Below are 57,671 nucleotides of genomic sequence, written 5' to 3' on the forward strand. Positions count from 1 at the left end.
GCCAGCACCAATACCAGACTTACCTGCTTCGCGCTCGCCGGTGTACGGATTCGTCGTACAGGCTGACAGGGCGATCGTACCGCTCAAAACCAGAGCAAGAGTCGTAAAACGCTTCTTCATCGGGATTCCTTTTCAATTGCAACGGCGGGCAAATTTGCCCGTAAAACGCCGATTATGCCGAGGAATTTCCAAAAAATAACGGTGCTTTGGTCTTAAAGTGTAAAGAGACGCTACTTCAGGTTATCCGGGTGACAAAAACAGCCGGTAACATGATCGTTAATCAGCCCACAGGCCTGCATAAATGAATAACAGGTGGTGGTACCAACAAATTTAAAACCTTTCTTTTTAAGCGTCTTTGAAAGCGCATCAGAGACCGGGCTAAAGGTCGGTGCGGTGCGATAATCGGCATGTCGGTGAATTTGCGGCGCGTTATCGACAAAATCCCAGATAAAGGTGTTGAACGGTTCACCCCGGGCTTCCATCGCCAGCAGCGCGCGGGCATTGGCAATAATCGCCGCGATTTTGCCGCGATGACGAATAATGCCGCTGTCCTGCATCAGGCGTTCAATGTCGTCCTCATTCATCAGCGCCACCGCCTGCGGATCGAACTGATGGAAGGCGTTGCGGTAATTTTCGCGCTTTTTCAACACCGTCAGCCACGACAACCCGGCCATTTGCCCTTCCAGACAGAGCATTTCAAACAGCCCCCGCCCGTCAGTGATCGGTACGCCCCATTCGGTATCGTGGTAGGCAAGATAGATCGGATCCTGTGAAACCCAGCCGCATCGCTGCATGGTTAAATTTCCTTATGAAATTGACCGAAAAATAATCACCACTGCCTTGACGTTATCGCGTTCCAGGCAATAGTTAGTGACAGGTTGACCAGTAAATAAATTCAATAATACGCGCACTCTTATCGATTTTAGGCTCTTTTCTGGAGTCATTTTCATGTCAAAGAAACGGTATGGCACACGCTATCTGGCCTTTGGGGCAGTGTCGGTGGCGTGTTATCTCTGTGCAAGCAGCCCAGCCCTCAGCTGGGATCAGATTTATGTCTTTGGCGACAGCCTCAGTGACAGCGGCAACAATGGCCGTTACACCTGGGATGGCAGCCAGCATCCGCTGTACGACGATGTGCTGGCGGCCAAAATCAATCAATCGCTGCGCCCATCCGATCGCGGCGGGACCAATTACGCCGCCGGTGATGCGGTGGCGGTGGCGGCGCTTAATCCGGTCGATAATACCGCCGACCAGCTGCAGACCTACCTCGCTGCCAGCGGTGGCCGGGCCGATGCGGATGGGCTGTATGTTCACTGGGTCGGGGGTAACGACTTAGCGGCGGCTGCTCTCAATCCCGTGGCGGCGAACGGCATCGTCAGTACCAGCGCGTTCGCGGCGGCTAATCAGGTTCATGCGCTGCTGACCGCCGGTGCCAACACGGTCATTGTGCCCACCGTGCCCAATATTGGCGCCACGCCGGCGCTGCTGGAGGCGGTGATCCAGACCGGCCTCGCGCCCGTCGCCAGTTCAGCGCTGACCGCCGCGTTTGCCTCGCTGAACAGCCAGACCACCCTCAATCCGGATGCCCGCAACCAGGCGATCAAACAGGCGTTGACCGCGGCGGCCGGACAGCTCACCACGGTCAGCGTGTTGCAGGATGCGATCGCCGACCAGCTGTTTGATGCCTGGCAAGCGCTCAGCGCGCAGGCCAGTGCGTTAACCGACAGCTATAACCAGCAGGAGGACGCGCAGCTGGCTCGTCAGGGCGGCAACATTGTCCGGGTTGATATCAACGGGCTATTTAACGAAGTGCTGACCGATCCGGCGCATTATGGCCTGAGTAACACCGCCGGCATGGCCTGTCCGCCGGGCGTGTCTGCGGCTGTGTGCAGCTCCTCAACGCCGGGCTTCTCCAGCCAGCAGGCGTTTCTGTTTGCTGACCGTCTGCATCCCAGTCCTGCCACCCATTTGCTGATTGCCGATTACATCCAGTCGGTGCTGGACGCGCCTGCGCAGGTGGTGGCGCTGAATCAGGCAACGCTGGCGATGTCCCGCGATGCGCGCGCTACCCTCGACAGCCATCTGCAACAGCAGCGCCACGGCGAGTATCCGCAGGGCTCGTTCAGCCTGTATGGCGGCTATGCCGGACAACATAATGACTATTCCAGCAACCTTGCCGCCGGGGATGGCGATGCCACCACGCATAATCTGACGCTGGGCGTGGACTATAAGCTGACCGACAATTTGCTGGTGGGCGCGCTGGTCTCCGGCTCTAACGACTCGCAGCAACCGACGACAGATTATGAGTATAAGATGCGCGGCTGGCTGATCTCGGCCTACAGTGAGCTGTCATTCTTCGATAGCGGCTGGGTGAATACCGACGCGCACTATGCCTCGGCCAGTTACGACAGCATCAAACGTCGCCTGACGCTGGGGCCCGCCACGCGAACCGAAAGCGGTGAAACCAACGGCACCCAGATCGGCGCGCGAGTCACCACCGGCTGGGACTTTCCTGTCGGCACGCTGCTGACCACCGGCCCGGTAGCGCAATACGCGCTGGATTACAGTTCGGTGGACGGCTATCAGGAGCAGGGCAACAGCAGCACCGCGATGCGTTTTGACGATCAAAACTATCACTCGCAGATTGGTGCGCTGGGCTGGCGGGTCGATTCCCAGCTGGGCTGGCTGAACCCGTGGGCGGAGGTCAGTTATAACCACCAGTTTGGCGATAACGTCTGGCGGGCGGGCGGCGGACTGAAATCCACCCAAACCTCGTTCACCCGTGATACGGCAGAGCAGGACAGCAACTGGGTGGATATCACCGTCGGTGCCCATATGCCTCTGGGGGATTCGGTGGCCGCCTTTGCCTCCGTTTCCCAGACCGGCGGGCTGAGTTCCGGGGAACAGTTTATGTATAACCTCGGGGTCAGCGCGCGCTTCTGAATTTAAATGGTCAGCTGAGCAAGCCTGCGGCGACGTTGATCGACAGGCCCAGGATGGCCAGATTGAACAAGAACGATAACACCGCCTGCAGGGTGGTAATGCGGCGAACCCGGGTATTGCCGGTGGAGACATCCGCCGTCTGCGCGGCCACTGCGATGGTGAAGGAATAGTAAATAAAATCCCAGTAGCCTGGCTGCTCGGGTTTTTCGGGGAACAGCAGCGCTTTTTCGCCTTGCCCCTGTTGCTGGTAATACAGGTGGGCATAGTGCATGGCAAAGGCGGTCGGCAACAGCGACCAGGAAACCACCAGCGTGGCGGCGGTCAGGGCAATATGGCCGGCCTGCTGCGCCTGCGGCAGATGCTTAACGGCCGTCAGCTCAAACAGAATGGTCAGCAGGCTGACCAGACAGGTCAGGCATACCAGGGCCAGCACGGTGCCGGCGCTTTCATCCTGTTCGCGGGCGATATGGGCAATCCGATCGGTCGGCGTTCTTAACAGCAGCCACCAAAGGAACAGCAGGTAGAGCCAGGCGAGCACGTTCCAGCTGACCAACAGCCTTTGCACCAGCGGCTGCTGCCCCGGTAAAAAGAAAAAGCACACCACTGCCAGCACTGAGGCCACCAGCAGGCGGGGACGGGCGTGATAATAGTGCTTCAGAACGTGCAGTGTTTTCATTAAAGGAACATCCCGGCATCCCTGAGTAAATGGTCGTTGCCCTTGCGACGGGTAAAGCCGCTGCGGTCGAAAAACTCCAAAATCTGTACGGCAAGCTTGCGACCCACGCCAAGGCCGTCGCGGAAATCCGCCGCGCTGGTGGAGTGTCCTTCTGCATCACGCTGGCGGATCATATCGGCCAGCGCCTTCATCTGTTCGCTGAGGAAATAGCGGTCTTTAACAATCGCGCTGATGTATCCGGCCTGGGCCGCCTTGCGCAGCACCTGCCGCATGCGTTCTTCGTCCACGGCAAGGGTGGTCGCCAGATCCCTGACCCACCAGGCGTTGTGGATAAACAGCGGCTCGCACTGCTGCCAGAGCGCGGCTTCGTCCGGCTCAAACTGAATACTGAAGCCTGCAAGATGCAACCAGCCCCGGTTATTGCTGAGTTTACCGCTGGCCGACAGGCGATCGATTAACGCCAGGCCAACGGTATCAGGCAAGTTAGGCAGCGCCATTCTGCGCAGCCGGTCGCGGCCGAGGCCGGCCCGATCGCCGTTATTGTGATGATACTCCGCAAGCGTCAGTAATACCTGCTCCTGCCACATTTCTGCCGTGTCGCTCAGGAGCAGGTACTCACCGGCCTCAACCGGCGCAATCGTTGCCACACAGGTGGCCAGCGCCGCCGGCGTTAACTGCCGGGCCCAGCTTAGCGACTCTCTGCGGCACGGCTGGGTTTTCAGGTACAGCGCAATTGCCGGCTGATCGTCAGCAGACTGTGCCAGCTGATGTAACCAGCGCAGATAGTCTGGCTGACGCTTGCCACGCCGCCTGGGCGTAAGCAGCACCACGCGGGCGCCCGCCAGCGTCTGTTGCGCGCTGATATCCCGCAGGATCAGCCGATCGTTATCGGCGAGCCACAGGGGGGTATCCAGCACCAGCTCCGCCAGCGCGCCTTCCAGCAGTGAAATCCGGCCGGTGATATGACTGGCGGCATGATGCAGATGCAGCGGCTGTCCCTGGCGCAACGGCTGGTGGCTACTCAATTCGACGATCACGCGATCGAAAGCCGCTTCGGGCGGGAATTCCAGCAGCCAGTCACCGCGTGAGATATCGCTTTTTTCCACGCCGCCGCTCAGATTGAGGGCGATGCGCTGGCCGGCATACGCCTGTTCAACCGGTTGATTCTGGGCATGCAAGCCACGAATGCGCACCGCTTTGTTCAGGCCGGTCAGCCACAGCTTATCGCCGACCTTCACCGTGCCGCTGAGCGCGGTGCCGGTCACCACGGTGCCCGCGCCCTTGACGTTAAACGCGCGGTCGGTGGCCAGGCGGAAGGTTTTGCCTGCGGCTCTTTCCCTGTCGGGAAGCTGGCTGAGGTGCGCAGCCAGTGCCGGAATGCCAATCCCGGAGAGGGTGCTGGTGATAAACAGATCCATCCTCCAGCCCATGTCGTGCGTCAGGGCGGTGATGTCGTCACTGAGGCTTTGCAGCCGGGCTTCGTCAACCGTATCCGCCTTGGTGATGGCGACGGTCAGGGCCGGCACCGCGCTGAGCTGGAGGATCGCCAGGTGTTCCAGGGTTTGCGGCATGATGCCATCGTCGGCGGCCACCACCAGCAACGCGCGATCCAGTCCACCGATGCCGCTGAGCATATTGGCGAGGAATTTTTCATGGCCGGGCACATCAATAAAGCCGATTACCCGGCCGTCCGGCTGCGGCCAGTAGGCATAGCCCAGGTCGATGGTCATTCCCCGGCTTTTCTCTTCCGGCAGGCGATCGGCATTGACGCCGGTGATCGCTTCCAGCAGCGCCGTTTTACCGTGGTCGACGTGACCAGCAGTGGCGATAATCATAACGAAATCATCCTGATAAACAGTTCTTCATCTTCCAGGCAACGCAGGTCCAGCCAGAGTTTTCCGGCGGAGAGACGTCCGGTTAACGGCACCTCGCATTTTCGCCAGGCGGCGGCCAGCTGCTTCAGGCGGCTGCCGGAGCCGTCGTGCGGCGTCAGGGTCAGCGCAAAGCTGGGCAGGCGATCGACAGGAAGCGATCCGCTGCCGATCTGCGATAAACAGGGCGCGATCTCCACGGAAAAATGCGCGCCACAGGCCTGGCGAAGCACCGGCAGCAGGCGCTCAGCCTGTTCGGCAATCGATTGTGGCGTGCGGGTTAATAAGCGCAACGTGGGAAGTTGAACGGCCAGCGTTTCCGGCTGCAGATAGCGCTGCAGCGTGGCCTCCAGGGCCGCCAGAATCATCTTGTCGACCCGCAGCGCCCGCTTCAGTGGATGTTGCTGAAGACGGGCGATCAGCGCTTTCTTGCCGACGATAATGCCGGCCTGCGGGCCGCCAAGCAGCTTGTCGCCAGAAAAACTCACCAGGCTGACGCCATCGGCAATCAGCTGCTGCGGCATCGGTTCCGCCGGCAGGCCGTACTGGCTGAGATCAATCAGCGAGCCGCTGCCGAGGTCGACGATCACCGGCACACCGCACTCTTCGCCCAGCGTCGCCAGCTCGCTTTCGGCGACCGAGCAGGTAAAGCCGGCAATCTGATAATTACTGGTGTGGACCTTCATCAGCAGCGCGGTGTTTTCCGTCAGCGCCTGGCGGTAGTCCTTCAGGTGCGTGCGGTTGGTGGTGCCCACTTCGGTCAGCGTGCAGCCCGCCTGCTTCATCACGTCGGGAATGCGGAACGCGCCGCCGATTTCGACCAGTTCGCCGCGGGAGACCACCACCTCTTTACCGGGTGCCAGCGCGGCCAGCATCAGCAGCACGGCGGCGGCATTGTTATTGACGATGCAGGCGTCTTCCGCCCCGGTCAGCTGGCACAGCAGCTCAGCCAGCGCGCGGTCGCGATGCCCACGCTCGCCTTCCTCCAGCGCATACTCCAGCGTCACCGCCGAGCGCATCACGTGAGTCACCGCCGCAACGGCCTCTTCACACAGCAACGCGCGTCCCAGATTGGTGTGCAGCACCGTGCCGGTGAGATTCAGCACCGGCTTGAGCGCCGTGCTCTGTTGCCGTTGCAGGCGAGCCGCGGCGGCCTGCGGCCAGTCGCTGCACCAGGCAGGAAGCGGTTGCTGCGCCAGAATCTGCTCGCGAGCTTCCTGTTGCAGGGCGCGCAGGGTGTCGGTGGTTTGCTGATGGCCATACTGAACGCGCAGAGCCTGCATGGCAGGCTCGCGTAGCAGGCTATCGATGGCGGGAAGCTGACTGAATAGTGTCTTCATTACGTCCGTATAATGGATCAGGCGGTTGGAGGAACGGTACGGGCAAAGCTGTCACGCGCAAACATCTTCTCAGCGAGTTTGATCAGCGCCGGTCGCTCAACGCACCAGCCCGGCACGATGCGGCGGAAGTTGAGGAAGCCGATCAGGCAGGCGGTGGCGATATCGGCCAGATTCAGCGTGTCGCTGTTGAGCACCGTGCCCTTTGCCGCTTCGATTTCCAGCGCATCGAGCCCACGCTGGATCTTCTCACGTTGGCGCAGCAGCTGCGCTTCCATCTGAAACTCGGGCGGACGCATCTGTTCGCGCAGCAAAATCACCGCCGCATCGCCAATGCCGTCAGCCAGCGCTTCCAGCTGCAGCACCTTTAACGCCGCCAGCTTATCGCGCGGCACCAGCGCTGGCGCAATGTCCAGCTGTTCCAGATAGGCAGCAATGATATGCGAATCATACCAGGTTTCGCCCGGGCTGGTGACCAGCGCCGGGATTTTTCCCAGCGGATTGTAGCCGGGCACGTGGCTCTCATCGGTCCAGGGATTTTCGTTAATGAATTCAAACGTGATGCCCTTTTCCAGCATGATGACGGAAATCTTTCGGACAAAAGGGCTGGTATAGGTGCCAATCAGTTTCATTACGCATTTCCCCTGTGGCGCCGACAGGTGTCGGCCGGAGTGGACAGATAGCATCGCTGGCGCAGGTGGCCCCAGCGGCTGCCGTTATTCTCCCGGAAAAAGGAAGGGATTCAAACTGCTACGTGAAAAACCTTCCTGCTCCATGCGGGCGTCAAGGATCAGGGAGGCCAAATCGTCCGCCACCGGCTCAACGGCCGGATCTTTTTCCTGATACAGCATTTTCACGTAAGTGCCGCAATCGCCGCAGCTTTCCGCTTTAACCGGCGCCACTTCGGAGTCCAGTGACCAGTAGTGCAGGTCGCGGGTCTGTTCGCAGTTGCTGCATTTTGATCGCACCACATACCATTCGCTTTCGCACAGGTTGCAGTGCAGATAGCGCAGGCCACCCTTGGTGCCCATATGCACCACGCTGGCCACCGGCACGCTGGCACACACCGGGCAGAACTGCCGCTGTTCGCCGTATTCTGCGTGGGCTTTGCCGGGGATCAGTGCCGCCATCTGTGCCCAGTACAGCGACAGGGCCGCCCAGATAAACGGCGACTTATCGCTGCTGACCTGGGAAAATTCGTTAGAGAACAGCGCGCTGGCCATCGTTTCCAGCTCGGACGCCGAGGCTTTTTCCAGATTCTCCAGCGAGGCCAGCGCCTGACCGGTCATCTCGGGCTTCATTTCGGCAATCAGCGAGTGCAGCAGCCGCTGCCAGTGGTGATCGCGCGGCAGGGTGTGGATATCCAGCGGCGGCTTTCCGCTGGCTGCCGTCGCCAACAGTCGGGCATGCAGGTCCATCTGCAAAGGATGATCGTAAAGCACGATTTCCTGCGCGCTGGCCACCACCGCCGCAAAGCGTAAGTAGTCACCCAGCGGATTTTTCTCCGCCAGTTCTCTCAGCCGGGCTGCGCGTCGGCTGTATAAATTTTTCAACCTGGGGAAAAGTAACGGCGGAATAAAATCCGCCGCATTTTTGTCGCTTTTCTCCAGCTGCTCTTGCGGGATTATGCGAATAGTCATCAGTCTCTTTTCCTGTGGTGAGAATATCTGCCCAGAATACGCATTTCTGTTCGGAATTATAGCGCCCGGTATCACCCCGATCCTTGTTTTGGGAAATTTTAAGCCATTTTTCTGCCCGCGACCGGGGTGCACCGGTACCCCGGTTCTGCCAGCAGCTGGCTGATTTTAGTGTTTATTCTTCCTGATTTGGCGATACCAACGCGGATGATGTTTTTTTGCCCAGGCCGGCGTTACCCAGCCCTCAACCATCGCGGTGATGGTGCCTTTCACCCACAGCGCCGCGTAGATATGCACCATGATGACCATAATCAACACCACCGCCGATACGGAGTGGACCACCAACGCCAGGCGGACGATCGGGATGGAGAATGCGCTGGCGAAATAAGGCCGCCAGATGACGATGCCGCTGGCTAACAACAGTAGCAGGCTGACGATCGCCGCCCAGAACACGCATTTCTGGCCGAAGTTATAGCGCCCGGTATCCCCGACCTCTTCATTTTTCGCCACTTTACGGATGTTCTTTGCCCACTCCAGATCGTCGCGCACAATCAGGTTATCCCGCCAGTAGCGCAGGAACATCAGCAAGAAGGCGGCAAACATAATTACCCCGATAAACGGGTGAAGAATGCGCGCCAGCTGCGGCGTGCCGAGAACATGCATCAGCCAGTTGAAGGAGGGGAAAAAGAAGCCCAGCCCACTGAGTGCGGCGAACACAAAGCAAAACGCCACAATCCAGTGGTTGATGCGTTCCGGCGCGCTGTAGCGCTGGATGCGGTCGCGCTTTCTCATTGCTCTTCCTCCCTGTCGTGCAGGTTATCGTCATCATCTTCCACCCGATTCGGCCCGATGCCGACGTAGTGGAACACGCTGGCCGCGAAGGTGGCGGCAAAGCCAATCGCCGCCAGCGGTTTCCAGATCCCCTTCCAGAAGGTGACCGCCGGGCTGATCGACGGATTTTCCGCCAGGCCATGATACAGCTGAGGTTTGTTGGCGTGATGCAGGACATACATCACGTGGGTGCCGCCGACGCCTTCCGGATCGTACAGCCCGGCATGGTCATAGCCCCGGCTGTTCAGTTCGGTCACGCGCTCTGCGGCAACCTGCTTCATCTCCTCTTTGCTGCCAAAGTGGATGGCCCCGGTGGGGCAGGTTTTCACGCAGGCCGGTTCCTGACCGACGGTGACGCGATCGACGCACAGCGTGCATTTATAGACGCGGTTGTCCTCTTTATTCAGCCGTGGCACATCGAACGGACAGCCGGCAATGCAGTAGCCGCAGCCAATGCACTGCTCGGACTCAAAATCGACGATGCCGTTGGCATACTGAATAATCGCGCCTTCGGAGGGGCAGGCCTTCAGGCAGCCGGGATCGGCGCAGTGCATGCAGCCGTCTTTGCGGATCAGCCACTCCAGCCTGCCGTTCTCCTCCACCTCGGAAAAGCGCATCACGGTCCAGGATTTGGCGGTCAAATCGGCCGGGTTATCGTACACCCCGACGTTATGCCCGACCTCATCGCGCAGGTCGTTCCATTCCGAACAGGCAACCTGACAGGCTTTGCAGCCGATGCAGGTGGTCACGTCGATCAGTTTCGCCACTTCCAGCTGATGGTCGCGCGCCTGCGGGGCAGGCGTGAAGCCGTTGGTGGCGGAACGACGAATAATATCCTGTGATTGATAAGCCATAATCGTTCCCCTTAGCCAGCTAATGTGGCTAAGCCTTTTCTACGTTAACCAGGAACGCCTTAAACTCCGGCGTTTGCGTGTTGGCATCGCCGACGACCGGCGTCAGGGTGTTGGCGAGGAAGCCTTTTTTCGCCACGCCCTCAAAGCCCCAGTGGATAGGAATGCCGATGGTATCGACCGGTTTCCCGTCCACGGTCAGCGTTCGAATGCGCTTGGTGACCACCGCCTTGGCTTTGATATAGCCGCGGTTTGAACTCACCTTCACCGTGTCGCCCGCCACAATTCCCAGCCTGCCAGCCAGCCCCTCACCGATTTCCACAAACTGTTCCGGCTGCGCAATGGCGTTGAGCAGCGAATGTTTGGTCCAGAAGTGGAAATGCTCGGTCAGACGGTAGGTGGTGCCGACGTACGGGAATTTGTCCGCTTTGCCCATCGCCGCCAGATCGTCTTTGAACACGCGCGCGGCCGGATTGGACACCACCTTCGGATGCAGTGGGTTGGTGCCCAGCGGCGTTTCGAACGGCTCGTAATGTTCAGGGAACGGCCCTTCCGCCATTTTATCCAGCGCGAACAGGCGTCCCATCCCTTCCGGCTGCATGATAAACGGCCCGACATCGCTGCCCGGTGCGGCGGTGCTGTAGTCCGGGATATCCTGCCCGACCCACTTCGCGCCATCCCAGTGCAGCAGCGCGCGTTTCGGATCCCAGGGCTGGCCCTGTGGATCGGCAGAGGCGCGGTTATAGAGGATGCGGCGGTTGAGCGGCCACGCCCACGACCAGTTAAGGGTGTTGCCCAGCCCGGACGGATCGGTGTTGTCGCGGCGCGCCATCTGGTTGCCGTCCGCGGTCCAGCTGCCGGCAAAGATCCAGCAGCCGCTTGAAGTCGAGCCGTCATCGCGCAGCAGGGCAAAACTGCCCAGCTGTTGGCCCTTTTTCGCCAGCAGCGTGCCCTTGTCGTCCATCAGGTCCGCCAACGCCTTGCCGTTGCTTTCCATCGCCACTTCTTCTGACGCCGGATTGTCCGGAGTGAGATAGTTCCAGCTCATGTTCAGCACCTGCTCCGGCAGCGCGCCGCCCTCTTTGGCATACATCTCGCGCAGGCGCTGATAAATCCCGGAGAGGATTTCGCCGTCATTGCGCGACTCGCCAGGGCCATCGGCCCCTTTCCAGTGCCATTGCAGCCAGCGGGCGGAGTTGACGATCGAGCCGTTCTCTTCCGCAAAGCAGGTGGACGGCAGGCGGAACACTTCGGTCTGGATCTGCGACGGGTCAACGTCGTTAAATTCGCCGTGGTTCTGCCAGAAGTTAGAGGTTTCGGTGTTCAGCGGATCGATGGTCACCAGGAACTTCAGCTTCGCCAGCGACTGCACCACCTTGTTTTTATTCGGGAATGACGCCAGCGGGTTAAAGCCCTGGCACAGATAGCCATTCACCTGTCCCTTCGACATCATCTCGAAGTACTGCAGCACGTCGTAGCCTTTGTCCCACTTCGGCAGCCAGTCGAAGCCCCAGTTATTCTCCTTCTGCGCCTTATCGCCGTAGAAGGCCTTCATCATGCTGACGAAGAACTTGGGATAGTTGCTCCAGTAGTTCACCTGGCCCGGCAGCGTTGGCTTCGGCGTATTGGCGGTCAGGTAGGTTTGCAGATCGGCCTGTTTTTCTGACGGCAGCGTCATATAGCCCGGCAGGCTCTGCGACAGCAGCCCCAGATCGGTCAGCCCCTGAATATTGGAGTGGCCGCGCAGGGCATTAATCCCGCCGCCGGCCATTCCCATATTGCCCAGTAGCAGCTGAACCATCGCCATGGTGCGAATGTTCTGCGCGCCGACCGAGTGCTGCGTCCAGCCGAGGGCATACAGGAAGGTAGCGGTGCGATCGTTGGCACTGGTTTCCGCCAGCACCTGACAGACATAGAGGAAATCGGCTTTCGGCGTGCCGCACAGCGATTCCACCACCTCCGGCGTATAGCGGCTGACGTGTTCTTTCAGCAGGTTCCACACGCAGCGCGGGTGGGTCAGCGTCAGGTCACGTTTGGCAAAGCCGCTCTCGTCCAGCTCATAGTTCCAGCTGGTTTTATCGTACTTGCGATTGGCTTCGTCGTAGCCGCTGAACAGCCCGTCGTCGAAGTGGTAATCCTCGCGCACAATCAGGCTGGCATTAGTGTAAGCCTCAACGTATTCGCGCTGGATCCTGTTGTTGCTGATCAGGTACAGCAAAACGCCTGACAGGAAAGCAATGTCAGTCCCGGATCGGATCGGGGTATAGAAATCGGCAACCGACGCGGTTCGGGTGAAGCGCGGATCGATCACAATCAGTTTGGCCTTGTTATGGATTTTGGCTTCCATCGCCCAGCGGAATCCAACCGGATGCGCTTCAGCGGCGTTACCCCCCATCACAATCACCACATTCGCATTGCGAATATCAACCCAGTGGTTGGTCATCGCACCGCGACCGAACGTTGGAGCAAGACTTGCTACCGTAGGTCCGTGTCAGACGCGTGCCTGGTTATCGACGGCAAGCATGCCGAGCGAGCGGGTCAGTTTCTGCGTTAAATAGCCGGTTTCGTTGCTGGAGGCGGACGCACAGAGCATCCCGGTGCTCAGCCAGCGGTTTACCGTGGTGCCGGCGGCGTTCTTCTCGATAAAGTTGGCGTCGCGGTCGGTTTTCATCAGTCTGGCGATGCGATCTAACGCCTCATCCCAGCTGATAGGCTGCCACTTATCGGAACCCGGCGCGCGGTAGGAAGGGGTTTTCAGGCGGCTTTCGCTGTGGATAAAGTCCAGCAGGCCAGCGCCTTTCGGGCAGAGTGCGCCCCGGCTGACCGGGTGATCCGGGTCGCCTTCAATGTGGAAAATCGACTCTTTGGCGTTTTTTGCGCCGTCACCGAGGCTGTACATCAACAGCCCGCAGCCAACGGAACAGTAGGTGCAGGTGTTACGCGTTTCACGGGCGCGCAGCAGCTTGTATTGGCGTGTTTCCGCCAGTGCGACCTCGGGCATAAAGCCGAGCATCGCCGCGGTGGTCCCTGCCATCCCACCCGCGCAGATTTTGAAGAAGCTTCTTCTGCTGACATTCATGGCGTCATTCCTGTTTCGACAGTGCTCAATAAGTTTTGCGATAAGGCGGTCACAGGTTCAGAATCTTTAGAATCTTTTCTGAACGCTTGTGGTTAAAACATTACCACAGTAACTATGTGGTCGTCGGCCGTGGGATGGGTTTCAGGTGAATATGAGCAGTAAATGTGACGAGAGTGTGAGTGAGATCGCAGGGCTGAGCCAGGTCGAGGTGCGGCAGCGTCGATCGCTGGACACCCCGGAGCCCGACTGGCTGGCGGAAGAGGTGCCGGTGGCGCTGGTGTACAACGGCATCTCGCATGTGGTGATGATGGCGACGCCAAAAGATCTTGAAGCCTTCGCCATTGGCTTCTCGCTGTCGGAAGGGATTATCGCCTCACCGGCGGATATTTATGGCATCGAGATCCAGCCGTCGTGCGGCGGCATTGAGGTGCAGGTGGAGCTGTCCAGCCGCCGGTTTATGGGGCTGAAAGAGCAACGCCGGGCGATGGCGGGGCGGACAGGCTGCGGTGTGTGTGGCGTGGAGCAGCTGGCGGAAATCGGCAAACCGCTGCAACCACTGCCGTTCACACAGACCTTTGACCTCACCCGTCTGGATGACGCCTTGTCCCAGCTAAAAAGTTTTCAACCGGTGGGGCAGCTGACCGGCTGCACGCACGCTGCGGCCTGGATCATGCCGGACGGCAATCTGGTCGGCGGCTGCGAGGATGTCGGTCGCCATGTGGCGCTGGATAAGCTGCTGGGGTTGCGATGCCAGCAGCCGGGCTGGCAACAGGGCGCGGCGTTAGTATCGAGCCGGGCAAGCTATGAGATGGTGCAAAAATCCGCGATGTGCGGCATTGAGATCCTGTTTGCGGTCTCGGCGGCCACCAAACTGGCCGTTGAGGTCGCCGAACGCAGCAACCTGACGCTGGTCGGCTTCAGCAAACCGGGTCGCGCCACCGTCTACACCCACCCGCAAAGACTGATCTGACTGCCGTCTCAGGCCAGTACCACCTCCGGCAGCGCTTTTTCCAGCGCCGCAAACGCCGGAAGGCTGGCCGCGCCGCTGTCGGTAATCAGCGCAGTAATATCCTTGATCGCCGCATAATTCATGCGGCTGGTCAGCCCCAGTTTGCTGTGATCGGCCAGCAATATCAGCTGCGTGGCCTGCTGCGCCATCGCCCGCGCAATCGCCGCTTCGTGCGGATGAAAACTGCTGGCGCCATTTTTCGCCTCGATACCCACCGGCGACATCAGCGCCACATCGGCGCGATAACGGAAGATTTCGCCGACGGTCAGCTCACCGCGCGTTTCCTGCGCGCCGGCCAGCAGGCTGCCACCCAGCAAAATCACCGAATTATTCAGCGTCTCATGCTCTTCGGCCGCCGACAGCTTCAGCGCCGCATTCAGGCTGTTGGTGATGATGGTCAGGCCAGACATGGTGCGCAGCTCTTCCGCCAGCATGGTGGTGGTACTGCCCGCATCGAGAAACAGGGTTTGCCCCGGCTTCAACCGCTGCGCGGCGGCGCGGGCAATGGCCCGCTTTTCCCGCGCGCGGACCTCGCTGCGGACGGTTAACGGCGGCTCCGGCTCGGCATCCAGCGCAATCAGTCCACCGTGCACCCGCCGCGCCAGCCCGAGGGCTTCAAGTTCAATAATGTCTCTGCGGGCCGTTTCCCTGGAAATCCCCAGCTCCCGAATGATCCGCTCGGTACTGACGTGATTTAGCGTGGTCAGCAGCGCGCGAATGCGATGTAAACGGGTTTCCTGCAGCATTGTGGTGTCCTTTTCCAGTGGGGATGGGCATAGCCTAACCGACATCGCCGGTGGCTGCATGTGTATTTTATTGTATTTGTGTATTTGGTTGCATTTTGGCAAAAACTTGCCATGATGAAGGTATCCGGGCGCACGGGTTGCCCGTTCATTTCTCACTTCGCAACGGGAGTTATCATGGCTACACGTTCGACCATCATGGACACCAACAGCTTTCGCGCCGAGCATGCCGACGGCCTGGATGCTGATGTACGTAAACTGACCGATAAACGCAGCAAGGTGCTGGGTGAGTCTTACCGTCTGTTCTACCGTAAGCCGGTCCATCTGGTGAAAGGTGCGGGCCAGTATCTCTGGGATGCCAACGGCGATAAATACCTCGATGCCTATAACAACGTCGCCAGCATTGGCCACTGCCATCCGGCGGTGATCGACGCGGTTTACCAGCAGATGCAGCAGCTGAACACCCATACCCGCTACCTTCACGAACGTATCCTTGATTACTCCGAAGAACTGCTGGCGACCATGCCATCTGAAATCGACCGCGCGATGTATATGTGTACCGGTTCAGAAGCCAATGACCTGGCGATCCGCGTTGCCCGTGCGCACAGCGGCGGCACCGGCATTATCGTCAGCCAGGAAGCCTATCACGGCACCAGTGACTTAACGTCTGGCGTATCGCCCGCGCTGGGCACCGGTCAGCCGCTGGCGACCACTACCCGCCTGGTGTCCCCGCCCGATCGTTACCGCGTTAACGCGCCCGATCTGGGTGACTGGTTCGCGGCTGAAATCCAGAAGCAGATTGATGATATGGCGGCCAACGGCATCAAGTTTGCCGGCTTCCTCGCTGACTCTATTTTCTCCTCTGACGGCGTGCTGCCGGGGCCAAAAGGCTTCCTGAAGAAAGCGGTGGAGGTGGTGCATAAAAACGGCGGGATCTTTATTGCCGATGAAGTGCAACCGGGCTTTGCCCGTACCGGCGATGCGTTCTGGGGCTTTGCCCGCCATGGCGTGGTGCCCGATATCGTTACCACCGGTAAGCCGATGGGTAACGGCATTCCGGTGTCGGCGCTGCTGGCAAAAAGTGATGTGCTGGCCTCCTTCAGCGATGATATTCCGTACTTCAACACCTTCGGTGGTAACCCGGTGGCGATGGCGGCGGCGCAGGCGGTACTGAAAGTCATTAAAGAAGAAGGATTGCAGGAACACAGCCGGGTAGTCGGCGACAAATTGCTGCGTGAACTGCTGACGCTGAAAGACAAATACGAATGCGTCGGGGATGTGCGCGGTGCGGGTCTGTTTATCGGCTTCGAGCTGGTGACCGATAAAGCCAGCAAAACGCCGGACAAACAATTGGCGCTGGATGTCACCGAGATGCTGCGTGAAAACCGCGTGCTGACCTCGGTGGCGGGGCCGTATGGCAATGTGCTCAAACTGCGTCCGCCGTTGGCGTTCCAGGAGAGCGATATCGACTGGCTGGTTGGCGCGTTGGATAAATCGTTGGCAGCATTAGGGAAATAAAGCCTTAGACCGTTTAGTTTTATCCGCGCGGGCATTGGGCATAAAAGCGCCGCTGCGCCTGCTGCGGAGTAAACCCTTATAAACGTCGGGGCATTGATAACCCTTTTACGGATCGTTTATTTAACTATAATGATCCGACTGCTTACGCGGTGCTAACAGAAACAGCGCCGCCCACCATTAAATGGAGATGATGAACATGAGTTATTCACTGCCATCCTTGCCTTACGCATACGACGCACTGGAACCGCATTTCGACAAGCAGACGATGGAAATCCATCACAGCAAACACCACCAGGCTTACGTCAACAACGCCAACGCGGCGCTGGAAGGGACTGAGTTTGCCGATCTGCCTGTAGATGAGCTGATCGCTAAACTGGATCAGGTTCCTGCCGATAAGAAAGCAGCACTGCGTAACAACGCAGGCGGCCATTCAAACCACAGCTTCTTCTGGAAAGGCCTGAAAACCGGCACAACCCTGAGCGGCGACCTGAAAGCGGCTATCGAAAAAGATTTCGGCAGCGTTGACGCGTTCAAAGCAGAATTCGAAAAAGCGGCAACCACCCGTTTCGGTTCTGGCTGGGCGTGGCTGGTTAAAAAAGGCGACAAGCTGGCCGTTGTCTCTACGGCAAACCAGGACAGCCCGCTGATGGGCGAAGCGATCTCTGGCGCATCCGGTACCCCAATTCTGGGTCTGGACGTGTGGGAACACGCTTACTACCTGAAGTATCAGAACAAACGTCCTGATTACATCAAGGCGTTCTGGGATGTGGCTAACTGGGATCAGGCGGCAGCGCTTTTCTCAGCAGCAAAATAATTCCCCGCCACGTTAATTCGTGACGATAAACCGACGGAGTTCGCTTCGTCGGTTTTTTATTGCCTGCTAATTAATGAGAGTTCCTGTTCATTCTGCGCATTCCCCCGCTGGACAGATTAATCGCCTGCCGCTGGCCGACCGGCCGGTTAAAGTAATCAACTCCCCGTACCGATAGGTAAAAATGTTAAGTGGATCACCATACCTGGCTAACGCGCAGTGCATCTGCTCGCCGCCATACGCTATCGGGTCACGGGAAAATAATAAAAATGATTAACAGCATTAAACGTCGCATCGAGAACCTCAACGTCGGCAGGAAGCTGGGTTCCGGATTTGCCCTGGTTCTGCTGCTGGCTGCGCTGATTGCGGCCGTCGGCATCCAGAAGTTCAACAACGTGAAAGAGCGGACCGATAAGGTCGACTTCAGCCACGCCATCAGCAGCGATATCAGCGCCGCGCTGGACAGCCAGAAGCAGTATCAGCTGTTCTTTGACCAGAAAGAGATCGCCCTCAGCCAGAAAAAAATCGCCGACGCGCTGGCGCTGTTCGACAAGATGATGAGCACCTCGGTATTTGATGCCCAAAGCCGTGCGTGGCTGAACACCTTCCCTGGGCTGGTCAAAGCCTACCAGCAGGCGCAGTCCAACTATGTCAACGCGGTGAACACCCGCGATGGCATCAAAAACAGCTGGAACCTCTCGGCCAGTGAAGCGGCCTTCCTCGACCTGAAGCAAGAGCTGGGGCCGACCGCCGACCTGCAGTTGCAGGTGCTGATGGGCAAGCTGGATTATGCCTTGCTGGACGTGCATTACGCCGTGCGCGGCCTGATTGCCGGGCCTTCCGAGCAAACGGCGGCGATATTAAGCGCCTCGGCAGACAATGCGGCGGTGACGCTGGATACCTTTGCCAGCCTGGTGACGCCTGCGCAGGAAGCCACGCTGCAGCCGCTGAAAAAACGCCTGATTAGCTATAAGGCCAGCGTGCTGTCATACGTGCCGGCCTATCAGGAGCAGAAAGCCGCGGCCGCGGTAATGATTAAGCAGGCTGCGGAGATGAACAAGCTGGTGGAAGCGCTGGTACAAAAACAGTTGAGAATGACCCGCGAGAACGTCGCCACCGCCATTACCACCATGTCAGCGGTGACCCTGGCCGCGCTGGTGCTGGGCATTATTGTCGCCATGGTCATTACCCGCCAGATCACCCGTCCGCTGCGTGACACGCTGGAAACCACCGAGCGTATCGCCAACGGCGATCTGAGCGTCAGGGTGCACACCGATCGCCGCGATGAGCTGGGGCAACTGATGGGCGCAGTGGGCATCATGAGCGATAATCTGCGTCAGATCATTGGCGAAATCCGCTCGGGCGTCAGCCAGGTAGCCCATGCGGCGGCGGAAATCAGCGCCGGCAATACCGACCTCTCTTCCCGCACGGAGCAGCAGGCTGCCGCCGTTGAGCAAACCGCCGCCAGCATGGAGCAGTTAAGCTCTACGGTGAAACAGAACGCCGATAACGCGCACCATGCCAGCAAGCTGGCGTCTGAGGCCTCCACCACCGCTCAGACCGGTGGCCGACAGGTGAAAGACGTGGTGGAAACCATGCAGCAAATTTCGCAAAGCTCGAAGCGCATCGCCGATATCACCACTACCATCAACAGCATCGCGTTCCAGACCAATATTCTGGCGCTGAATGCGGCGGTGGAAGCCGCGCGTGCCGGTGAACAGGGGCGGGGTTTCGCGGTCGTCGCCAGCGAGGTGCGCAACCTGGCACAGCGGTCGGCGCAGGCGGCAAAAGAGATTGAAGGGTTGATTAAAGAGTCGGTGGATCGGGTTAACAGCGGTGCGCAGCTGGTCGAAAATACCGGAATGACCATGCAGGATATTGTCCAGTCGGTCTCCAACGTGCGTGACATTATGGGTGAAATTGCCTCCGCCTCTGACGAGCAGAGCCGCGGCATCAGCCAGGTGTCGACGGCAGTGGTGGAGATGGACAACACCACCCAGCAAAACGCCGCGCTGGTGGAAGAATCGGCCGCCGCCGCGAATTCGCTGGAAGAGCAGGCGATGTTGTTAAGCCGGGCGGTGGCGGTATTCCGTCTGTCAGCCGATGAAGGGACACCGGCGCGCGCCGCCGCGAAGCCGGTGACGCCATCACCGCTGCGCCCCGCGCTCCAGGCCCCGAAAGCCATCACCTCAGGCAAGCTCAGCGAAGCGAATTGGGAAACGTTCTGACAACGATGGCCGCCCCTTTGGGGGCGGTAAGTGGCCCGCAAAATAAGCCGTCAGCAATGACGGTTTTTTTATGCTCCTTGATCATCGCGGTCGGTGGGTTCCACGCCGAGTGAAATGCTGCCCGTTGCCATTATCCCCCCGGATTATGCTGGATACCCCGGTCTCACTGGTTTTAACCGCTTATATGGCTGGATGTCTGGATGGCTAATAACGTTTTGTGTTAGCTTATGCGCTTTCGTTCGTTGCCAGCCGTAACAATCCAATAAAAAATGCGGCAACCTGTTTTGTTCACCTGCCAGAGAGTTATTGTTCATGACTGTGGTAAATCGCCTGGAAATGCGTCAAATCTCCATCGCTTTTGGCGGTTTTACAGCCCTGAATGGCGTTGATTTCAGCCTCGAAGGCCACTCGGTACATGCGCTGACCGGGGCCAACGGCGCCGGGAAGTCGACGCTGATGGCGGTACTGTCCGGCGCTTACGATCACTACAGCGGTGAAATCCTGCTTGATGGCCAGCCGGTCAGCATTCGTTCCCCGCGTGACGCCAAACAGCTGGGGATCCATCTGGTGCAGCAGGAAGTGGATGTCGCGCTGGTGCCGACGCTCAGCGTGGCGGAAAACATCCTGCTGGATCGCCTGGCTGAAGGCGGACAGGTCTACAACTGGGGCGAAGTGCGCAAACAGGCGCGCGCGTTGCTGGCGCAGCTGGACGTCTCACTGGATGTGCGTCGCCGCATCGATCAATGCACGCTGGCCGAGAAGCAGCAAATTCTGCTGGCGCGCGCGCTTTCCCACCACTGCCGTTTTCTGATCCTCGATGAACCGACGGCGCCGCTGGATCATAATGAAAGCGAGCGCTTATTTGCCGTGGTGCGCCGGCTGAAAAGCAACGGCATTGGCGTGGTGTTTATCTCCCACCGCATCCACGAGCTGCGCGCCATTTGCGATCAATTGACTGTACTCCGCGATGGCCGGTTGATTGAAACCTGCCCGATGGCGCAGCTGGATGGCGAGCAGATTGTCGAGAAGATGCTCGGTCATCAGCTGGAGGATATTTACCCGCCGCGCCGCCCGCCGTTCAGTGATGAGATCCTGCTGAAGGTTGACGGCCTGCACGACGATGCGCTGTTGCAGGACATCTCGCTGACGCTGCGCAAAGGCGAAATCCTCGGCCTTGCCGGGCTGGCCGGCGCGGGGAAAACCGAACTGTGTAAAGCGCTGTTTGGTGCCAGCAACAGCCGCGTGGACAAGGGTGAGCTGCACGGCAAGCCGTGGAAACCCTCTTCCCCGCACGCTGCGGTTGAAAACCGCATGGCGCTGATCCCGGAAGAGCGTCGCAAAGAAGGCATTTTTATTGATGAGTCGGTGGCGATGAATCTCAGCGTCACGGCAGATAACAGCTTCTCACGCTGGAGTCTGTTTGGTCACCGCCAGGCCTGGCAATGGGCTGAAGAGGTAATTCAGAAACTGGGCGTGCGTACCACCGGCCCGCAACAAACGCTGCGTCGCCTGTCGGGCGGCAACCAGCAAAAAGTGGCAATCGGCAAATGGCTGCGCAACGACGCAGACGTGCTGATTTTTGATGAGCCGACCAAAGGCGTCGATATCAAAGCCAAAACCGATTTGTTTGTATTAATTGATGGTCTGGCCCGCCAGGGCAAAGGGGTGATTTATGCCTCCGGCGAATTCGCCGAGCTGGTGGGCTTATGCGATCGCATTTGCGTGCTCTGGGACGGGCGTATCGTGGCAGAAATGGATGCCACTGACGTTGATGAAGAAACGCTTTTACTTTATTCCACCGGAGGAACGCCTGCGTGAGCAGCAAAGATATTTCCCTGAAGGCTGCGCCCTCTGTGCGCCACCAACTGTTTGAATTTCTCTATAAATGGGGAATGTTGCTGACGGTCGTCGCGCTGATCGCCGGCTTTGGCCTGGCGTCGGACAGCTTCCTTGAGCCCACCAACATCATCAATATCCTGCGCTCTATCGCCATTGTGACGGTGATAGCGATTGGGGTGTCGATTTCCCTGACCATTGGCGGATTTGACCTTTCAGTGGGGTCGACCGCCTCGTTAGCCAACTCACTGGTGATCTCGCTGTTCGTCTGGTACGGCTACGGCTCGACGGAAGCCATTGTCATCACCCTGCTGCTGTGCACGCTGGTCGGGCTGTTCAACGCTTTTCTAATCGTTATCCTGCGTATTCCCGACATGTTGGCGACATTAGCCAGCCTGTTTGTCGTGCAGGGCGTGGCGATGACCTACAGTTTTGGCGGCTCGATTACCGAAAATATGGTGATGCCGAGCGGCGATATGGCGGAAGGGACCATCCCGGCCAACTTCTCGCTGCTGGGGCAGGTGCCGACCATCGTGATCATCATGCTGGTGGTGACGGTCGTCGCGCAGCTGGGCCTTTCGCTGACCAAACACGGCCGCCGTATGTATGCGATTGGCGGCAATCCTGAGGCGGCGCGCCTGTCGGGGATCCGCACCAACCGCTATCGGGTGCTGGCCTACGTGATTGCCTCACTGCTGGCGGGACTGGGCGGGATTCTGCTGGCGTCCCGTATCGGTTCTTCGCAGGTGAACGCCGGTGGCGGCTATCTGATGGATGCGGTGGCGGCGGCCTGGATCGGCTTTTCTCTGGCGGGCTCCGGCAAGCCGAATGCGCTGGGAACGTTGGTGGGTGCCATCATCCTCGGCGTGTTACAGAACGGACTGGTGATGCTCTCGGTGCCGTATTACGCGATGGATATCATCAAAGGCCTGGTGCTGGCTATCGCACTGGCCATTACCTACATACAGCGCCGGTAGGCGCTTACTTCTTCAGACAGGGTAGACATAATAATGAAAAAACTGACCACATCGTTGCTGGCGTTGAGCCTGCTGATCGCCGTACCGGCCTTTGCTGACACGGCTGCGGTGCCTGCCGCTATCGCTAACCACGATGGCCCGATCCGTATCGCGGTGATCCGTAATCTCGGTTCGGATGACAACACCACGCAGTTCGTTGCGGGTGCCATTCAGGAAGGCCGCAAGCTGGGCTTTAAGGTCAGCACCTTCCTTAGCAACGGCGACGACGCGCGCTTCCAGGACTTCGTTAACCAGGCGATCAGCCAGAAGTATGACGGCATCATCCTGTCGCACGGTAAAGACCCGTACTCCACGGCGCTGGTGAAGCGCATTACCGATGCCGGCATCAAGGTGTCGGTGTTCGATACGCCGGTGAACCAGCCGATTGCAGGCGTGACGGTCACCGCGCAGGACGATGCGTCGCTGGCGCAGCTGTCGCTGGACCAGCTGATCAAAGACACCAACGGCAAGGCCAATATCGTCAAGCTTTGGGTGGCGGGCTTCCCGGCGATGGAACGTCGTCAGGTGGTGTACGAGAAAGTGCTGAAGGCGAATCCAGGTCTGCATCAGCTGGAATCTATCGGTGCGGTTTCTTCCGACGTGCAGGGCGATACCGCCAACAAAATTGGCGCCATTCTGGCGAAATACCCGAAAGGCAAAATCGATGCGATTTGGGGTTCATGGGATGCGTTCGCGCAGGGCGCCTATAAAGCCTTGCAGGAGAATGGCCGTACCGAGATCAAACTGTACAGCATCGACGTCTCCAACCAGGATCTGCAGTTGATGCACCAGAAAGACAGCCCGTGGAAGCAAACGGTGGCGGTCGACAGCAAGCTGATTGGTGCGACAAATATGCGTCTGGTGGCCAACAAAATTGGCGGCGAAACCACGCCTGCGACCTACCAGTTTAAGGCGGCGGCGATTTCTCAGGCGCAGCTGGCGGCACAGTCTGGCGCGGTCAACGTGTCGACGCTGAATAAAATCATCCCAGGCTGGGGCGAATCGACTGACTTCGTTGCACCGTGGTTTGCCACACTGCAGGCGAAATACGCCAAAAAATAAGCCGGATCCCGAAATGAAAAATGCCCGCAATTGCGGGCATTTTTATCGGCGAAAGCGCGATTAAAAAGCGGTTTTCGCGAAGCCGGTCATCTCCTGCAGGCCCATCTCACGACCTAATGCGGTCATCGGATGCACCACAACCAGGCCACGGACGCTCTTTTTGAACGCGCCCATATTGGCCTGCTCTTTCTTGGTGATGGCACGGCTGAACGGCAACTCTTTCAGCTTCTGCGCTTCCGCGCTCAGCTTCTGCTCGCGAACGCCACGCAGACGCTCCAGCTCTTCGATCAGCTTGTCTTTCTCTTTCAGCAGTTCGCCGAGCTTTTCCGTGTCGCCGGACGCCAGCAGTGGCTGCTCTTTGTAGTTCAGGGCATCCAGCTTATCGCTGAGGATCCTGATTTCTGCCTGGACTTCTTCTTTCATTGTCATTAACCGTGAAGTGATTCATTGCCGCAAGGATACACAATGCGACGGCAAGAGGGAAAGGTGACGCGTTACTTTTTGAACGCCTGCTTCAGGCTGATGCGGGAAATCAGTTCAGTCAGAGAAAGCACCATCGTCGATCTGACCACCTGCTGATAGCGTTGCTGCAGCATGGCGCGCAGCTCCGCGTCATCGCTGGAGAGGTCAGGACGCGGTGGAAAGGCGGCAACGCAGTGCAGTTCGCCAAATGGGCCTAACAGCTCATCATCGGTAAAACGGTATTCGGTGCCGTCATCGTTCAGCGCTTCACGCAGCGCCATCAGCAGTTCGGCATCTTCATACTCGCTCCGGCTGATCACGCCGAGGCCGTAAATCAGTTTCAGCCGCACAGACAGTTCGCCCAGCGGACCATCACCCAGTAACAGCGGTTCTACCGCATACTTCACCGCGTAGTCATCCTTGCGAAACACCTGGATCACCAACAGGTTCACCGCCTCCGCCAGCAGCTCAACCGCCGCGATCAGAAAGCTTCTGACCGTTCGTCCGGTGTTCAGGCGTTCAAGCACCCGATTCTCAAAAGCCTGTGGTTTTTCCATGAGAGCCTGCATATCGTTCATCACCAGGCGGGGGCCGCCTTTAAGGGCACGCGTGTGCCCTGTCCGTTCATCCGTTGAAGTGGGCGTTACGCCATGGCATCAAAGGCCTTCACCACGTCAGCAACTACGTCGCTGTTTTCCTCAAGGCCTGATACCTGCGCCAGCGTCGCCTTGACGCCTTTGCTGTTCAGCAGCCCGACCAGCTCCTGAGCCTGCGGATCCTGATCGCTGCGATAATGCATCGCGGCGGCAATGCCGGTCACCAGGTTGGCGTGCGGCAGGCCGTATTCCAGCGTGCCCAGCGTAGGTTTGATCAGGCGATCGCCCGCGCTGAGTTTACGCAGCGGCTGGCGTCCCACGCGCTCAACGTCATCTTTCAGGTACGGATTTTCAAAACGGCCGAGGATTTTCTGGATATAGGCCGCATGCTTATCCGCATCAAAATCATAACGCTTGATCAGCACCGCGCCGCTCTCTTCCATTGCGCCTTTCACCACGGCGCGCACCTTCTCGTCGAGGATCGCATCGCGGATGGTCTGGTGCCCGGCCAGCTGGCCAAGATATGCGGTAATGGCATGTCCGGTATTTAGCGTGAACAGCTTGCGCTCCACAAAGGCCATCAGATTATCGGTCAGCTCCATGCCCGGAATGGCGGGCAGATCGCCTTTAAACTGGGTTTTATCAACAATCCATTCGCTGAAGGTTTCGACGGTCACTTCCAGCGGATCGGTGGTGCCAGCTTCAGACGGTGGCACGATGCGGTCCACGGCGGAGTCCACGAAGCCCACGTGCGCGTCAACCCAGGCGTGATACTGCTCTGGCAGCGCCTTCATCACGTGGCCTTTCAGCTGGGTGGTGCCGCGCACCATGTTCTCACAGGCGATAATGTTTAACGGGCGGGTATTACCGTTATCACTGCGTTTTGCCAGACCTTTCGCAATGCCACCGGCGATGCGTTCGAGGATCTGCGGGCCAACCGCCGTGGTAACGATATCAACGTCCGCGATCAGCGGGATGATGTCATCGCTGGTGCTGTTTACCGCATTCACGCCTTTAACGATCTCGACCTGAGCCTGTTCGCCAACCACATGAACCGGGTACTCATGACGGGCATTCAGCGCATCCAGAACCACCTGGTTAACGTCGGCAAACGTCAGCTGAATCCCGGCATCAGCCAGTAATTTTCCAATAAAACCGCGACCAATATTTCCGGCGCCAAAATGTAATGCTTTCATAATTTTTACCGTATCAATGATCAGGGGCCGGACAAACCCGACCCTAAAAAAGAGCCGGGCATGCCCGGCCCTGGGAGGTAATGCTTGTCAGCTATCCGACTCAGGCTGGCTGTTTACCTGACAACAGGTCCAGCACTTCCTGCACGTCGGTGGTGTTGATCAGACGTTGGATCACCGACTCATCATCCAGCGCGTTGGTCAGGCTGGTGATCACCTGGATATGCTCGTTGTTACGGGCCGCGATGCCGATAACCAGACGGGCAATATCATCCTCATCTTCACCAAAGCGTACGCCTTCCGGGTACTGGCAGAACACGATGCCGGTTTGCAGCACGCGGTCTTTTGCTTCGATGGTGCCGTGCGGCACGGCGATGGACTCACCCAGGTAAGTTGGGGTCAGTTTCTCACGATCCAGCATCGCCTGAACATATTCTGGCTCAACATAACCGCCTCTCACCAGCTGCTCACCGGCAAAACGGATGGCCTGCTCTTTATTGGTGGCGTGGTTGCCGAGGAAGATATTGCGGGCGCTCAGTTTGAACAGGTGTTCCTGGCTCTCGTCATAGCTGTCGCTCAGCGTGGCGGTGACTTTCTCGCGGTGACCGGCGGTGCGGTTGGCGTCCACCAGACGGCTGGTCAGGTCGGTATACAGGCCGCTGTCGAGGAAGTTGGTCAGCGAAATATGCTGCGCGTGCGGCGCCTGACGCATGGCGCGTTCGGTCAGATCGCGGTGCGTGATCACCAGATCCACATCGCCCGGCAGGTTGTTGATGGCGGTGTTGGTCACGGAAATATTGGTCAGTCCGGCATCGTTCACCTTCTTACGCAATACCCCGGCACCCATCGCACTTGAACCCATCCCGGCGTCACAGGCAACAATGATTTTGCGCACGTGGGTCAGGTCGCTGTTCATGCCGTCAGCCGAGGTGGTAGCAGTGCCAGAAAGGCCTTTAGACTGCGCTTTCATTTCGCTAACACGACGGGTTGCAGCTTCGATATCGTCTTCTTCTTTCACCTTGCTGGTTTTCAGCAGGATAGCGGAGACCACGAAGGAGACGGCAAAGGCGGCAACAATCGCGGCGATGTTCGCGAAGTAAGCCCCTTTTGGCGTCATGGCCAGCACCGCCAGGATGGAACCCGGAGAAGCCGGTGACACCAGACCGCCGTTCAGCAGGGTCAGGGTGAACACGCCGGTCATACCGCCGAGGATCACCGCCAGAATCAGGCGCGGGTTCATCAGCACGTACGGGAAGTAAATTTCGTGAATACCGCCGAGGAAGTGGATGATTGCCGCGCCGCCCGCAGACTGCTTAGCATTGCCACGACCGAAGAACATGTACGCCATCAGCACGCCCATACCCGGACCTGGGTTAGCTTCGATCAGGAAGAAGATCGATTTACCGGCTTCGCTGGCCTGCTGGATACCCAGTGGCGAGAAGATACCGTGGTTAATGGCGTTATTCAGGAACAGGATTTTCGCCGGTTCCACAAAGATGGAGGTTAACGGCAGCAGGTTGTTCTGCACCATCAGGTTCACGCCAGCGGCGAGAATGTGGGACAACCCTTCGACCAGCGGGCCGATAGCCAGGAACGCGAGGATCGCCAACAGCATGCCGATGATACCGGCAGAGAAGTTGTTGACCAGCATTTCGAAACCGCTTTTGATTTTGCCATCGACGGCGGCGTCGAATTTCTTAATTGCCCAGCCGCCGAGCGGGCCAGCAATCATCGAACCGAGGAACATTGGCATGTCCGCACCGACGATCACGCCCATGGTGGTGATCGCACCTACCACACCGCCGCGATCGCCACCGACCAGACGACCACCGGTATAGCCGATCAGTAACGGCAGCAGATAGGTGATCATTGGGCCGACCAGCTTGGCCATGGTTTCATTTGGCAGCCAGCCGGTAGGAATAAACAGCGCGGTGATGATACCCCAGGCGATAAACGCCCCGATGTTTGGCATCACCATATTGCTCAGAAAGCGACCAAAGTTCTGGACCTTGATCTTGATATCTGATGAGGACATAAAAAAACACCCCTTATTGGTACGCGCTGACAAATAAGAGAGCGCGTTGATTTTTGTTTATGAGATTACGGCGGGGAGCCGTCTCTATCACTGTATGCAGGCGGACTCTAACACGCGAATATGACGCTGCGTAGCAAGCAGGAAAAGTGTGATGTATATCACTATGTTGGGTGGGGTAGAGGGGGTTTTTTAGTGATGCGCATCACACTTATGCAGTGTAAAAAAAAGACGGCGAACAAGAAGTAAGCAAATCAGGCTGATTTGTGTGATTTTTGTCACGAATATGTGATGAGCCTTTGTGTTTGATGTGTGATGCAGATCACAATAAATTTACTGTGCAAAATGCGTGCGATCACAGTTACGCCCGGCTCGAAATCAACGGCTTAGCGGGATGTAATAAAATTACGCATTAAATCTGTTTTCGTTTGTACATATTGTTGAGACTGAATGGTCTTCTCAACCTGGTTATGTCAGAGGGCAATCACCCTATTCTTGTCCTGAAACAAAGAAAATTTAATATCGCCCTCGTTACGATGGCCCATAAATTACACATGGAATATGCAGGGATGCAGCATGGAAATTATTGGCGATAACACGTGTGTCACCAGTCTCAGACCCAAAGCTAAAGTGGTTTACTGCCGTGGTGAGCAACACAAGTACTGGCTCGAACTCCAGTTTGTGGATGAGAGCAACAACCCGGTCAGCGGGCTGAATGTCAGACTGGAGTACCACCCGCTGGCTTCGGCAGCGGACGTCGCGATGTGGAAAAAACACTTCAGCTATGACTTCAACCCCACACCTCCGCCTAATCCCCCTGCGGGTGTTACCGACAGTCAAGGGTTAGTGCGGTTTGATGACCTCTACTGGGTGGCCGTTGATATTAAAACGGACGGTCAGCAGCTGGCAGACATCATGGCGGAGCGTTCACTGGGCCTCCGGCGAAATCCAAACAGCCAACCGGAGAGCAATAATTATTTCCAGCCTGCAACCCGCAACCCGTCATGGCGCTCCGACGTGCAGGAAAAGGCGGAGGCAGTCGGACACCTCCATCATTATGTGACCATCGGGGAACTGTGTGACCGTATTCCAGAAATTACGGGCTGGACAGAGCCGGAACCTCCAGCGTTTCATTTTCCTCCCGGCCGCTCATTAAAAGGGACGGAGATTACGCGTGAAGGACTGGAGCAGCGCCACGTTATCGAAATCTGTCCGTTCCGGGCATGGGTTTTGGCGCTGCATGATACAAAGGACTATGACCTCTCTAACGGACTCAACCTCGGCATAATGGCCGACCTTGTCTATACAGCGGAGGCTATGAATCCGGCCATCGATTATTTCTTCCGTAAGAAGTGCCAGGATCTGTCCTGCATTCCACAGTTTGCAGAGTTTCCGTCTTACTTTCACACGCTGGCAGTGGATGTGCCGTTCTACGACCGCTACCAGCCTCCGGTTTATCTGAACACCGGGGAGGGGCCAACAGGCAAAGGCGACACCCGCCTGTTTACGGTGGAATGCGGTACGCACCTACTGGTTGCCTGGTGCGGCACCGACAGTTTGCTCAATATCCTGACTGATTTGTCCTTCGGGCCAAAGAGCTGCCTGCCGGAATTGGCCGCAGCGGGAAACGTACATGGCGGTTTTCTGGAAGCCTATGATCTGGCGAAGCGGCAGTTTGGGGATAAATTAAGTCTTGTTCAGGCGTCCTTGGCTAAGGGGGGTAAGAAGCTGTATGTATGCGGGCACAGTCTGGGCGGGGCGTTGGCACTCTTGTACGCCGCTGAGATGAAAGACAGCCAGCCGGTACTTTACACCTATGGGATGCCACGCAGCTTCACCCGCGCGGCGATTGTGTCTCTTAGCGGGATCACGCATTACCGGCACGTCAACGACAATGACACGATTACGCAGATCCCTCCGGATGCCGATCTCGATAACGCGTTCTACAGGACATGGGGGCCGCTGGGTGACAAGCTGGGGTTTGACTGGGCGCTAACCACCGCAGCCGGACTCAGTGTGGCGGTGAGGGATCTGACGTATCAGTCTGCGGGTCTGGTGGAGAAAAGAGATCCATACTGGCATCACGGCAATACGGTGATTTTTTTACGGGCGCAGCAGCACCTGATGCAGGCTGACAGTCCCTACCAGAAAAACCCGATTGATGGTCAGGTATACAGTCGGCATTTGGTCACTGGAAAGCTGTTTCTGGTGCCGTCACTGAATAATGAATGCCTGAAATCGACCGGGGAGCATCAGGCCGCGTTTATACAGTGTCTGAATCCGGCCAGCCTGGCAAAAACCTTTCCAAACAATTCCAATCCGAAGCTTAACGGCCTCGGTACTGATCCCCGCAGTCATTCGATGGCGCACCGCTACCTGCCCTATATCCATAATCAGGTGCTGGAACTGGCCGATCCGTCACTGGAGATGAGCAGAAAAGCGATGAGGGAAAGATTTCGGGAAGTGGTAGAGAAGGACGCATCTGGGAGTAATACGGATGAGGTTGAACGTAACTGCGAGTTCCTGGCTCTCCAGGACATGTTGCCTGTGACGCTGAAGCGGTTGCTGGCCGAGGAAACCGGGAAAAATGCCCTCATACGCTTTGCGGCGGTAACGGAGGAAGAAGTTGAATTTTCTCAGTAGAAGCGTCGTTATCGCGTCAGCTTTCGCATTGCAATGCGGGTGTGATAACCACCCCGATCGCACGCTCTCGCCCTCTCCGGAGGCTAAATGGTTAAACGTCACTTTCCGGGTGCCGGTGGGAATAGCGCTCCAGCCTGCAGAGCTGCTGTACCGTTCGAAGGAGTGCAAGTCTGTCCGTTATAATTCAAGCAATGAACCTCATGATATCCCCGGATATAACGATTTTGAGCAACCCTTCAATGTTTCGCAGGGTAACAATATCCAGCAATTACGCGTTGCTGTAGACGGTGGAGGTCCGTGCCAATGGCAGCTGAACTCGTTGCGGGTGAGCTTCAGGATTGCGGATGATAATTCTCTTACGAAGGGAAAAGAGATTATCGATACCAGCTATATTTTCGATTTTGGGGATTACGGGCTCAGTGACGGTTACGGGACCGGGAGGGCCAAAGCGTTCAGAGAGAAGCTGCTGGAATTGAACCCAGATTTATTCCCAATGGTGTTTATAAATCACATGTTCAAAAAGACAACACTGAAACTTTTTGGAGGGGAGACGGATTACGAAGAATGGAGTAGGCGTTATCGTTTATCCGCTACAGAAAATATTTATATTAATCCGTTTGTGCATATCAATAAGCCCGTAACGCTTGAAAGCCCAAAGACTACGCCAGGAAATATAAGAGCGTTCTATCCGGATGGCAGCAGTGAGGAAATACCAAATATCTCTCCTGATTACGAAAAATTACTGTCGATGAAGTGATCAAAAAATGTTTTGATCCATTCGCCAACTGGTGCGCTATTTCAAGGGCGTGAAACCCCACTAATTCAGTACGGTGACGCCTGCAGATATACCGGAACGGAATAGACCCCTGAAGAGAGGCGATAACTGGCATTACTGTGATAAGAATAAACCGTCCCATGGACAGAAAGGGTAAGGTTGCCATTATCGACGTTAATCTCCGCGTCTTTGTCCGAGGTGACGAGAAAGGGCTTCGTTCCTTTCTTAATGCTGGCGGCAAAATCCCCCTCGCTTTTCGCCGCATCGTACAGATAGAAGCGATAGGACCAGGCGGTTGTGGCACCGGCATTACCTTCCGTGACATAAAGCACCGCCAGATTGCTGAGAGGGAATTTTTTAATAATGCTCTCCGAAAAAGGCGTTATGCGGGAAAACCAAAAAATGCCGCCAGCCAGCAATATGGCCAGCGGCATTAACACATAACGTTTCTTAATAGCCCGAGCGTTTTGCAAAATCAATCCCTGCCCTTATCCACACCTGATCGGTGGCATAAAGCGCAGAATCAGGCTGAAATTCCATTTCATTAATCGAGAAAAAGACTATCCCGGTTCTAAACTCGGATCATTGACACCCATCGTAAAAATGGACTGATAGCGTTCTGAAAAATCGGTCAATCCGTACCACAAGTTTAAGATTCAGGAGAAAGCGCGAAGGGAATAGCCGATTGAGGTAAGCAGAAATTTTAACGGGCGGAGCACGTCCGCCCGTTAAGGAAAGCGATCGCCATTAAGCCGGGCGGCTTACTGGAAACCGCCTTGCAATGCGCTTTGCGCCTGACCGAGCACCTGAGCGTTCGAAGACAGGTTTTGCATCAGCGTGTTGTACTGCTCGGCTTGCTGCTGCGTCGGGAACTGGATAGCCGGACCGTTAAAGGTCACTTTGCTGCCCTGCTGCTGCAGGAAGTCACCGGTTTGTACCGCATCCTGGCTCAGCGCCAGCAAGGCCGGTAACAGCGGCTGCAATGCGTTGGCTGGCTGGGTCACCACTTTGTTGTAGACGTTGTCATACACGGTTTTCAGCTCTTCCGGCTGCTTCAGCGCGGCCTTGCTGCTGTCGGCCTGGGTTTTGGCCGCCTGAATTTGCTGAGTCAGCACGCCCAGAGAACCACTGGCCTGGCGCAGCGAATCACGGCGCGTCAGGTAGTCCTGTGGGGTGCGAATGGCGGAAAGCTCATCCACCACCGGCTTCATACCGGAATCCACCGCGCGGTTAACCTGCTGTGAGAAACCATAAATGATGGCGTAATCGCTGACGTAATTGCCAAATTTCTGCTTCTGATCTTCGCTCAGGCTCGGCAAATGTTCGCCGCTGCGCATCACGGTGTTCTGCAGGAAATCGATGAAGGCTTTGCGCTGGTCGGCTTCTTTATCGCCGCAACCAGTCAGTTGGAAGACCAGAACCAGGGCCATAAAAGGCACTAACAGACGCGAGCAGACGCGAAAGATTCCTGTCGTCATGGGAAGTAACTCCTGTAATTGTAGGGCTGGCAAGCTATCGGGGCGGCAGGCGCCGCACCTAAGAATAGTCCGTAAGGGACGGGGAGAACAGGGAAAAGAGCGCCGGAAGGGCGAATAAATGCTGACTTCCGGCAGGGGGACTCAGTAAACCAGCGCCTGGCCGTCTTTGCGACTTTCGGTGGCGGCAATGTAGAAGCCTTGCGGATCGCGGACGATGGCCTGCGCGCCGCCGAAGTTATAGGTCTGCAGCGGATCTTCCACCACAATCTTGTGGCCCATCGCCCGCAGTGCGGCAAGGGTATTCAGCGGCATGGCCGGTTCCACGCTGACTTCACGCCCTTCCACCACCCGCCAGCGGGGTGCGTCAATCGCCGCCTGCGGGTTCTGTTTCGCCAGCATGATGCGCAATGCCATCTGCAAATGGCCCTGGGCCTGCATCGGGCCGCCCATCACGCCAAACGACATCAGCGGCTGACCTTCCGCATCCAGCGCAAAGGCCGGAATGATGGTGTGGAAGGCGCGTTTGCTGGCCGCCACCACGTTCGGGTGCGCCTCGTCCAGCACAAAGCCCGCGCCACGGTTTTGCAGGCTGATGCCGGTGCCCGGCACCACCACGCCTGAACCGAAGCCCATAAAGTTCGACTGAATAAAGGAGACCATCATGCCGCTGGCATCGGCGGTGGACAGATACACCGTTCCGCTCTGCTTTGGCGCGCCGAAGGTAAAATCGCCCGCTTTGGTCGGGTCGATCAGCGCCGCACGGGTTTTGAGGTAGTCGTCGCTCAGTAGCAGATCCGCTGGAAACTCCATATGATCCTCATCGGCGATATAGCGCTCCAGATCGACCAGCGCCAGCTTCATCGCCTCGATCGACAGATGCAGCCACTGCACCGAATCCGGCTCATAGCGGCCAATATCCCACTGCTCCAGAATGCCCAGCGCCATCAGCGTGGCGATGCCCTGGCCGTTTGGCGGCAGTTCCTGCACCGAGCCGCCGGCAAACGGACGGGAGAGCATTTCAACCCAGTCCGCCTTGTGGTTTTTCAGATCGTCCAGCGTCAACGCCGCGCCGTGTTCTTTGGCAAAGGCGACAATTTTCTCGGCCAGCTCACCGCGATAGAACGACTCGCCGTTGGTGGCGGCGATTTTCTCCAGCGTGTCCGCCTGATCCGGGTTGCGGAACAGCTCGCCGACTTTCGGTGGACGGCCGTCTGGCGCGAAGCAGGCGCTAAAACCCGGCTGATCGCGCAGCTTGTTATAGCCGCGTTCCCAAAGATGACCGATCAGCGGCGACACCGGGAAACCGTTGCGCGCATACTCGATCGCCGGTTGCGCCAGCGTGGTCAGCGGCAGGGTGCCAAATTTCTCCGCCAGCTCAACCCAGGCGGACACCGCGCCCGGCACGGTAACCGCATCCCAGCCAATTTCCGGCATCGCCGCAAGATGGGCGAAGGTTTCTCGCGACCAGGCGGCGGGCGCGCGGCCGGAGGCATTCAGCGCATGCAGTTTTTTCCCGTCCCAGATAATGGCAAAGGCATCGCTGCCAATGCCGTTGCCGGTCGGCTCAACCACCGTCAGCGCCATAGCGGTGGCAATCGCCGCATCCACCGCATTGCCACCCAGTTGCAGCATCCTGATCCCCGCCTGTGCCGCCAGCGGTTGTGAGGCCGCTACCGCATTGCGGCCCATCATCGGCGCGCGGTAGGAAGGGTAGCCGACGTTAAAATCACTGATTCCACTCATAGCAGTTCCTTAATGATTAATCGTTACGCGGATCAAGCGCATCGCGCAGTCCGTCGCCAAGCAGATTGAAGCCCTGCACGATAAGAAAAATGGCAAGACCAGGGAAAATCGACATCCACGGCGCCTGCTCCAGGAAGCCTTTGGCAGTATTGAGCATCGCGCCCCAGGACGGGTTGGGCGGCTGCTGACCGAGGCCAAGGAACGACAGGCTGGCTTCGGTAATAATGGCGGAGGCAATCGCCAGCGTGGCCTGCACCAGAATCGGCGACATCACGTTGGGCAACACATACCGCAGCACGATCCAGCGGTCCGGCAGGCCGATGGCGCGGGCGCCGTCGATATACTCTTCATTGCGGATGGCAATCACCTGACCACGGGTCAGGCGGGCAAAAATTGGCATCGCCGACAGACCAATCGCGATCATCGCATTACCCAGGCTGGGACCCAGAAACGCGCCCAGCGCGATGGCGAGGATCAAAAATGGACAGGCCAGCAGCGCTTCAATAAAGCGCGAAATCACCCCGTCCCAGATCCCCTGCCAGTAACCGGCAATCAGTCCCAGCGGCACGCCAATCAGAATGGCGATCATCACCGAGATACAGCCCGCCAGCAGCGAGGTCCGCGCGCCCCAAATCAGACGGGAGAGCAGATCGCGCCCCAGTTCGTCGGTGCCTAACCAGTGCAGGGCCGACGGGGCTTTACGCACCGCCATAAAGTCAGCTTTGATCGGGTCAAACGGTGCCAGCCACGGCGCAAGCAGGGCGATCAGCACAAAGAAAATCACAATCACCGCGCCAATCACCGCGCTTTTATTGCCGAGGAATTTCTTCAGCACGCGGTGGGTCGGTTTACGCAGCGCAGCGGCGCTGCCGGCAGCCAGAACTTCACTCATCGTCAGCCTCGCATTTTCGGGTTAATCAGCACGTAGAGCACGTCTGCCAGCAGGTTCAGCAGCAAAAAGCCAATCGCCACCACCAGCACCACGCCCTGAACCACGGCGTAATCCCGGTTGAACACCGCATCAACAATCATTTTGCCGAAGCCGGGCAGGGTGAAGACCTGCTCGGTCAGCACCGCGCCGCCCAGCAGTTCGCCAAACAGCAGCGTGGTCAGGGTGATCACCGGCACCAGCGCATTGCGGAAGGCGTGCTTAAGGATCACTTTGTTGGGCAGCAGGCCTTTCGCTCGGGCGGTGCGGATATAATCCGCCTTCAGCACCGCAATCATCGAGGCGCGGGTGTGGCGCATCAGCGTCGCCGCCAGCCCGGTGCCCAGCACCAGCGCCGGCAGCAGCAGGGTTTTCAGGTTCTGCGACAGGCTCTCGCTGAGCGAGACATAACCCGAGGCGGGCAGCCACTGAAGATGCACCGAAAACAGCAAAATCAGCAGGATGCCCAGCCAGAAGTGCGGCACCGAGATGCCCGAAAGCGCGACAAAGTTGGTGGTGTGATCAACCCAGCTGTTTTTGCGCACCGCGGCAATAATCCCCATGCTGATGCCGACTACCAGCGCCACAATCATCGCCAGCAGCGACAGCTCCAGCGTCACCGGCAGCTTGCTGGCAATCAGTGCGGTGACCGGCTCCTGGGTACGCAGCGAGGTGCCGAGATCGCCCCGCAGCGCATTGCCCAGCCAGTAGAAGTACTGGCTGGGCAGCGGATCGTTCAGGTGATACTGCTCACGCAGTTGGGCAATCACCGCCGGATCGCGCTCTTCGCCCGCCATCGCCAGCACCGGATCGCCCGGCAGCAGCTTCTGCAACGAGAACACCATGATGCTCACCAGGAACAGCGTCGGGATCGCCAGCAGCAGGCGTTTACAGATCAATTCCAGCATTGTCGCTCTCCGGCTTACGGGGCCATCTTCACGCCAGCCAGGCGTACCAGCCCGTCCGGCCAGGCCTTAAAGCCCTGCAGTTTTTTATTCATGCCAAAAATACGCGGCTCAAAGTAGAGATAGGCAATCGGCATATCGGTTTGCAGCTGCTTCACCACCTTGTCATACAGCGCCTGGCGGGTGGCCTGATCGTTGGTCTGGCGGGCTTCGGTCAGCCAGCTGTCCACCTGCGGATTGCTGTAACGACCGTCGTTGAGGGTGCCTTTGCTGTTGATAAACGAGAAGATGCTGCCATCCGGATCGGGGCGACCCGACCAGCCAGACAGGCTGAGCTGATAGTCCCCGCGCTGCTGACGATCCAGCAGGGAAGCGAACTCGCTCATTTGCAGATTGACGTTAAAGCCCGCCTCGCTCACCATCGCCTGGATCACCTGACCGACCTGCTGAGAGGTGGGGTTATTGGTGACCAGCAGCGTGACGTTAACCGGCGTTTTCACGCCCGCAGCGGCCAGCAGGGCCCTGGCTTTTTCCACATCGCGCGGGGCGATTGGCAGTTTGACGTGATACGGACTGACCGGGGAAAACGCCTGATTGGCCGGGGTATACAGGCCTTCAAACGCCACCTGATTCAGCGCATCGCGATCGATCGCCAGCGAGAAGGCTTCACGTACGCGGGCATCTTTGGCGAACGGGTTGGCCGGGTCGACCTTGCCATTGGCGATGTTAAAGGTAATGCCCTGATAGCCGAGGCCGGTGGTTTTGGCGAGGGCCAGCTTGCTGTCGGCTTCGACGGTTTTTACATCGCTGGCGGCGATGCCTTCGGTCAGATCGAGGTCGCCAGAGCGCAGGTTAGCCAGGCGCACCGAGGCGTCCGGGATTGGCAGGAACACCACCTTATCGAAGTGGTAAGCGGCTTTGTTCCAGTAATTTTCAAAACGCTTCAGCACGATACGGTCCTGCTGAACCCGGCTGACAAACTGATACGGGCCGGAGCAGACCGGATGGGTGGCGAAGTCCGGTTTGGCGGCGGCTTTCGGGGCCAGCATCGCGCCGGCGCGGTCGGTCAGCTGGCTGAGCAGGGCGGCATCGGCGGTTTTCAGGTGGAAAATCACCTGGGACGGCGACGCCACTTCTACCGACTCAATCGAGGAGATTTCGCTCTTCCGCAGCGATCCCGGCAGCGTCAGCGCGCGGTCGATATTGAATTTCACCGCGTCTGCATCAAACGTCTCGCCGTCCTGGAACGTCACGCCCTGACGCAGATTCATGGTCAGCGTTTTGCCGTCTTCGCTCCATGTCCAGTCGGTCGCCAGGCCTGGCACCACCTTCAGATTTTCATCGACGTCCACCAGACGGTCGCACATTGCCGCGAAGACGAAGCGGCCGTAGTAGGTGCGGGCCAGATGCGGATCGAGCATATCCGGATCGGCACCCAGCCCAATGCGCAGGGTGCTTTCTGCCTGAGCCTGCAGGCTGCCCAGCAGCATCAGGCCGCCAAAAGCGGTCAACAACGTGTGGCGTACTTTCATCGCGTCACTTCTCCAGAGGGGATTGAATGGTATTTAACCGCTTGTTCAAACAGCGCACGACGCCGTAAAAAGGCGGAAGAAGGGGGAGCAATCGTTATTACGCTGCGGTCGCGGTTGATCTCCTGCCAGCGATGGCAGGCGATCTGGCGGCCGCCCGGTAAAGCCTGGTGAATCGGCTCAACCAGCCGACATTCGTCGCTAACGTGCGGGCAACGGGTGTGAAAACGGCAGCCGGAAGGCGGATCGGCCGGATTAGGCAGATCGCCCTGCAGCATCGGGATTTGGCGACTGACGCCCGGCTGAAGCTGCGGTGCGGAGGCGATCAGCGCCTGGGTATAGGGGTGCAGCGGGGCGTCAAAAATCTCATCCACCGTCGCCAGCTCCACAATCTGTCCGAGGTACATCACCGCCACGCGGTCGCTCATATGGCGGATCACCGCCAGGCCGTGCGCCACGATAATCATCGTCAGGCCGAACTGCTGCTTCAGGTTCTCCAGCAGATTGACCACCTGCGCCTGCACCGACACGTCCAGCGCGGAAACCGGCTCATCGCCCAGCAGCAGTTTGGGCCCGGAGGCCAGCGCGCGGGCAATGCCGATACGCTGACGCTGTCCGCCGGAGAATTCATGCGGATAACGGCGGGACCAGGCGGCCGGCAGGCCGACCGTTTGCAGCAGATCGGCCACTTTTTCCTGACGTTGGCTGCTGGAGAGCGATGTATGCAGCCACAGCGGCTCGCCGACAATGCTCTCGACGTTCATGCGCGGATTGAGCGAGGCAAACGGGTCCTGGAAGATGATCTGCAGCTCGCGGCGCAGCTGATTCAGGCGTGCGCCGCTGGCCTGGGTAATGTCTTCGCCCTGATAAAACACCTTGCCCTGGCTCGGTGACAGCAGGCGCAGCAGCAGCCGACCCAGCGTCGATTTGCCGGAGCCGGATTCGCCCACTACCGCCAGCGTCTCGCCTGGCATCACCTTCAGCGAAATACGATCGACGGCAGTGACCTGTGGGTTGCGCTTAAACAGGCGTGTCGGACCGGCAAAGGTTTTGCTCAGGTCGCTGCATTCCAGAATCGGCGTACTCATGCAATTTCTCCCAGCGTAATGTGCTGTTCCAGCGGCGCGCGGAAGCAGGCCACCTGATGACGGGGACCGAAGGCTTTCAGGCTGGGTTTATGCTGATGGCAGCGGGTTTCGGCAAAGGGACAGCGGGTGGCAAAGCGGCAGCCTGCCGGCATCTGCTCAGGCAGCGGCACGGTGCCCGGAATGGTCGCCAGCGCGGCACTGCGCGCGCCGAGGCTGGGGATCGAGCCCATCAGTCCGATGGTGTACGGATGCTGCGGGTCGTTGAAAATCTCCTCCACGTCGCCGGTCTCCACCACCTGCCCGGCGTACATCACCGCCACGCGCTGCGCCACTTCCGCCACCACGCCGAGGTCATGCGTGATCATTAATACCGCGGTGCCGGTTTCGGCTTTCAGCGTATTCAGCAGCGCGAGGATTTGCGCCTGAATGGTCACGTCCAGCGCGGTGGTCGGTTCGTCGGCAATCAGCAGCTTCGGCTGGTTGATCAGCGCCATGGCGATCATCACCCGCTGGCGCATGCCGCCGGAAAGCTGATGAGGCCAGGCTTTAAGCCGCATTTCCGGCGCGGGGATCTGCACCTTTTCCAGGATCTGTAACGCCACCTTCATCGCCTCACGGCGGTTGACGTTGCGGTGGCGCATCACCGCTTCACTCAGTTGATCGCCCAGGGTGAACGCCGGGTTCAGCGAGGTCATCGGCTCCTGAAAAATCATCGCCAGCTGGTTGCCGCGAATGTCGGCGTAATCACGCGGGCTCAAGGTCAGCAGGTTCTGCTCAAGGAAGGTCAGGCTGCCGTGCTTCACTTCGGCGCTGGCGGGTAACAGCCCCATTAACGCCAGCGAGGTGATGCTTTTGCCGCAGCCGGATTCGCCGACCAGCGCCAGGGTTTCACCGGCATGGACCTCCAGCGAAATATTGTCCAGCACGCTGACCGGCGAGCCGGTGAACTGCACGTTGAGCCGGGAGACGGCCAGTACCGGGGAAGGATGTTCAGGGCTCATGGTTGCTCCTCGTCGCCACTGCTGATGGCTTCAATCAGCGCCTGTTGCAGGGCCAGCAGGTGCTCGCGCATCGCCGCTGCCGCTTCACGCGGCTGACGGGCGGCAATGTGCTGCACCAGGCGGTGATGATGGTCGTCATAGTTGTTCAGGCGATCCTGGGTGCGGGCCAGCTCGCGCAGATGCTGCCAGCTGGGTTCGCGGCGCACCGCATCAATGGCATCAAACAGGCCGAGCATCAGCCGGTTCCCCGCTGCTTCCGCGATGGCGCGATGAAAGGCGCTGTCCCACAGCTCATGCTGATCGCCGTCGCCGAGCGTGATGCTCTGCATTCTCTCCAGCAGGCGTTTCAGCAGCGCAATCTGTTCTTGGGTCGCCCGCAGCGCCGCCATCCGCGCCAGGCCCGGCTCCAGCTGCACGCGCGCCTCCATCACCTCCAGCAGATTGGATTGCTGCGGCAGATCCTGCAGCACCAGCGGCTGCACCGGCGCGGCCGGGCCAACAAAGGTGCCTTTACCCTGCTTGCGCCAGATCCGGCCTTCCTCTTCCAGCACATCCAGCGCGCGGCGAATTTCCCGACGGCCGACGACAAAGCGTTCTGCCAGCTCGCGTTCGGTGGGCAGCGGCAGGTCAGGTTGCGCCTCGTGCTGTTGCAGCAGCTGGCGAAGTTTTTCCAGCGCGGAGCTGGAGTTAACGGCGGTTTCTGGTGTGTCACCCATAATTGGTTCGCTTGTTTACTCATCAGAAAAAGGGCGGTTATCGTCGCTTACCATCACAATTGCTGATAGTTTGCGCAGTCTCTTTTTCTTTAAATTAGGCAAGAACCGAACCAATTTTTTATTGGTTCATTAATTTGTGAGCCATGTCGCGCTAATAGATTGAATTTTGGGAGATTTAAACCTTAACCCGATTTTTGTTCTGGCGGCAAAGGCCGGGCAGAGGCAAAGCCGTTAACATTTACCGGCCACTGACGCGGCCATCTGCGCTGCGATGGTGCAGCTTTGTTCCGTTTCGGCGCAGTGGCCCACGGCTTACCACAGGCATTTATCGCAAAACCCCGGCGATTCAGCGGATTACAAATCTGGCATCACTCTTGCCTGTCTTTAACCATGCAGGAGCGATGGCGGGTAACCGGTATCGCCACACAATTTGAAAATGGGTCACTAGGGTTCCGGTCGAAAGACGCTGGTCCGAGAGTGACCGACCGCCCTCTGGCGGTTACACGGCGGGACAAAAGCCCGGGAGGATAGCGCGATATTGCTCGCTGCCTCCTGCTTTTATTCCATTCGCCAACGTCAGAGGAACCACCATGATCACAGCCTTCACGCGTCTGCTTCTTCTCTGTGCCCTCGCACTGTTTAGCGTCAATGCCCTTGCGGCAAAGCCCACCTTTAAAATTTGCTGGTCAATCTATGCCGGATGGATGCCCTGGGACTATGCGCAGCAAAGCGGCATCGTTAAAAAATGGGCCGATAAATACGGCATCGATATCCAGTTCGTGCAGGTTAACGACTATATCGAGTCGGTAAACCAGTACACCTCCGGCGGCTTTGACGGCTGTACCATGACCAATATGGACGCGCTGACTATTCCCGCCAGCGGCGGCGTCGACAGTACCGCGCTGATCGTCGGCGACTACTCCAACGGCAACGACGGCATCCTGGTGAAAGGCGCAGACAGCGTTGCGGCGCTGAAGGGCAAACCGATCAACCTGGTTGAACTCTCCGTGTCGCATTACCTGTTGGCCCGCGCGCTGGATAAATCCGGCATGAGCGAAAAAGACGTCAAGGTGGTGAATACCGCCGATGCCGATCTGGTCGCCGCGTTCAGCACGCCGGAGGTCGGTTCTATCGTCACCTGGAACCCGCTGCTGGCCGAAGCGGAGAAACAGCCGAACAGCCATCTGGTGTTCTCGTCGGCGCAGATTCCGGGCGAAATCCTCGACCTGTTAGTGGTCAACACCTCCACCCTGAAACAGCACCCTGAGCTGGGCAAAGCGCTGACCGGGGCCTGGTACGAAACCCTGAAAAACATGTCCGGCAAATCCCCTGAAGCGATCAAGGCCCGCACGCAAATGGCGGAAGCGTCCGGCACCGATCTGGCCGGATTCGATCAGCAGCTGGCCGCCACTCACCTGTTCAGCGATGCCAAACTGACCCTCGACTTTATCGACACGCCACAAATCAAAGCCACCATGCAGATGGTGGCCGAGTTCTCCTTTAAGCACGGCCTGTTGGGCGAAGCGGCACCGGGTGCGGATGTGGTGGGCATCGCCACGCCTGCCGGTAACTGGGGCAATGCGGGCAACATCAAGCTGCGCTTTACCGATGAGTACACCAGGCTGGCGGCGGCTAATCAGCTTTAATCCGGAGGAACGCCCGATGCGCAAGATGATCAATTACCAACCGGTGCCGATGGCCCGCTTCATGATGGGATTTCTGCCGCTGCTGGCGTTGCTGCTGGTTTATCTGCTGGCGTCCGATGCGCGGCTGAGCCTGAACCAGGCCGACAAGCTGCTGCCGGGCTTTAACGCGATGGGTCAGGCGGTATACCGCATGGCTTTCGAACCGAGCCCGCGCACCGGCGAGTATCTGCTGTGGAGCGACACGGTTGCCAGCCTGCTGCGTCTTGGCATGGGCGTGGCGATTGGCGGCATGCTGGCGCTGGCGTTCGGCCTTTTCTGTGGCGCACTGCCGGTGTTCCGCGCCTTTCTCTCGCCGCTGATTACCCTGTTCGCACTGGTGCCACCGCTGGCGATCCTGCCGATTCTGTTTATCTGCTTTGGTCTGGGGGAAGTGTCGAAGGTGGTGCTGATCGTTATCGGTATCACCCCGATGATTACCCGCGACCTGATGCTGCAGGTGCAGACCATCCCGCGCGAACAGCTGGTCAAGGCGCAGACGCTGGGCGGCCACAGCGCGCAGATCCTCTGGCGGGTGATCCTGCCGCAGCTGATGCCGCGCCTGTTTGATGCGGTGCGGCTGTCGCTCAGTTCTGCCTGGCTGTTTTTGATCGCGGCGGAAGCCATTGCCGCGACCGAAGGGCTGGGCTACCGCATCTTCCTGATGCGCCGCTATCTGGCAATGGACGTGATCCTGCCGTATGTCGCGTGGATCACGCTGCTGGCGTTCACTCTCGACCTGCTGCTGCGGGTGATGAGCCGCCGCTGCTGGCCGTGGTACTACGCCAAATAAGGGGGAAATATGGCGATTATTGAACTGAAAAACCTGGAAAAACATTACGGCCAGCAGGTGGTGCTCGAGCGGCTGAACGCCCGCGTCGAAGAGGGCGAATTTGTGTCGATCGTCGGCGCGTCCGGCTGCGGAAAAACCACCTTCCTCAATATGCTGCTGGGAACGGAAAGCCCGAGCAAAGGCGAGCTGCTGCTGGATGGCAAAACGATCCCGCAGGAGCCTGACGACCATCGCGGCGTGGTGTTCCAGCGCTATTCGGTGTTTCCGCATCTGACCGTACTGGGCAACGTGATGCTGGGCGATGAGTTCAGCGAAGCCCGCTGGCTGGGCCGCGTCTGGGGCAAAAAGCGCCAGCAGATCCGTGAACGGGCGTTGGAGATGCTGGCGCAGGTGGGTCTGGTGCCGGCACAGCACAAGTATCCGCATCAGCTTTCCGGCGGGATGCAGCAGCGGCTGGCGCTGGCGCAGGCGCTGATGAAGCGGCCGCGCATTTTGCTGCTCGACGAGCCGTTTGGCGCGCTCGACCCGGGGATCCGCGGTGAGATGCACGAACTGATCGGCGACCTGTGGCAACGCCACAATCTGACCATTTTTATGATCACCCACGACCTGAAAGAGGGCTTCACGCTGGGCTCGCGGCTCTGGGTGTTCGACAAGCTGCGCCACGATCCGCATCAGCCGGACGCCTGGGGCGCGAGCATTACTTACGATATTCCACTGGAGCGAGGACGGCCGGCGGCTGAGAAAGCCCCGCCCATCGCCCGGGTGGCCTGAGGAGGAACAATGACAACCTACGAAACTCTGTTACCCGCCGGATCGCACTGGTCACTGCGGATGCGTCGCGGCAGCGCGTTGCGGCTGATCGACATCGACGGCGGCGTCAATGCCGGGCTACTGATGTATAACCCGGAGAACCTGCTGGAGCGCTACAACGCGCCCGATACCCTGAAGTGCCAGCACACCTTTCGCCTCACCGCCGGTCACTGCCTCTATTCCGATATGGGCCGCATTTTCTGCGGCATCGAACAGGACAGCTTTGGCTGGCACGAGAGCGTCTGCGGCAGCAGCAATGCGCAGCAGGTCGCCGCGCAGTTTGGCGCCCGTGATTATCAGGGGGCGCGCAATGACTGGCATCAGAACGGCACCGACAGTTTCCTGGTCGAGCTGGCCAAGTACGGGCTGGGCAAGCGCGATATGGCGTCCTGCGTGAATTTCTTTGCCCAGGTCGCCGCCAGCGATGAGGGCGAGCTTGAACTGCAACAGCAGGGCAAAAAGGGCGCCGAAGTGACGCTGCGCTTTGCGATGGATACGCTGGTGATCCTGCATAGCTGCCCGCATCCGCTGGCGGCAGGGGATCGCTATCCTCAGCAGCGGCTGGGCATCGTGCTGGACGGCCAGACCGCGCCGCTGCCGGCACACTGCCTGGCGCGGGAAGAAAACCAGCGCGGCCTGCGCAATAACGACCTCTACCACTTAACCGGCCAGCCGTAAGGAGCCTGCAATGATCACACTCAGCCCCAATGACGTGGCGCAGGCTGCGCACCGCGAAACCATCGCCGCAGGCGATTACTGGCTCTACCGCGTGGAAGCCGGTCAGACGCTGCGCATTACCGACCTGGAAGGCAATCAGGCGGCGGACACGCTGTTTTTTAATGCCGATGATACGGCGGAACGCTACAGCTTCAGCGACACGCTGCGCGGGCAGAAAAACGTCTTTCTGACCGCCGGCAGCGTGCTGCGCTCCAATGATGACAACGCGATGCTGACCATCACCGCCGATACCTGTGGCCGCCACGACACGCTCGGCGGTGCCTGCTCCACCGAGAGCAATACCGTGCGGTATGACCTGGAAAAACGGCATATGCACGCCTGCCGCGACAGCTGGATGCTGGCGGTGGCGGAGCGTCCGGAATTCGGCCTGACCCGTCGCGACATCACCCACAACATCAACTTCTTTATGAACGTCCCGGTCACCCAGGCCGGCGGCCTGACCTTCGCCGACGGCATCTCCGCGCCGGGAAAATATGTCGAAATGGTGGCGAACATGAACGTTCTGGTGCTGATCTCCAACTGTCCGCAGCTGAACAACCCCTGCAATGGCTACAACCCGACGCCGGTCGAAGTCGCAATCTGGTAGCCCTCTGGCACGGCGGGACGACCCGCAGTTGCGTGCCCTGATTAAGCAGGACGACCTGCCTGAAAAGAGAGTGAACTTATGCTGGAGCGCGTATTAATCGCAAACCGTGGCGCCATTGCCGTGCGCATCATCCGTACCTTAAAGGCGATGGGCGTCAAAGCCATTGCGGTGTATGCCGACGCCGACCGCCATTCACAGCATGTGCGTCTGGCCGACGAGGCCTGGTCGCTGGGCGACGGCAGCGTGCGGGATACCTATCTGAATCAGGACAGATTGCTGCAGATCGCCGCTCAGTCGCAGGCGCAGGCGATCCATCCGGGTTACGGCTTTCTCAGTGAAAATGCCCGCTTTGTCACCCGCTGCGATCGGGCTGGCGTGATCTTTTTGGGGCCGACGGTGGAACAGATGGCGGCGTTTGGCCTGAAGCACCGCGCCCGCGAGCTGGCACAGCAGAATGCGGTGCCGCTGCTGGCCGGCAGCGGCCTGCTGACCTCGCTTGATGAGGCGCAAACGGCAGCGACGTCGATCGGCTATCCGGTGATGCTGAAAAGCACCGCCGGCGGTGGCGGCATCGGCATGCAGCGCTGTGATGATCGGTCACAGCTTGAGGAGGCTTTTAGCCGCGTAAAACGGCTTGCGGGCAACAATTTCGCCGATGATGGCGTCTTTTTAGAGAAGTTTATTGCCCGTGCCCGCCACATTGAGGTGCAGGTGTTTGGCGATGGCGAAGGTGGGGTCATCGCACTCGGTGAACGGGATTGTTCTTCGCAGCGACGTAATCAAAAGGTGATTGAGGAAACCCCGGCACCGGGACTGAGTGACGCGGTGCGCGAGGCCCTGCAAGAAACCGCCGTTCGCCTGTGCCAGGCGGTGAACTACCGTAGCGCGGGCACCGTGGAATATGTGTTTGATGACCAGACGCAGCAGTTTTACTTCCTCGAAGTGAACACCCGCCTGCAGGTTGAGCACGGCGTCACCGAGATGATTTACGGCGTGGATATTGTCCGCTGGATGGTGCAGCTGGGTGCGGGCGCATTGCCACCCATCGCCTCGTTAAAAACCCTTGCGGCCGGGCATGCGATTCAGGTGCGTCTGTATGCCGAAGATCCGGCCAAACAGTTCCAGCCCAGCGCCGGATTGCTGAGCCAGGTACAGTTTCCCAACAAGGTCAGCCACGGCACGCTGCGCGTTGACAGCTGGCTGGAGAGCGGCATTGAGGTCTCGCCGTTTTACGATCCGATGCTGGCAAAAGTGCTGGTCCATGCCGCCGATCGTCCCCAGGCGCTGGCGTCGCTGGCTGAGGCGCTGGCCGCCACCGCGCTGTACGGTATTGAAACCAACCTGCACTGGCTACGCCATCTGCTGACCCTGCCGGAGGTGCAACAGGGCCGGGTGATCACCGCCACCCTGGGGAATGTCAGCTGGTCGCCCGCCACGGTCGATGTGTTGAGCGGCGGCACGCTGACCACCGTTCAGGATGCGCCAGGCCGGGCTGGTTACTGGCATGTCGGCGTGCCGCCATCGGGCCCGTTTGACAGCCGTTCCTTCCGCCACGGCAACCGCCTGCTGAACAATCCGCCGGACGCCGCCGGGCTGGAGATCACCCTGCGTGGCCCAACGCTGCGCTTTAATCAGGATTGCGCCTTTGTGCTGGCGGGTGCAGCCATTGCGGCGCGGCTGGATGACGACGTGCTGAGCAATGGCCGGATTATCAACGCGCGCGCGGGCCAGACGCTGACGCTGGGCGAAATCGTGGGCGCGGGCTGCCGGTGCTATCTGTTACTGGCCGGCGGGATTGACTGCCCGGTTTATCTGGGGAGCCGCAGCACCTTTACGCTGGGCAAATTTGGTGGTCACGCAGGCCGACAGCTGCGCACCGGCGACGTGCTGCATCTGGCACGGCCGGAATGCCGTGCGCAGGCGGCGTTGCCGGATGAACTGATGCCGGACTGGCAAAACCAGTGGCAGCTGCGGGTGATTTACGGGCCGCATGGCGCACCGACCTTTTTCACGCCGCAGGACATCGACAGCTTCTTTGCGGCGGACTGGCAGGTGCACTACAACTCCAGCCGCACCGGCATCCGGCTGATTGGCCCGAAACCGGAATGGGCGCGCAGCGATGGCGGCGAGGCGGGGATGCACCCGTCGAATATTCACGACAACGCCTACGCATTTGGCACCGTGGATTTTACCGGCGACATGCCGGTGATCCTTGGCCCGGACGGCCCGTCGCTGGGCGGTTTTGTCTGTCCGGCCACGGTGATAGCCGCCGATCTGTGGAAGCTGGGGCAGCTGAAAGCCGGCGACCGCGTGCGGTTTTTGCCGGTCTCGCTGAGTGAGGCGGATCGTCTGGCCCGCGAGGAAAACCAGATCGCAGCGGATCTTCAGCCGGTCGCGGCAATGCCGGACGATCGTCGCCAGGCGGATCCGATTCTGGTTCATCAAGCGGCCAGCGAAGCCCAGCCGGCGCTGATCGTCCGTGCGGCGGGCGATCGCTTCCTGCTGGTGGAATACGGCGAGGCGCAGCTGGATATCGCCCTGCGTTTTCGGGTTCACGCGCTGATGCAGTGGCTGGAAGCCCGCCCGCAGACCGGCAGGCTGGAGCTGACGCCAGGCATTCGCTCGCTGCAGATCCATTTTGACAGCCTGGTGTTGCCGCGTGACACGCTGCTGGCCACGCTGCTACAGGCCGACCGCGAGCTCGGCACGCTGGAGAACGCCACCGTGCCTTCGCGTACCGTCTGGCTGCCGTTGAGCTGGGATGATGATGCCTGCCGCGAAGCGGTGACGCGCTACACCCAGTCGGTGCGCCCGAATGCGCCCTGGTGCCCGGACAACATTGAATTTATCCGGCGCATCAACGGCCTGGCCTCGGTGGACGAGGTAAAAGATATCGTCTTTAACGCCCGCTATCTGGTGATGGGGCTGGGCGATGTCTACCTTGGTGCGCCCGTCGCGACGCCGCTGGATCCCCGCCACCGGCTGGTGACCACCAAGTACAATCCCGCGCGCACCTGGACGGCAGAAAACTCGGTCGGTATCGGCGGCGCCTATATGTGCGTTTACGGTATGGAAGGACCCGGCGGCTATCAGTTTGTGGGCCGCACGATGCAGATGTGGAACCGCGACCGTCAGACCGAGGCGTTTCGCCAGCCGTGGCTGCTGCGTTTCTTCGACCAGATCCGCTTCTATCCGGTCAGTGCAGAAGAGCTGTTAAGCATCCGCGAGCGCTTCCCGTGGGGCCGCTATCCTTTACGCAGCGAAGAGGGCGAATTCAGCCTCGGCGACTACCAACAAAGCCTGATCGACAACCAGTCGCAGATCGCCGCTTTTCAGCAGCAGCGGCAGCGGGCGTTTGATGAAGAACTGGCCCGCTGGCGTGCCGATGGGCAATTCACGTTTGACAGCAGCCTGCAGGAAGAGATCGTCCAGGACGAGGCGATCCCCGCTGGCTGTTCGCCGGTAGAAAGCCAGGTGGCGGGCAGCGTCTGGCAATGGCTGGTCAAGCCGGGAGACCGCGTCAGCGCGGGCGAGACGCTGGGGATCCTCGAATCGATGAAGATGGAAATCCCGATTGTGGCAAGTGTAAACGGTACCATCCGCGCGCTACAACGATCCGCCGGACAGCAGGTGCAGGCCGGGCAACTTTTACTGGTGATGGAGGCGGAGAGTCGATGAAAAGCAAGAGTGAAATATAGTCTAAAAATATGACGTAAATCTCAGGATTTGATCTAATACTTATGATCCTGGCGTTTCCCTGCGCTGTCTCTCTGAGCAACCTCTCTGAGCCACCCCAGCGGCTGTTGTAGCCAGCATTCAGAACCTGAGAATCAGGTTCTTTACCCTCTGGCCGTTCACATTTGTGATTTTTATGAGGAGAGAATTATGGAATTGAAAGACCCAATGGGAGAGTTGTTATCAAGCCTCGAACATATTGTCTTAACGCGTGAAGTAATCCAGGCCGCTCCCGCATTAAAGGGTGAAGTATCGATACCCGAACCAAAACGCATCAGGGAAATCACCGGCATGGAAATTGACGAATTTGCCCTGGCATTGGGCGTGAGCGTTTCATCGGTTAAGAGTTGGGAAGCGAAGCGGACGAAACCGTCGCGCAGCGCGCAAAAGTTGATGCAGTTGATACAATTTAATCCCTGTCTCAGCAGAGAACTGCTGGGATAATCCGAAAAACCCGCCATCTGGCGGGTTTTGTGTTTCTTGGGGTTTGACTCTACTGCTGGAGCAGGTGTTTTCGCTGATAGCGCTGGACTGTTTTTAGCGTTCCCGCCTTGATACATTCGCCGACACGTTGATCAAAATGCCGTGGTAAGTTCAGCATTACTTCTTCCAGCGCAGCCGGTGTACGGGCAATGATCTCATCTATCCATCCTTGTGCACGTTCAGCATTGATACCCAGATAACGCGCATGGCTCATCCAGTGGCGTGGCAAAATATCGTACCAACGATAGTGTTTATTGCGTTTCCCCCGGACTGACATCGACATTTCTGCTTTGCGTGGTTCCAGGCCTTTACCAAACATTGGATAAGCTGACATCACGTCGTATAGCGGCGTTAACTGGTAGCCATCTGGCCGCAGAAACACGCTAAAATTCTTTGCATGACCGTCAATCGCTGCCAGTAGCCAGAAGCAGAACTGCGCCCTAAAAAAAGTTTCCAGATTCTCCGCCGGACGCAGGGCATATTTGAGCAGGTCTGAAATGGATTTGGCATCGGGCCCTCCGTGCTCTTCATACTTACTTTGCCCCGCTTTACCCAATGCCTGGCATAAGTCTTCCTGAGGCAAGCGGTAAATTTTATCTCCCACAACGCGGCGATCAAAACGCTCCACCATCAGTACTTTCTGTTTAACGAAGACGCCAATCTGACAACGATTCGTTTCCATGCCCAGTGCAGCCAGGAACTGTAAGCAGAACCATTCGTTATCAACGCTGTTGCGGAGATCCAGAGGATCTCCTTTGCGTGACGAAATCTGTGGCTTAATGATGTGGGTAGTGGCTGTTTTCCCCAACGGCTTGCACCAGCAATTGTCCCACCAGGTCAGCGCGGTTTTTTCCTGGGCTCCTGCTATTGAGATGCGGAATGTTTCTTTGGGCTGCATGCCCAGAACGTTGTCAGTTCGGGTATTCTGGATGATGCTGGCGATTTCTGCTTCGCTCAGCGTCTGTACCTGAACGTTCTCCAGTGGGGACCCGGTCTGTTCTGTCTGCAGCGTCATTGCACCCACGCAATCTTTTCCCAGGAGAGCCAACAGGTCGAACGTTTTCCGGCTGCGCGCGCCAAGGCGATCGACAATCGCCTGACGGATGCGGTCGTTGTCCGGCAGCAGATTATCAAACCAGGCTTCCACAACGTCGCCTTTCCATGATTCAGCGCGTAACGGCATACTTAACGATATAGGGCGTTTTTGCTCATCCTCCAGCCACTCAGCGCTGTAGGTAAAGCTCTGTTGCCCTTTGTTGCGAGACAGAACACCCACATACTTATCGTTCATATAACACCAGAGATGTTCGGCAGCCATTACCAAATCTCCTGGTTGGATGTGTCCAGGCTTGATTCATTCAGTGGCGAGATATCCACTTTCAGATCAAGTATCGCGCAGATACGCAGCAGGGTATCCAGCTGGCAGGCACCGGTTTTTTCAACCCGTGATATGGCCGATTGCGTCGTACTACATAAGGTTGCCAATTGAGCCTGGTTCATTCCTTTCCGGCTGCGGGCAGACTTGATTACCGCACTAAAATCTATCGGACGACGTACATTCATAGAGACCTGCCAATTATTTATAGCACTTTCGCTATACTAGTCGAGATATAGCAGATTTGCTATCTCCTCGAAATATATCAATTTCGCTATATTTTGGAATTATAGCACTTCTGCTATGATTGTCAGTTCATTACATTTCCGCCTTGCCCTCACCGCCGCATTTCACTACTCTACGCCGCTTTGCAAAACAAGGCGCATCCCCCATGCAGGTATATGGTCTGGCAGCAACGTCTGCGACAACCCCCCTCGAACCTTTTGAATTTCAACGCCGTGAGCTGCAGGCTGGCGATGTGCATATCGATATCCACTACTGTGGCGTGTGCCACTCTGACCTGCATATGGCACGCAATGAGTGGGGCGTCAGCCAGTTCCCCCTGGTGCCGGGTCATGAAATCGTGGGCCGCGTGATCGGCACCGGCAAGGACGTCACCGCGTTTAAAACCGGCGATCTGGTAGGTGTCGGCGTGATGGTCGATTCCTGCGGGCATTGCTCACAGTGCCATCAGGGCGAAGAGCAGTACTGCGAAGCGGGCTTCACCGCGACCTATAATGCAGATGAAAAAACCATTGGCGGCAAAACCTTCGGTGGCTACTCCGAAAGCATCGTGGTTGACGGCAAATTTGTGGTTAACGTTCCGGAAAACCTGCCGCTGAATGCGGTTGCGCCGCTGCTGTGCGCGGGCGTCACCACCTGGTCACCGTTGAAACACTGGAACGTGCAGCCAGGCCAGCGCGTCGGTGTGATCGGTCTGGGTGGACTGGGCCACATGGCGGTGAAGCTGGCGAGCGCGCTGGGCGCGGAAGTGGTGCTGTTTACCACTTCGCCCGCCAAAGGTGCCGATGCACTGCGTCTGGGTGCCAGCAAAGTGGTGGTGTCGAAAGACGCCGCGCAGATGGCTGCTGAAGCAAACAGCCTTGATATGATTCTGGATTGCGTCGCCGCGCCGCACGACCTGGATATGTATCTGCATACGCTGAAGACCAACGGTCATCTGGTGCTGGTGGGCATTCCGGACGCACCGCACCCGTCGCCAAACGTCACACCGATTGTCTTTAAGCGCCTGAGCATTTCCGGCACCTCGATCGGCAGCATTCAGGAAACGCAGCAGATGCTGGATTTCTGTGGTGAGCACAACATCGTCTCCGATGTGGACGTGATTACCCTGGATCAGGTGGAAATGGCGTTTGAACGGATGCTGAAAGGGGATGTGAAGTATCGCTTCGTGATCGATATGAAAGCCTCTAAACGCGGCTAACGTCGGCGATATCGCGATTAAAGCGATTGAAAAGGGCGGGAAAAATCCCGCCATTTTTTATATGTACCAGCGGATGCAAACACCCCATCCGCTGATTTCGCCCTTACTGCAGCAGCGAAATGTCTGCAACCTGCAGGAACAGCTCACGCAGTTTGGCCAGCAGCGTCAGGCGGTTGATCCGCACTTCACGCTCTTCGGCATTGACCATCACCTTCTCGAAGAAGTTGTCGACCGCGGTGCGCAGCTGAGCCAGCTCGATCAGCGCATCCTGATAACGGCCTTCTGCAAAGTAAGGCTGCAGTTTGCTGGTCAGCGCGGAGACGTAGGTCGCCAGCTGGATCTCTTCATTCTCTTTCAGCAGGGATGCTGACACGCTGTCATTCAGCGGCTCGGTAGCCTTGGCGAGAATGTTGGAGACGCGCTTGTTCGCCGCCGCCAGCGTGGCAGCCTCTTCCAGCGTACGGAAGTGCGACACCGCCTTCATGCGGGCGTTGAAGTCTGCCGGACGGGTTGGGCGACGCGCCAGCACGGCCTGGATGGTATCCACGCTGTGGCCTTCTTCCTGATACCAGGTGCGGAAACGACCCAGCATAAAGTCGATCACTTCGTCGACCACCTTGCCGTTGCTCAACTTGCTGCCATACAGACGCACGGCTTCTTCGGTCAGCGTTTGCAGATCCAGCGGCAGGTTCTTCTCGACGATAATACGCAGCACGCCCAGCGCGGCACGGCGCAGTGCGAACGGGTCTTTATCGCCTTTTGGATGTTGGCCGATGCCGAAAATACCGGCCAGCGTATCCATCTTGTCGGCGATAGCCAGCGCGCAGGCCACCGGGTTGGACGGCAGATCGTCACCGGCAAAGCGCGGCTGATACTGCTCGTTCAGCGCCACCGCCACGTCTTCTGCTTCGCCATCGTGACGCGCATAGTGCATGCCCATCACGCCCTGGGTGTCGGTGAACTCGAAGACCATGTTGGTCATCAGGTCACACTTGGACAGCAGACCAGCACGGGTCGCATGGTTAACGTCCGCACCGATCTGTCCGGCAATCCAGCCTGCCAGCGCCTGAATACGGTCGGTTTTATCGCGCAGCGTCCCCAGCTCTTTCTGGAACAGTACGGTTTCCAGACGCGGCAGGTTATCTTCCAGACGCTTTTTACGGTCAGAGTTGAAGAAGAACTCGGCATCGGCCAGACGCGGACGTACCACCTTCTCGTTACCGGAGATAATCTGCTGCGGATCTTTCGACACGATATTGGTGACGAAGATAAAGTTTGGCAGCAGTTTGCCCGCCGGATCGTAGACCGGGAAGTACTTCTGGTCGCCCTTCATGGTGTAGACCAGCGCTTCGGCCGGCACCGCGAGGAATTTCTCTTCGAACTTCGCGGTCAGCACCACCGGCCATTCGACCAGCGAGGTGACTTCTTCCAGCAGGCTATCACTTAAATCTGCCACGCCGCCGATTTCGCGGGCGGCCGCTTCAGCATCGGCTTTAATCTGCGCTTTACGCACTTCATAGTCCGCCTGCACCTTGCCGCGCTCCAGCAGGATCTGCGGGTACTGGTCAGCATTATCGATGGTGAATTCAGGCTCGCCCATAAAGCGGTGACCACGGATGGTGCGGCCAGACGCCACGCCAAGAATGGTCGCCGGCAGACTTTCATCGCCCAGCAGCAGCGTCACGGTGTGAACCGGACGGACAAACTGCACGTCGGAATCGCCCCAGCGCATCAGTTTCGGGATTGGCAGCTTCGCCAGTGAGGTGCTGACCATTGCCGGCAGCAGCGACTGGGCGCTTTCGCCGGTCACCTGGGCGCGATACAGCAGCCATTCGCCTTTGTCGGTGCTCAGACGTTCGGCCTGGTCGACGGTGATGCCGCAACCCCTGGCCCAGCCTTCGGCGGCTTTGGTGGCCACGCCGTTAGCGTCAAACGCAGCGGCAATCGCCGGGCCGCGTTTTTCGACTTCACGATCGGGCTGTGCGGCGCTCAGGTTGGCGACTTTCAGCGCCAGGCGGCGCGGCGCGGCATACCAGCTCACTGCGCCGTGGGTCAGGCCCGCGGCGTCCAGCTCGGCGGTGAAGTGGGCGGCAAAGGATTCAGCAAGATTACGCAGTGCCTTTGGTGGCAGCTCTTCGGTGCCGATCTCCACCAGAAAAGTTTTCTCAGTCATGGCGGCCTCTTATTTTTTCTTGTTATTGCACATCGGGAAGCCAAGCGCCTCGCGAGACGCATAGTAGGCTTCAGCCACGGCTTTGGTCAGGGTGCGAATGCGCAGAATGTAGCGCTGACGCTCGGTCACGGAAATGGCTTTACGCGCATCAAGCAGGTTGAAGGTGTGGCCCGCTTTCAGAATGCGTTCGTAGGCCGGCAGCGGCAGAGGTTTCTCCAGTGCCAGCAGGCTTTGTGCCTCTTTCTCGTACTGCTCGAAGCAGGTAAACAGGAAGTCGACGTCGGCGTATTCGAAGTTGTAGGTGGACTGCTCCACTTCGTTCTGATGGAACACGTCGCCGTAGGTGGTGGTGCCCAGCGGGCCGTCGCTCCAGACCAGGTCGTAGACGCTGTCCACGCCCTGGATATACATCGCCAGACGCTCCAGGCCGTAAGTGATCTCACCGGTGACCGGCTTGCACTCCATGCCGCCAACCTGCTGGAAGTAGGTGAACTGCGTCACTTCCATGCCGTTCAGCCACACTTCCCAGCCCAGGCCCCATGCGCCCAGCGTTGGGTTCTCCCAGTTATCTTCCACGAAGCGAATATCGTGAATGGTCGGGTCCATGCCCAACTCTTTCAGTGAGCCCAGGTACAGCTCCTGAATGTTGTCCGGTGACGGCTTGATGATCACCTGGAACTGGTAGTAGTGCTGCAGACGGTTCGGGTTCTCGCCGTAGCGTCCATCGGTAGGACGGCGTGACGGCTGAACGTAGGCGGCCGCAATTGGCTCCGGGCCTAACGCACGCAGGCAGGTCATTGGGTGAGAGGTGCCGGCGCCGACTTCCATGTCCAGTGGTTGAACAATGGTGCAGCCCTGGCGAGCCCAGTAATCCTGTAAGGTCAGGATCAGTCCCTGAAAGGTTTTAGTATCAAACTTTTGCATGTTGGATCCGCACGCGATACGAGAGGTTATAAAAAGTGGGCGTCAGTATACCCTTTGACCGCCAGAGTGTCAGCCCGCTGTAACGGCCAATAGCCAGACAGCGCCTCAACAGCCTGGCAGATTGGTGGGTTCTGCTGCGGATTGGGCCGCCAGGCGCTATCATCAGAAAATCGTATACGTTCTGTCCAGCCGCTTTTTTCGCCGACGACAGAGAACGGGCGATGATTCCTAAGCAAATGATTTAGCAACACTTTAATTCAAAACTCCACGCACTTTATCGACCGCGATCACCATACCAGTGCGGCAAATCTGACCGGTTGGTGAAAATTCGCGCGTTGACTTTCGTCTAATCGTATACGAATTTGGCTGCATCAACCGCACGATGAGACGCATATGAAAAAGGCCATTTGCTACCCAGGTATGAACCCGGAAGACCGCCCGATGGGCCCCGCGCCGCTGTCGGCTGCGATACTGCATGAACCGATGCTGTTTATCTCCGGCCAGGTGGCGATTGACCCCTACACCGCGACCATCGTCGGCAACACCATTCAGGAACAGACCCATCAGGTGCTGAAAAACGTCGGAGACCTGCTGAGCCAGGCTGACATGAGCTTCGACAACGTGGTGCGCGTCACCATTTTCCTCACCGATCTGTCGCTGTTCTCGCAGTTGAACGACGTCTACGCCGGCTACTTCGCCTTCCCATTCCCGGCCCGCGCCACGGTCGGCATCCAGCTCAACCACCCGGATTTACTGGTTGAGATGGAAGTGACGGCAATGCGCTGAGGCGCGGGAGAACAGCATGCATATCCACATTGAAAATGATCCGGCTGGCCCGGCAGCGCTGCAACTGCCGCAGGCGGTGCTGATGCAGCGTCTGGAGGCCAACCCGGCGTTACGTGGACGCTTTACGCTGAGTGAAAACAGCGATGCGCAGCGTGTCGCCGACTTTTTACCGGCGGCCGATATCGTCTGGGCCGGCCGCAAATTCCCGCTGTATCAGCATCTGACATCCGCCTCAACGCTGGGCTGGGTGCAGGTGATGTCGGCGGGCGTGGAGAGCTGGCTCGAGAAGTGGCCAGACGCGGTGCAGCTTACCAACGCTTCCGGCGTGCATGGCGACAAAGGTGCGGAGTTTATTCTGATGTCGGCGCTGATGTTCAACTACGGCATTCCCGGCTTTCTGCAGGATCAGGCCGGTCAGCAGTGGCGTCCGACCTTTGGCGGCTGCGCGCGCGGTAAAAAAGTGCTGCTGCTGGGGCTGGGCGGCATCGGGTCAGCCGCTGCGGCGTTACTGACCCGCCAGGGCTATCAGGTGACGGGCGTGACCCGCAGCGGAGAAACCACGGCTGAGGTGGCGCGCTGTATTCGCATCGCCGAGGTGGACGCCGAACTGGCCGATACCGATGTGCTGGTCTCCACGCTGCCGCTGACGCCGGCCACCGACGGGCTGTTCAGCCGTCAACGGCTGGCGAGATTACCGGCGCGGGCCGGGGTGATCGTTGTCGGCCGGGCCAGGGTTTTTGACTACGACGCCCTCAGCGACATGCTGACCGCCGGGCAACTGGCCGGTGCGGTACTGGATGTGTTTAACGAGGAGCCGCTGCCGCAAGGCGACGCGCTCTGGCAGTGCCCGCGGCTGATCATCACGCCGCATTGCAGTCTGGACGACCACGGCGCCTATCTCGACGGTTGCCTGACGTTGTTCGAGCAGAACCTCGAACGGTACCTGGCCCACGAGCCGCTTATAAACCGGGTGAGCAAAGAGAACGGTTATTGATCTTACGCCAACACCAACAAACGCAGTCGAACGTGATTCATTACTTGCAGGTCATCGCTTCCACACATACCAGCACCAGGGGAATCTTTTAATGAAATTAGCACGCATCGCTTTGTTCGTATCCGGTCTGACCGGCGCACTGGTCTCTCTCTCCGCGCAGGCTGCGGACCCGGTTACACCTTCCGCCGACGCGTTCGGTGCGATGGCGCAGTGTAAAACGCTGCAAACCCAATATCCTTCGCTGGTTGGCAAGGACGTGGTGGTGGGTCTGGGCGGCTACACCAAAGGCTTCGAAGCGCCATCCGCGGCCGATCCAACGGTGATTGAAGGTCTGGACCCGTCGCTGTTCGATCGTATCGGCGGCTGCCTGGGCTTTAAACACACTTATCAAAACGGCTCCTTCAACGTCCTGCTGACCTCGATCTCCAGCGGCCGTGCTGATATCGGCCCGATGCTGTACGTCACCCCTGAGCGTCTGAAGCAGATTGCCTTTGTGGCGTCGGTGCAGGTACAGGACGGTTCGATCGTTGCCAAAGGCAACCCGAAGAAAATCCTCTCTGCTGATGACCTGTGCGGCAAAACCGTCGCGGCGGCGGCAGGCACCTATG

At 58.5% G+C, this 57,671-nt stretch carries 49 protein-coding genes and 1 riboswitch (2 of these 50 cut by a window edge); of the genes, 21 read left to right on the forward strand and 28 right to left on the reverse strand.

All coding sequences use genetic code 11. From position 1 onward, the window contains the following. Both AC1UKS_RS00265 and AC1UKS_RS00270 read right to left on the reverse strand, forming a co-directional pair. On the reverse strand, nt 1–120 hold the start of the coding sequence (locus tag AC1UKS_RS00265; RefSeq protein ID WP_482435263.1) for an OmpA family lipoprotein. The gene continues 543 nt to the left of window position 1, outside the view; the window shows 120 of its 663 coding nt (coding positions 1–120); its start codon is at nt 118–120; the stop codon falls past the left edge of the window. A gap of 110 nt (nt 121–230) precedes the next feature. After that, the gene (locus AC1UKS_RS00270) at nt 231–794 is read right to left on the reverse strand and encodes a DNA-3-methyladenine glycosylase I (RefSeq protein ID WP_265909074.1); all 564 of its coding nucleotides are present in this window, start codon (nt 792–794) and stop codon (nt 231–233) included. A 154-nt stretch (nt 795–948) separates the two neighbouring features. On the opposite strand from AC1UKS_RS00270, the gene AC1UKS_RS00275 reads away from it, so the two are divergent. After that, nucleotides 949–2,943, forward strand: coding sequence for an autotransporter outer membrane beta-barrel domain-containing protein (locus tag AC1UKS_RS00275; RefSeq protein WP_482435264.1), 1,995 nt, complete (start codon nt 949–951; stop codon nt 2,941–2,943). Nucleotides 2,944–2,953: 10 nt separating this feature from the next. Here the strand turns inward: AC1UKS_RS00275 and AC1UKS_RS00280 are convergent, their stop codons facing one another. The 8 genes from AC1UKS_RS00280 to fdnG all read right to left on the reverse strand — a co-directional run bounded on the left by AC1UKS_RS00280 (nt 2,954) and on the right by fdnG (nt 13,225). Next, a complete protein-coding gene (locus tag AC1UKS_RS00280; RefSeq protein WP_482435265.1) occupies nt 2,954–3,619 on the reverse strand; it encodes a DUF1345 domain-containing protein in 666 nt (221 codons plus the stop codon). Next, a complete protein-coding gene (gene selB / locus AC1UKS_RS00285; protein WP_482435266.1) occupies nt 3,619–5,454 on the reverse strand; it encodes a selenocysteine-specific translation elongation factor in 1,836 nt (611 codons plus the stop codon). Before selB ends, AC1UKS_RS00280 begins: the two co-directional genes overlap by 1 nt. Next, nucleotides 5,451–6,830 carry an L-seryl-tRNA(Sec) selenium transferase gene (gene selA, locus AC1UKS_RS00290; protein WP_482435267.1) on the reverse strand — a complete coding sequence of 460 codons (1,380 nt, stop codon included), beginning with the start codon at nt 6,828–6,830 and terminating at the stop codon, nt 5,451–5,453. Before selA ends, selB begins: the two co-directional genes overlap by 4 nt. 17 nt (nt 6,831–6,847) lie before the next feature. Next, nucleotides 6,848–7,459, reverse strand: a complete 612-nt coding sequence (locus AC1UKS_RS00295; RefSeq protein WP_265909078.1) for a glutathione S-transferase — start codon at nt 7,457–7,459, stop codon at nt 6,848–6,850. A gap of 84 nt (nt 7,460–7,543) precedes the next feature. Beyond that, the gene (gene fdhE / locus AC1UKS_RS00300; RefSeq protein WP_482435268.1) at nt 7,544–8,467 is read right to left on the reverse strand and encodes a formate dehydrogenase accessory protein FdhE; all 924 of its coding nucleotides are present in this window, start codon (nt 8,465–8,467) and stop codon (nt 7,544–7,546) included. A gap of 165 nt (nt 8,468–8,632) precedes the next feature. Next, on the reverse strand, nt 8,633–9,256 hold the full coding sequence (gene fdoI, locus AC1UKS_RS00305) for a formate dehydrogenase cytochrome b556 subunit (RefSeq protein WP_482435269.1): 624 nt from the start codon (nt 9,254–9,256) through the stop codon (nt 8,633–8,635). Next, nucleotides 9,253–10,149 (reverse strand): formate dehydrogenase subunit beta, encoded by an 897-nt coding sequence (gene fdxH, locus AC1UKS_RS00310; protein ID WP_482435270.1) that lies wholly within the window; start codon nt 10,147–10,149, stop codon nt 9,253–9,255. The genes fdoI and fdxH overlap by 4 nt, the downstream gene beginning before the upstream one ends. Before the next feature lie 28 nt (nt 10,150–10,177). After that, entirely contained in the window at nt 10,178–13,225 is a 3,048-nt protein-coding gene (fdnG, locus tag AC1UKS_RS00315; RefSeq protein WP_157868043.1) for a formate dehydrogenase-N subunit alpha, read from the reverse strand. Between the two features lie 151 nt (nt 13,226–13,376). On the opposite strand from fdnG, the gene fdhD reads away from it, so the two are divergent. Further along, nucleotides 13,377–14,195, forward strand: a complete 819-nt coding sequence (fdhD, locus tag AC1UKS_RS00320) for a formate dehydrogenase accessory sulfurtransferase FdhD (RefSeq protein WP_482435271.1) — start codon at nt 13,377–13,379, stop codon at nt 14,193–14,195. An 8-nt stretch (nt 14,196–14,203) separates the two neighbouring features. Here the strand turns inward: fdhD and AC1UKS_RS00325 are convergent, their stop codons facing one another. Further along, nucleotides 14,204–14,980, reverse strand: a complete 777-nt coding sequence (locus AC1UKS_RS00325) for a DeoR/GlpR family DNA-binding transcription regulator (protein ID WP_265909084.1) — start codon at nt 14,978–14,980, stop codon at nt 14,204–14,206. Nucleotides 14,981–15,154: 174 nt separating this feature from the next. Here AC1UKS_RS00325 and AC1UKS_RS00330 point away from each other — a divergent pair, with 174 nt between their 5' ends. The 6 genes from AC1UKS_RS00330 (at nt 15,155) to AC1UKS_RS00355 (ending at nt 23,448) form a co-directional block, all read left to right on the forward strand. Then, complete coding sequence (locus tag AC1UKS_RS00330; protein WP_482435272.1) at nt 15,155–16,495, forward strand: aspartate aminotransferase family protein; 1,341 nt, start codon at nt 15,155–15,157, stop codon at nt 16,493–16,495. Nucleotides 16,496–16,691: 196 nt separating this feature from the next. Beyond that, complete coding sequence (sodA, locus tag AC1UKS_RS00335; protein ID WP_041692466.1) at nt 16,692–17,309, forward strand: superoxide dismutase [Mn]; 618 nt, start codon at nt 16,692–16,694, stop codon at nt 17,307–17,309. A gap of 266 nt (nt 17,310–17,575) precedes the next feature. Next, complete coding sequence (locus tag AC1UKS_RS00340) at nt 17,576–19,534, forward strand: methyl-accepting chemotaxis protein (RefSeq protein WP_482435273.1); 1,959 nt, start codon at nt 17,576–17,578, stop codon at nt 19,532–19,534. A gap of 312 nt (nt 19,535–19,846) precedes the next feature. After that, the gene (locus tag AC1UKS_RS00345) at nt 19,847–21,352 is read left to right on the forward strand and encodes a sugar ABC transporter ATP-binding protein (protein ID WP_482435274.1); all 1,506 of its coding nucleotides are present in this window, start codon (nt 19,847–19,849) and stop codon (nt 21,350–21,352) included. Continuing rightward, nucleotides 21,349–22,347, forward strand: coding sequence for an ABC transporter permease (locus AC1UKS_RS00350; protein ID WP_265909086.1), 999 nt, complete (start codon nt 21,349–21,351; stop codon nt 22,345–22,347). The genes AC1UKS_RS00345 and AC1UKS_RS00350 overlap by 4 nt, the downstream gene beginning before the upstream one ends. Nucleotides 22,348–22,380: 33 nt before the next feature. After that, nucleotides 22,381–23,448, forward strand: coding sequence for a sugar ABC transporter substrate-binding protein (locus tag AC1UKS_RS00355; RefSeq protein ID WP_013204526.1), 1,068 nt, complete (start codon nt 22,381–22,383; stop codon nt 23,446–23,448). A 60-nt stretch (nt 23,449–23,508) separates the two neighbouring features. Here the strand turns inward: AC1UKS_RS00355 and AC1UKS_RS00360 are convergent, their stop codons facing one another. The 4 genes from AC1UKS_RS00360 to AC1UKS_RS00375 form a co-directional block, all read right to left on the reverse strand. Next, nucleotides 23,509–23,871 (reverse strand): YibL family ribosome-associated protein, encoded by a 363-nt coding sequence (locus AC1UKS_RS00360; protein WP_053141129.1) that lies wholly within the window; start codon nt 23,869–23,871, stop codon nt 23,509–23,511. 71 nt (nt 23,872–23,942) lie between these two features. Beyond that, the gene (mtlR, locus tag AC1UKS_RS00365) at nt 23,943–24,488 is read right to left on the reverse strand and encodes a mannitol operon repressor MtlR (RefSeq protein WP_265909332.1); all 546 of its coding nucleotides are present in this window, start codon (nt 24,486–24,488) and stop codon (nt 23,943–23,945) included. 65 nt (nt 24,489–24,553) lie between these two features. Further along, nucleotides 24,554–25,702 (reverse strand): mannitol-1-phosphate 5-dehydrogenase, encoded by a 1,149-nt coding sequence (mtlD, locus tag AC1UKS_RS00370; RefSeq protein WP_482435276.1) that lies wholly within the window; start codon nt 25,700–25,702, stop codon nt 24,554–24,556. A 100-nt stretch (nt 25,703–25,802) separates the two neighbouring features. Further along, nucleotides 25,803–27,734, reverse strand: coding sequence for a PTS mannitol transporter subunit IICBA (locus tag AC1UKS_RS00375; RefSeq protein ID WP_482435278.1), 1,932 nt, complete (start codon nt 27,732–27,734; stop codon nt 25,803–25,805). A 573-nt stretch (nt 27,735–28,307) separates the two neighbouring features. Here AC1UKS_RS00375 and AC1UKS_RS00380 point away from each other — a divergent pair. Both AC1UKS_RS00380 and AC1UKS_RS00385 read left to right on the forward strand, forming a co-directional pair. After that, complete coding sequence (locus AC1UKS_RS00380) at nt 28,308–30,374, forward strand: lipase family protein (RefSeq protein WP_482435279.1); 2,067 nt, start codon at nt 28,308–28,310, stop codon at nt 30,372–30,374. Beyond that, nucleotides 30,358–31,131: a hypothetical protein gene (locus AC1UKS_RS00385; protein ID WP_482435280.1), complete on the forward strand. Its 774-nt coding sequence runs from the start codon at nt 30,358–30,360 to the stop codon at nt 31,129–31,131. The genes AC1UKS_RS00380 and AC1UKS_RS00385 overlap by 17 nt, the downstream gene beginning before the upstream one ends. Nucleotides 31,132–31,196: 65 nt before the next feature. On the opposite strand, the gene AC1UKS_RS00390 is transcribed toward AC1UKS_RS00385, so the two are convergent. The 9 genes from AC1UKS_RS00390 to AC1UKS_RS00430 form a co-directional block, all read right to left on the reverse strand. After that, nucleotides 31,197–31,628 (reverse strand): hypothetical protein, encoded by a 432-nt coding sequence (locus tag AC1UKS_RS00390; protein WP_482435281.1) that lies wholly within the window; start codon nt 31,626–31,628, stop codon nt 31,197–31,199. A gap of 282 nt (nt 31,629–31,910) precedes the next feature. Then, nucleotides 31,911–32,627 (reverse strand): DUF3053 domain-containing protein, encoded by a 717-nt coding sequence (locus tag AC1UKS_RS00395; protein ID WP_482435282.1) that lies wholly within the window; start codon nt 32,625–32,627, stop codon nt 31,911–31,913. A 141-nt stretch (nt 32,628–32,768) separates the two neighbouring features. After that, nucleotides 32,769–34,370, reverse strand: coding sequence for a gamma-glutamyltransferase family protein (locus AC1UKS_RS00400; protein ID WP_265909093.1), 1,602 nt, complete (start codon nt 34,368–34,370; stop codon nt 32,769–32,771). Between the two features lie 16 nt (nt 34,371–34,386). After that, entirely contained in the window at nt 34,387–35,262 is an 876-nt protein-coding gene (locus tag AC1UKS_RS00405) for an ABC transporter permease (RefSeq protein WP_482435283.1), read from the reverse strand. A 2-nt stretch (nt 35,263–35,264) separates the two neighbouring features. After that, nucleotides 35,265–36,206, reverse strand: a complete 942-nt coding sequence (locus tag AC1UKS_RS00410; protein WP_482435285.1) for an ABC transporter permease — start codon at nt 36,204–36,206, stop codon at nt 35,265–35,267. Nucleotides 36,207–36,220: 14 nt separating this feature from the next. Further along, entirely contained in the window at nt 36,221–37,735 is a 1,515-nt protein-coding gene (locus tag AC1UKS_RS00415; protein ID WP_482435286.1) for an ABC transporter substrate-binding protein, read from the reverse strand. After that, entirely contained in the window at nt 37,732–38,820 is a 1,089-nt protein-coding gene (locus tag AC1UKS_RS00420) for an ABC transporter ATP-binding protein (protein ID WP_482435288.1), read from the reverse strand. Before AC1UKS_RS00420 ends, AC1UKS_RS00415 begins: the two co-directional genes overlap by 4 nt. Further along, nucleotides 38,817–39,821 carry an ABC transporter ATP-binding protein gene (locus tag AC1UKS_RS00425; protein ID WP_482435289.1) on the reverse strand — a complete coding sequence of 335 codons (1,005 nt, stop codon included), beginning with the start codon at nt 39,819–39,821 and terminating at the stop codon, nt 38,817–38,819. The genes AC1UKS_RS00420 and AC1UKS_RS00425 overlap by 4 nt, the downstream gene beginning before the upstream one ends. Further along, on the reverse strand, nt 39,818–40,537 hold the full coding sequence (locus AC1UKS_RS00430; protein WP_482435290.1) for a FadR/GntR family transcriptional regulator: 720 nt from the start codon (nt 40,535–40,537) through the stop codon (nt 39,818–39,820). Before AC1UKS_RS00430 ends, AC1UKS_RS00425 begins: the two co-directional genes overlap by 4 nt. A gap of 433 nt (nt 40,538–40,970) precedes the next feature. Next, nucleotides 40,971–41,065: riboswitch (guanidine-I (ykkC/yxkD leader) on the forward strand. 62 nt (nt 41,066–41,127) lie between these two features. On the opposite strand from AC1UKS_RS00430, the gene AC1UKS_RS00435 reads away from it, so the two are divergent. From AC1UKS_RS00435 to AC1UKS_RS00465, 7 genes are all read left to right on the forward strand, one after another. Next, complete coding sequence (locus AC1UKS_RS00435) at nt 41,128–42,183, forward strand: putative urea ABC transporter substrate-binding protein (RefSeq protein WP_482435291.1); 1,056 nt, start codon at nt 41,128–41,130, stop codon at nt 42,181–42,183. Nucleotides 42,184–42,199: 16 nt separating this feature from the next. Further along, nucleotides 42,200–43,012: an ABC transporter permease gene (locus AC1UKS_RS00440; RefSeq protein ID WP_482435292.1), complete on the forward strand. Its 813-nt coding sequence runs from the start codon at nt 42,200–42,202 to the stop codon at nt 43,010–43,012. A 9-nt stretch (nt 43,013–43,021) separates the two neighbouring features. Beyond that, the gene (locus tag AC1UKS_RS00445; RefSeq protein WP_482435293.1) at nt 43,022–43,786 is read left to right on the forward strand and encodes an ABC transporter ATP-binding protein; all 765 of its coding nucleotides are present in this window, start codon (nt 43,022–43,024) and stop codon (nt 43,784–43,786) included. Nucleotides 43,787–43,795: 9 nt separating this feature from the next. Beyond that, a complete protein-coding gene (locus tag AC1UKS_RS00450; RefSeq protein WP_265909101.1) occupies nt 43,796–44,503 on the forward strand; it encodes an urea amidolyase associated protein UAAP1 in 708 nt (235 codons plus the stop codon). Between the two features lie 10 nt (nt 44,504–44,513). After that, the gene (locus AC1UKS_RS00455) at nt 44,514–45,149 is read left to right on the forward strand and encodes an urea amidolyase associated protein UAAP2 (RefSeq protein ID WP_053141154.1); all 636 of its coding nucleotides are present in this window, start codon (nt 44,514–44,516) and stop codon (nt 45,147–45,149) included. A gap of 78 nt (nt 45,150–45,227) precedes the next feature. Further along, nucleotides 45,228–48,827, forward strand: a complete 3,600-nt coding sequence (gene uca, locus AC1UKS_RS00460) for an urea carboxylase (RefSeq protein ID WP_482435294.1) — start codon at nt 45,228–45,230, stop codon at nt 48,825–48,827. Nucleotides 48,828–49,034: 207 nt separating this feature from the next. After that, nucleotides 49,035–49,328: an HTH-type transcriptional regulator gene (locus tag AC1UKS_RS00465; protein WP_013204512.1), complete on the forward strand. Its 294-nt coding sequence runs from the start codon at nt 49,035–49,037 to the stop codon at nt 49,326–49,328. Between the two features lie 49 nt (nt 49,329–49,377). Here the strand turns inward: AC1UKS_RS00465 and AC1UKS_RS00470 are convergent, their stop codons facing one another. Further along, the gene (locus AC1UKS_RS00470) at nt 49,378–50,685 is read right to left on the reverse strand and encodes a type II toxin-antitoxin system HipA family toxin (RefSeq protein ID WP_482435295.1); all 1,308 of its coding nucleotides are present in this window, start codon (nt 50,683–50,685) and stop codon (nt 49,378–49,380) included. After that, nucleotides 50,685–50,930: a helix-turn-helix domain-containing protein gene (locus AC1UKS_RS00475; protein WP_482435296.1), complete on the reverse strand. Its 246-nt coding sequence runs from the start codon at nt 50,928–50,930 to the stop codon at nt 50,685–50,687. Before AC1UKS_RS00475 ends, AC1UKS_RS00470 begins: the two co-directional genes overlap by 1 nt. Nucleotides 50,931–51,133: 203 nt before the next feature. Here AC1UKS_RS00475 and AC1UKS_RS00480 point away from each other — a divergent pair, with 203 nt between their 5' ends. After that, the gene (locus tag AC1UKS_RS00480; protein WP_482435297.1) at nt 51,134–52,186 is read left to right on the forward strand and encodes an NAD(P)-dependent alcohol dehydrogenase; all 1,053 of its coding nucleotides are present in this window, start codon (nt 51,134–51,136) and stop codon (nt 52,184–52,186) included. 103 nt (nt 52,187–52,289) lie between these two features. On the opposite strand, the gene glyS is transcribed toward AC1UKS_RS00480, so the two are convergent. Together glyS and glyQ are read right to left on the reverse strand one after the other, a co-directional pair. Then, nucleotides 52,290–54,359, reverse strand: coding sequence for a glycine--tRNA ligase subunit beta (gene glyS, locus AC1UKS_RS00485; protein ID WP_482435298.1), 2,070 nt, complete (start codon nt 54,357–54,359; stop codon nt 52,290–52,292). Between the two features lie 9 nt (nt 54,360–54,368). Continuing rightward, complete coding sequence (glyQ, locus tag AC1UKS_RS00490) at nt 54,369–55,283, reverse strand: glycine--tRNA ligase subunit alpha (RefSeq protein WP_013204507.1); 915 nt, start codon at nt 55,281–55,283, stop codon at nt 54,369–54,371. Between the two features lie 393 nt (nt 55,284–55,676). On the opposite strand from glyQ, the gene AC1UKS_RS00495 reads away from it, so the two are divergent. The 3 genes from AC1UKS_RS00495 to AC1UKS_RS00505 all read left to right on the forward strand — a co-directional run. Then, nucleotides 55,677–56,069 carry a Rid family detoxifying hydrolase gene (locus AC1UKS_RS00495; RefSeq protein WP_482435299.1) on the forward strand — a complete coding sequence of 131 codons (393 nt, stop codon included), beginning with the start codon at nt 55,677–55,679 and terminating at the stop codon, nt 56,067–56,069. A 16-nt stretch (nt 56,070–56,085) separates the two neighbouring features. Next, complete coding sequence (locus AC1UKS_RS00500) at nt 56,086–57,063, forward strand: NAD(P)-dependent oxidoreductase (protein WP_482435300.1); 978 nt, start codon at nt 56,086–56,088, stop codon at nt 57,061–57,063. 91 nt (nt 57,064–57,154) lie between these two features. After that, nucleotides 57,155–57,671, forward strand: partial view of a transporter substrate-binding domain-containing protein gene (locus tag AC1UKS_RS00505; protein ID WP_482435301.1) — the 5' portion only. The gene runs 368 nt beyond the window's last position; the window shows 517 of its 885 coding nt (coding positions 1–517); its start codon is at nt 57,155–57,157; the stop codon falls past the right edge of the window.

This window comes from Erwinia sp. AK-PDG3-5 (genome assembly GCF_056821705.1).

Excerpts from the sequence above, each read along its gene's own strand:
- AC1UKS_RS00270 (WP_265909074.1), bottom strand. The coding sequence starts at position 794 with ATGCAGCGATGCGGCTGGGTTTCACAGGATCCGATCTATCTTGCCTAC.
- AC1UKS_RS00275 (WP_482435264.1), top strand. The coding sequence starts at position 949 with ATGTCAAAGAAACGGTATGGCACACGCTATCTGGCCTTTGGGGCAGTG.
- AC1UKS_RS00280 (WP_482435265.1), bottom strand. The coding sequence starts at position 3,619 with ATGAAAACACTGCACGTTCTGAAGCACTATTATCACGCCCGTCCCCGC.
- selB (WP_482435266.1), bottom strand. The coding sequence starts at position 5,454 with ATGATTATCGCCACTGCTGGTCACGTCGACCACGGTAAAACGGCGCTG.
- selA (WP_482435267.1), bottom strand. The coding sequence starts at position 6,830 with ATGAAGACACTATTCAGTCAGCTTCCCGCCATCGATAGCCTGCTACGC.
- AC1UKS_RS00295 (WP_265909078.1), bottom strand. The coding sequence starts at position 7,459 with ATGAAACTGATTGGCACCTATACCAGCCCTTTTGTCCGAAAGATTTCC.
- fdhE (WP_482435268.1), bottom strand. The coding sequence starts at position 8,467 with ATGACTATTCGCATAATCCCGCAAGAGCAGCTGGAGAAAAGCGACAAA.
- fdoI (WP_482435269.1), bottom strand. The coding sequence starts at position 9,256 with ATGAGAAAGCGCGACCGCATCCAGCGCTACAGCGCGCCGGAACGCATC.
- fdxH (WP_482435270.1), bottom strand. The coding sequence starts at position 10,149 with ATGGCTTATCAATCACAGGATATTATTCGTCGTTCCGCCACCAACGGC.
- fdhD (WP_482435271.1), top strand. The coding sequence starts at position 13,377 with ATGAGCAGTAAATGTGACGAGAGTGTGAGTGAGATCGCAGGGCTGAGC.
- AC1UKS_RS00325 (WP_265909084.1), bottom strand. The coding sequence starts at position 14,980 with ATGCTGCAGGAAACCCGTTTACATCGCATTCGCGCGCTGCTGACCACG.
- AC1UKS_RS00330 (WP_482435272.1), top strand. The coding sequence starts at position 15,155 with ATGGCTACACGTTCGACCATCATGGACACCAACAGCTTTCGCGCCGAG.
- sodA (WP_041692466.1), top strand. The coding sequence starts at position 16,692 with ATGAGTTATTCACTGCCATCCTTGCCTTACGCATACGACGCACTGGAA.
- AC1UKS_RS00340 (WP_482435273.1), top strand. The coding sequence starts at position 17,576 with ATGATTAACAGCATTAAACGTCGCATCGAGAACCTCAACGTCGGCAGG.
- AC1UKS_RS00345 (WP_482435274.1), top strand. The coding sequence starts at position 19,847 with ATGACTGTGGTAAATCGCCTGGAAATGCGTCAAATCTCCATCGCTTTT.
- AC1UKS_RS00355 (WP_013204526.1), top strand. The coding sequence starts at position 22,381 with ATGAAAAAACTGACCACATCGTTGCTGGCGTTGAGCCTGCTGATCGCC.
- AC1UKS_RS00360 (WP_053141129.1), bottom strand. The coding sequence starts at position 23,871 with ATGAAAGAAGAAGTCCAGGCAGAAATCAGGATCCTCAGCGATAAGCTG.
- mtlR (WP_265909332.1), bottom strand. The coding sequence starts at position 24,488 with ATGAACGATATGCAGGCTCTCATGGAAAAACCACAGGCTTTTGAGAAT.
- mtlD (WP_482435276.1), bottom strand. The coding sequence starts at position 25,702 with ATGAAAGCATTACATTTTGGCGCCGGAAATATTGGTCGCGGTTTTATT.
- AC1UKS_RS00375 (WP_482435278.1), bottom strand. The coding sequence starts at position 27,734 with ATGTCCTCATCAGATATCAAGATCAAGGTCCAGAACTTTGGTCGCTTT.
- AC1UKS_RS00380 (WP_482435279.1), top strand. The coding sequence starts at position 28,308 with ATGGAAATTATTGGCGATAACACGTGTGTCACCAGTCTCAGACCCAAA.
- AC1UKS_RS00395 (WP_482435282.1), bottom strand. The coding sequence starts at position 32,627 with ATGACGACAGGAATCTTTCGCGTCTGCTCGCGTCTGTTAGTGCCTTTT.
- AC1UKS_RS00400 (WP_265909093.1), bottom strand. The coding sequence starts at position 34,370 with ATGAGTGGAATCAGTGATTTTAACGTCGGCTACCCTTCCTACCGCGCG.
- AC1UKS_RS00405 (WP_482435283.1), bottom strand. The coding sequence starts at position 35,262 with ATGAGTGAAGTTCTGGCTGCCGGCAGCGCCGCTGCGCTGCGTAAACCG.
- AC1UKS_RS00410 (WP_482435285.1), bottom strand. The coding sequence starts at position 36,206 with ATGCTGGAATTGATCTGTAAACGCCTGCTGCTGGCGATCCCGACGCTG.
- AC1UKS_RS00415 (WP_482435286.1), bottom strand. The coding sequence starts at position 37,735 with ATGAAAGTACGCCACACGTTGTTGACCGCTTTTGGCGGCCTGATGCTG.
- AC1UKS_RS00420 (WP_482435288.1), bottom strand. The coding sequence starts at position 38,820 with ATGAGTACGCCGATTCTGGAATGCAGCGACCTGAGCAAAACCTTTGCC.
- AC1UKS_RS00425 (WP_482435289.1), bottom strand. The coding sequence starts at position 39,821 with ATGAGCCCTGAACATCCTTCCCCGGTACTGGCCGTCTCCCGGCTCAAC.
- AC1UKS_RS00430 (WP_482435290.1), bottom strand. The coding sequence starts at position 40,537 with ATGGGTGACACACCAGAAACCGCCGTTAACTCCAGCTCCGCGCTGGAA.
- AC1UKS_RS00435 (WP_482435291.1), top strand. The coding sequence starts at position 41,128 with ATGATCACAGCCTTCACGCGTCTGCTTCTTCTCTGTGCCCTCGCACTG.
- AC1UKS_RS00440 (WP_482435292.1), top strand. The coding sequence starts at position 42,200 with ATGCGCAAGATGATCAATTACCAACCGGTGCCGATGGCCCGCTTCATG.
- AC1UKS_RS00445 (WP_482435293.1), top strand. The coding sequence starts at position 43,022 with ATGGCGATTATTGAACTGAAAAACCTGGAAAAACATTACGGCCAGCAG.
- AC1UKS_RS00450 (WP_265909101.1), top strand. The coding sequence starts at position 43,796 with ATGACAACCTACGAAACTCTGTTACCCGCCGGATCGCACTGGTCACTG.
- AC1UKS_RS00455 (WP_053141154.1), top strand. The coding sequence starts at position 44,514 with ATGATCACACTCAGCCCCAATGACGTGGCGCAGGCTGCGCACCGCGAA.
- uca (WP_482435294.1), top strand. The coding sequence starts at position 45,228 with ATGCTGGAGCGCGTATTAATCGCAAACCGTGGCGCCATTGCCGTGCGC.
- AC1UKS_RS00465 (WP_013204512.1), top strand. The coding sequence starts at position 49,035 with ATGGAATTGAAAGACCCAATGGGAGAGTTGTTATCAAGCCTCGAACAT.
- AC1UKS_RS00470 (WP_482435295.1), bottom strand. The coding sequence starts at position 50,685 with ATGGCTGCCGAACATCTCTGGTGTTATATGAACGATAAGTATGTGGGT.
- AC1UKS_RS00475 (WP_482435296.1), bottom strand. The coding sequence starts at position 50,930 with ATGAATGTACGTCGTCCGATAGATTTTAGTGCGGTAATCAAGTCTGCC.
- AC1UKS_RS00480 (WP_482435297.1), top strand. The coding sequence starts at position 51,134 with ATGCAGGTATATGGTCTGGCAGCAACGTCTGCGACAACCCCCCTCGAA.
- glyS (WP_482435298.1), bottom strand. The coding sequence starts at position 54,359 with ATGACTGAGAAAACTTTTCTGGTGGAGATCGGCACCGAAGAGCTGCCA.
- glyQ (WP_013204507.1), bottom strand. The coding sequence starts at position 55,283 with ATGCAAAAGTTTGATACTAAAACCTTTCAGGGACTGATCCTGACCTTA.
- AC1UKS_RS00495 (WP_482435299.1), top strand. The coding sequence starts at position 55,677 with ATGAAAAAGGCCATTTGCTACCCAGGTATGAACCCGGAAGACCGCCCG.
- AC1UKS_RS00500 (WP_482435300.1), top strand. The coding sequence starts at position 56,086 with ATGCATATCCACATTGAAAATGATCCGGCTGGCCCGGCAGCGCTGCAA.